Here is a 57,671-nt window from a genome sequence, read left to right as displayed (position 1 = left end):
CCACAGGAGCCGGTGCCCGTAATAATCACTGCACCATCGCTACCCTCATGAGCACCAATACACGCGGTGTGTAAATCTGTGGTAAGGAACATTTGTTTAAAGGGATGCTCCCATTGCATGATTTTGTCATAGAGCGCGGGTAAGTTAACACCTGCAAGGCCAAGGCCTGCATTTAGCTCATGTACTTGTTCAACACGAAGACCCGCGTCTTGTAACGCCATTTGTGTCGACACCATGATAGATTCAAGCGTGCGCTCTAAACCATGTAAGGGATTCGCAGGACCGCCTAGACCCGTACCCAAAACGCCATGTTGAAGAGAATAAATTGTAGCGCGGCATTTTGTTCCACCACCATCGACGCCGATGTATAGTTGGTCTTGGTTAACCTGTTTAGCCATCATGTAAAGACCCCTACTTTGTTCTGGATTGGACCGCGTTATTATTTTCGTTAGACACGGTTTTTCATTCATGTTGAATTGATGTTACACAACAAATGACAGCGTTGTCATTAAATTTTTCAAGAAATTTCTTCATTTTGAAAAAAACTAATATTGCACAGATTGTGAGGATTGTCAGTGAAAAATTGCAATAATCGTCAAATTACAAGGACTAACAGAGATTAGGGATTGTTAGACACATAATAAAAAAGCGACTCAATATTACATCAAGTCGCTTTATCGATTTAACCTTGTCGTTCAGGTTATTCGCTGATTACTTAACCCCAAGCTCTCTCAAACGCTCTTGCAAATAGCTATCTGCAGTGTAACGCTCTGACAACACAACATCCGGTTTTGGATGTAAGAATAGCGGCAATGAAATACGAGATTTCGTCGACGCTTTGCCAGTAGGGTTAATCACACGGTGAATTGTCGATGGGAAGTAATCACCCGACGCCTCTTGTAGCATGTCACCAATGTTAATAATCAACGAACCAAAGTCGCATGGTACGTCTAACCAGCTGCCATCTTGTCTTTGCACTTGTAGGCCAGGCTCATTTGCCGCAGGCAATACAGTAAGTAGATTGATATCACCATGCGCTGCGGCGCGAATTGCACCTGGTTCTTCATCGCCCGTCATTGGTGGGTAATGAAGAATACGCAGTAATGTCTGCTCTGATTCTTTGATCATATCTTTGAGATCAATAGAGAATCTCGCTCTCACATCTGCAGGCGCTTCCGCTTGTACCCAGCTTAGCAACTCTTGAGCAAACTCGCTCGCTAAACGGTAATATTCACGAATCTCTGCTTCTAATTGAGCCGGTACGCGACCTTTTGGATAAACGTGAAAGTACTCTTTTATGTCTTTTACTGTAAAACCTTTAGCAACTTCAGAGACTTCTGGTGGGAAGTAACCATCTTGAGTTTCTTTATTGAAAAGGAATTCGTGTTTTTCTTCTGAATTAAAAAATTCTTGCCAATGTTTGTAGATTGATTCAACCAACTCTTGTGGGATTGGGTGATTTTTTAGTACACCGAAACCCGTGTTTCTTAAAGATTCTACAAATTCTTTCGCAGCATTTGGCGATTGATAGTCTACGGTAGGTAACTGTTGCATAATGGTTCCACCAAAATTATTAGTAATTCATGGTTATTTACTCAATTGCACATCGGGGTAAATAACGCACTTCCCGTGTCATCTCAACACTGCGTACCTAGTAGAAGGTAAGGCGTATGTTATCGGGTCTGTTAACCTAGGGGGTTGTTTTTAAGCAGTAAACTTGTATTTAACAAGCCTCACTCAAAACAGCAACAGCAAAGGCTAAAAAGCCCTTATACGATCGTGTTGTCGATAATTCTTCAAAAAGTGTAGCTAATTACATGGTCAGCAGAGTACTTTTTAAAGATTACGTTTTAACAGCGAGCGAGCTTATTGAATTAGGACAAATGATATAAGGACTTATGTCCGCTTTTATGTATAGGGCCTGAGACTTTTGATGCAGATCAAGCATTATCGGGGGTATCTATCGGTATTTGGATATCCCACTCCAATCCTTGCGGTGTATTTTTCACGCTAAACTCTCCATTGAGTGCCCCTGAAACCAAGTTAGCAGTTAAATTTGCGCTTAACCCAACATGGCCTGCATTACCTCTTTTTGTCGTCACAAATGGTTTTAATAACTCTTGTGTACTAATTCCTCTAAGCCCTATTCCATTGTCAGTATAATTAACATGTAAATTGTTACCTGAGCGCGTAAAGGTGATAGTGGCAAGGTGATCATGGTCAATCCAGGCATGCGCAATAGAGTTTTCAACTAAGTTGCTCAATACCTCAACCAGTGCTTGACCATCCACGTAAACTTCAGTTGCTGTGTTACCAACAAACTGAATTTGTACGTCTTGCTTTGAAAAATCTTTTTTCAGTCTTGTTTCTATTTCTTGTAATTTAACGTCAGCACAACTGCTATCTCGCTCAGACTGAGAGACCGATTTTAATAAACTGACAAACTTAGCCACTTTTTCTAGATTACGGCTGCACAGCGCACTACTGTCTTTGATCTGCTCAAACCCCGTTACCAGCTCATCCTGCGTAAGCGTACCTGCGGTGAGTGCACTTTGTAGCTCCTGCATGACGCCTTCTAAAAAGGTGTTGGACGTAATACTGGTACCAAGCGGGGTATTAATTTCGTGTGCAATCCCCATCACCATTTGGTTTATAGCCTTAGATAGCTGCTGTTTTACCGCTAACTTTTGCGCTTCAATTAACTTAAATTGGGTGTTTACTCTGGCTATGATTTCAGCGGGTTTATAAGGTTTGGTGATGTAATCAACACCACCGACTTCGAATGCTTGTACCAAGCTCTCGCTGTCTTCATAAGCACTCACAAAAATAACCGGAATGGCCGCCGCCGAATTGTCGGACTTAAGCACTTTACATAGTTCAATCCCCGACATATTTGGCATTTTTATATCGGTAATAATTAACTCAGGCTGGTGCTTTTTAACAATACCTAAGGCAATATCCCCACCCCGTGCTGCCAATACTTTATACCCTTCCTTTCTTAGTATGAGCTGCAATACTTGGAGGTTTTCCGGCATATCGTCAACAATTAAAATGTCTGACATGTAACGTTACTCAAGTCCTTAAGATAGACACTTTTTACAGCATAGCTTGAGATATTGTATATCGCGACTATGTTTATATATAAATTCACGCGTAAATAATAACTTATGTCCTCAAAAGCATTACTAAGTTGGATCGCACTTTTCGCCTTGATGGCTGCCCTAGGAAGCGCAACGCTTATCTACTACTCAACAACTACTCACAGCACTCTCGCGACCGACGTTAATACCGCTTACCACAACCACCTATCACTAGAGATGTATAGCAAAGATAAAAACGTCCAATGGCTAGGTGAAATCAAATCTGCACCAAGTCATCCATTACCACTTCCGTTACAACAAATCTATGAAACCCAAGCAAGACTAAAGTCTCAATTTTTAGCAGATACGGTTGAGCAGGCCGATTTGCCTCAAAGTTATCAAAATGCCATCTCACAATTGCCTCTCATTGCAAACGCTGAACTTGAAACAAGCACAAATCAACAACTCCTAATACTGTTGATTACCGGCCTTGCCTTCGCGGTATTAACACTATTTTTAAGCTTTTATGTTTGGTTTATGCGCACCAAACATTTCTCCCCGCTATATCGCATCGTCAATACGCTACGTGCACAAGCGTTAAATGGCGCCCCTCTTTCTGTGGTGCCTACAAACAGTGACGTCGATGTAAAACGGCTCACGCAAGCGATCCATGTTGCCACCACCTCTCAAAGCCAAAAGTTGGCGTCAGCCGCAATTATCGAAAACTATAATCGCGAACTAAAATCCATCACCGGCTCCGAGCCTATCGTGCGCCATGCACTAGAGTTTATTGCCAATGAGTTCAATGCACCGAGTGTTTGCCTCTATGCCAATTTAGAAGACGACGCCTTGTCGTTAGTGAAAAGCCATGGGGTGACACCAAGCCATTCAATTATTGCCTCCACTCTAGCGCATTGCGCAGCAAATAATGAACCACAAGTACAACAAGAACCGTTGTGGCTCAAAGAACAAGAAGTTGAAGTGAAGTTACAAGGCCGTTATTGCTTTCCACTAGCCATCGGTAATCATGTTGTCTATGTGCTGCTAGTCGGTAGTGCTCAGGTGTTGATAGACAGCCAATTTGAAGCGCTCGAGTATTTGTGTAAGGACTTAAGCCTCGCGCTTGCCATCAATGAAAATATCGAAAAGCAGCAAAAGGCAGAATCGGCCTTAAGCGAACAACTCGAACTTACTCACCATATTATCAATGCTATCCCAAACCCCACGTATTATCGTTCGACTGACGGTGTATTTATGGGCGTAAACAAGTCCTTTTTAACACTGTTAGATCAATTTGAAGTAGATGTGATTGGCGCCAAGTTAGACGAGGTTTTTGATCTAGGAATAGCCAGTCTATTTGAATCCAAAGCTCACGAAATTACCACCACAACCCAGGAGCAAACCTATGAAGTATTATTGCTTGATGGCCAAGAACAGCCGCGGGAACTGATTGTATATGAAGCGCCATTTTTTAATGAAAATGGCGATGTAGCTGGTATTGTTGGCATGTACCTTGACGTTTCGGAGAGGAACCAACTACAACGTGAACTCATAGAAGCAAAAAACTTGGCCCAAAACTCGGCAAAAGCGAAAAGCGAATTCCTCGCCAACATGAGCCATGAAATTAGAACCCCAATGAACGCGATTATTGGTATGTCTCATCTCGCGCTCGCGACAGAATTGAATGCAAAACAGCACGACTACGTATCAAAAATAGATACAGCCGCAAAGCAATTACTGAGATTGATCAACGATATACTCGATTTTTCAAAAATCGAAGCTGGCAAAATCGAGTTAGAATATCAGGCCTTTTCAACAGAAAAACTACTCGACAATGTCGCCACCATCGTCAGTGTAAAAGCCCAAGAAAAACAACTAGAGTTAGTCTTTGATATCGACTCACAAGTGCCCTACTGCGTGATTGGCGATCAATTTAGAATAAGCCAAGTACTCATCAATTTAGCGGGTAACGCAGTTAAATTCACAGAAACCGGTGAGGTTGTTATTCGTGTCGCCCTTGTCAATGTCGAAAAAGGGTTAGCAAAAATTAAGTTTAGCGTAAAAGACTCTGGTATTGGCATGAATAAACGCCAGCAAAAAAACCTATTTCAATCTTTCTCGCAAGCAGACAATTCGATCACCCGAAAATATGGCGGTACAGGGCTTGGCCTCACGATTTCGCAACAATTGGTCAAGCTTATGGGGGGAGAAATATATGTTGAGAGCGAGGAAAACGTCGGTTCGGAATTTTATTTCACATTAGAAATGGAGGTCAGTGACGAGCTGAGTCAGGCGAAAATGGCCTCTACCCACTTATCAGAACTATCAGCAACAATTATTGACGATAACCAACACGCATTGGACGTGTTAAGCGGTATGCTAACAAACTTTGGTATGCAGGTTTGTTCTTATTTAGACCCTCATAAAGCGTTAAATCAATTCGTCCTGACACAAGAGTTACCCGATCTTATTTTCGTCGATTGGCATATGCCAAAATTAGATGGCATTGAGCTGATCACTAAGCTGCAATCGCAGGTCGATGTGTCGCAAAGTAAGTTTATTTTAGTCACCGCTTATGGTCGGGAGCTAAACCTGAACGACAGCCAAGCCAGTTTAGTTGATGGTGTACTTTTAAAGCCGATTAACCCGTCAAACCTTGTGGACGTTATTCAAAATGCCGTGTTTGACTCACCGGAAGTAAGAACCACTATCACCAAAAAAGAACAAACGATTAGGAAACAAGCACTAAATGGCATATCAATTTTGGTCGCGGAGGATCAGCCAGTCAATCAGGAGATAGCAGCGGAGATCTTATCTAGCTTCGGAGCGCAAGTAGCGGTCGCAGACAATGGACAAGAAGCCATTGATCAAGTTCATAGCAAACACATAGATATTGTTTTAATGGATATGCAAATGCCAGTGATGGACGGCATTACCGCGACGCAAAACCTTCGCATAGAGTTCGATAAAAATACACTTCCTATTCTAGCGATGACCGCCAATGCCATGGAAGAAGACATACAGACTTGCATCGATGCTGGTATGAATGACCACGTAACCAAACCCATCGACGTTGAACAACTCGTTAAAAGTATTTTGAAATACGTATACCCCGAAGCCGATGGCCTTTTAACAACGCCAGAAGTTAACCCACCAAAAGTCGTTGCAGAGATAGAGGAAATTGATGAGATCATTGAGTTTGAAGGTATTGATATTGCCGAGGGTATTGCTCGAGCAGCTGGCAACCAAAAGGTTTACTTCGATATCTTAGAAAAGTTCCTGTCCCAGCAGATTGAAGAGCTGATCAATTTAAAACAGGCTTTAGCCATTGAAAATTTTGAACTGGCACATAGCATGTTACATGCATTAAAAGGTGCTAGTGCTAACCTTTCGATTGTTAGGCTGACCGAGGAATTTAAGCACATTGAGGCTTCTCTCAATGTCCGCCCACCTAATGCAAGCGAAATTGACGAGCTGATTAAATACGTTAAATATGCACTGGAACAATGCCAAAAGCGTCGTAAAAAAGAAGCGTCTCATCAGGTAAAAAGTGTAACGAAAAACAACGAAGAAAAAGGTGGCAATAGTCAATTAGAGGAACTCATCCAGCTCGCATGTGCATTAAGAGATTATGATACTCAAGCCACAGAGCTAGTAGACTCAATTTCAGTAAGTAGCTATTTGACTGAACCAGAACTACAGAAATTAAAAACCGCCATCGCCCGCTTTGAGTTCAATGAAGCCTTTATGATGCTAACATCCATAAAGCATGTAGAAGAAGCACCTGAGCTCAATGCAGGAAAAGGCGCACTGCATTAGTGCCATTACTATATATTTTATCCGAGGGCGCAATGAAGATTTTTACCTAACAGAAAGGCCACAGATGTGGCCTTTCTGTTAGGTGCTCTAAATACGGTTTTACAGTCCTAACTGATCCATAAAGTCGTCATCTACAACATCTTCTTCCTGAGGCTTCGCTGGCTTTTTCTTCTCAGCCTGACTTGCAATAATGTCATCTGGGTCTACCGACTCTGCAATATCAAAGTCATGTAGCTTAATGAATTCAGTTTTATCCATTGCCAATTCAAGATAGAAAATATTCTGGCCTTGAGTGGTAAAGGTAACGCGTCTCGCCTGCGGGCGATCCATCGTTGTGTCTACCGAGATCTGCACCTGTTTGTTGATAGCCATCATCTTAGGCTGGTTTTGCGTGATAGAGGTATGTAGCTGCTCACGTACTTTGTTGGTGAAATCACCAACAATCTGATTCATCAACTCACCCAATACATTGGCAACGTCATCAGATAAATGACTATGCGCAATTTCTTCTTCAGGCATGCCCATGTTACGCATGTAGTCGGTATACACCTCCATCGCGGCTTGCGCGGTAAAATTAGTTACGACTAAACCGGTAAAGCCGCCATCAAACAATACGAAACAGCCGATGTCAGGCCTCATACAGGTACGAGTTATCTTTTGTACCATCGCGGAATAATTAATTTGGTTGCCGCTTGCCGACGACAGAACTTCTGTTACTGAGTGGCATAGCGTTGAGAGGATGTCTTCTGTGCTAATCACTTTGCTTTTCGCCATTTTTGGTCTCATAGTTACTTCTTATTATTAATAGTAGCCAAGCTACTGAATTTATCACTGACTATCCAGCATAAAATGCTAAAATAGCGAGATTATTTTCAAAGAGAGATTAAATGTGACGGGCAAAGACAGTATTTATGCCACTGAACAAGCAGTGAAAGATTTCACTTTCGACGCCAATGTCGTCGAAGTGTTTCCAGATATGATCCAGCGCTCAGTGCCGGGCTACGCGACAATAGTAAGCACAATGGGCAAACTTGCGGGTACTTACGCGCAAAGTAACTCAAACTTATATGACTTAGGCTGCTCTTTAGGCGCAGTCACGCTAAGCATGCGTAGAAATATAGATAAAGAAAACTGTCATATCATTGCCGTGGACAATTCACAGCCTATGGTAGAGCGCTGCCAACTGCATCTAAAAGGCTTTAAATCCGACGTCCCAGTCTCGGTCACTTTAGGTGATATCAATGAAATAGAGATTAGCAATGCATCTGTCGTTGCGATGAACTTCACCCTACAGTTTATTCCACCAGAAAACCGCAAAGCGGTTCTAGAAAAAATATATCAGGGTTTGAAACCTGGTGGTGTACTGCTATTAAGTGAAAAAATCCGCGGTGAAAACGATACTAAAGACAACTTACTTATCGACCTTCACCACGACTTTAAACGCCACAATGGCTACTCAGAATTAGAGATCAGCCAAAAACGCAACGCGATTGAAAACGTGATGCGCACGGACTTGTTAAGTACCCATATGACAAGATTAGAAGCTATTGGCTTTAATCAAACTCAAGTGTGGTATCAGTGCTTTAACTTCTGCTCAATGGTAGCAATAAAATAGAGGCAATTATGAATCATTGGTTTACCGACTTTTATGCAACCATTGCGAAAACCCCTTTGAGCCATTGGCTAGAAACGTTGCCTGCGCAGCTTAGCCATTGGCAAAAAGAAGCCCAACATGGCGACTGGCCGAAATGGGAAAAAGTCATTAAAAATCTACCAGAAATCTCAACCACCCATGTTGATATAAAAACCAAGGTTGAGATAGGTACTGGCGAAGACGTCAATGAAGGTCATCAAAAGCAGTTAACGCATTTACTAAAACGCATGATGCCATGGCGTAAGGGACCATTTCATTTACATGGCGTCCATATTGATACTGAGTGGCGCAGCGACTGGAAATGGGACCGACTGCTCCCCCATATCAGCGACCTTCACGGCCGTAATGTATTGGATATCGGCTGTGGCTCTGGTTATCACTTGTGGCGTATGCGCGGTGAAGGCGCAGAGCTTATTGTTGGCATTGACCCCTCCGATCTATTTTTATGCCAATTCCAAACGATTAAACACTTTAACCCCGATCCAAACGTGCATTTACTACCACTAGGTGTAGAGCAACTGCCTGAGTTAAAAGCATTTGATACTGTGTTTTCAATGGGCGTGCTATATCACCGTCGTTCACCAATCGACTTTTTAGCGCAGCTAAAGTCTCAGCTAAGAAAAGATGGCGAATTAGTGCTAGAAACACTTGTCATTGAGGGCGATGTAAATACAGTATTGGTGCCGACCGATCGCTACGCTAAGATGCGCAATGTCTGGTTTATTCCAAGCTGCGACGCATTAACATTATGGCTTGAGCGCGTGGGCTTCAAAGATATCAAGGTAGTAAACAAAGACGTCACGTCGTTAGACGAACAGCGCCAAACTCCTTGGATGGAAACAGAGTCGCTTGCTGATTTCTTAGATCCAAATGACACCAGCAAAACCATTGAAGGCTACCCCGCTCCACTCCGTGCAATTTTTATCGCGAAAGCGTAAAACCGGTAAGGGGCACCAGCCCCTTACTCATAAGACCCATCAAATTAAAATCATAAACCTATGATTTAGTTGTATTATTTTACAAATCTAAGGTTGACCCAAACATTCTTCGTTCATTACAATCACGCCACTATGCAGTTGCACTGCGTAGCTTGAATTAGACTATACAATAAGGAATTGTTAATGAAAAAGATGTCTCTTACCGCCCTCTTCATTTCTTCACTCGCGCTTAGTGGTCAAGCAATTGCTGACGATTTTATGATCACGAAAGAAAAACAACCTAGTCGGATGCTAGTATTAAGCTCAGCAGGCGGTCTTTCGACTACAGAGTTTTCTGTATTAAACATCGATTTAAGTGATATCCCATATGGAAGCAAAACGGGTACTATCACTGGAGTTAGCTATACTTCAGCGGGTTACGCCGATCCTGGCAATGAAACGGTGGAGCTTTGTTTCAGTCGTGCATACAGCACGGCACCTTTCAAGTGCATTGAAATTAATCCTAACGATTCAGGGAATACAGCTACGTTTAATGGTGAGGCATTTAAAGCGGGTATTTCAGCCTCTATCGTTCATAGAGTAGAAGCCACAGGCAACTTCCATTATGCAGAGCCAAGTCGAAAAGAAAGTATTACTTTCCACTACAGCGCTTATTAAAACGATTTAGCTAGTTTAGAAATAATGTAGGAGTCCCATAGGACTCCTACACGTTAACCAAGCGAACGCTTAGTTATTAACCCAATAGTTCACCTAACTGCTTGCTTACCGCATCAACAGCTTGTGTACCATCTAGTTTGTGATATTGCGTGTTACCAGCATCCGCTTCCGCACTGTAGTAGTCTACCAGTGGTTTTGTTTGCTCATGGTAAATCGCCAGACGTTTACGTACTGTCTCTTCAGTGTCGTCATCACGAATGATTAGGTCTTCACCCGTTACGTCATCTTTGCCTTCTACTTTAGGCGGGTTGTAAACGATGTGGTAAACACGACCAGAACCTGGGTGTACACGACGACCGCTCATACGCTCAACGATGATCTCATCTGCCACATCAAATTCGATAACATGGTCAACTTTGATGCCATTTTCTTTCATTGCATCTGCTTGTGGAATTGTGCGTGGGAAGCCATCAAGCAAGAAGCCATTTGCACAATCTTCTTTTGCGATGCGCTCTTTTACCAAGCCGATAATGATTTCATCAGATACTAGTTGACCTGCATCCATGACTTTTTTCGCTTCAAGACCCAACGGAGTCCCTTCTTTGATAGCAGCACGTAACATGTCGCCTGTAGAGATCTGAGGGATCCCATATTTGTCCATTAGAAATTGAGCTTGAGTACCTTTACCTGCACCCGGCGCGCCTAGCAAGATGATGCGCATAATTGAATCCTCGTTTGGAGTTATTGGTGTTTGTGTGGTGAATTTTTCCATATACGGTGCCGATCCTCAAGGAACTTATACTAATTGATAAGGAAGAATGGCAATTTTTCCGTCAAAAACAAAAAAGCTCCGCGATCTGCAGAGCTTTTGGTCAGAAATTAATCCTGATTATAAAAATGCACCTAGTGCTTTAACTTGGTCTAGCATCCGGCAAGAGAAGCCCCATTCGTTATCATACCAAGCCATCACTTTTACCAGCTTTCCATCTACTTTGGTTTGTGTAGAGTCAAACACTGAAGAAGCTGGGTTGTGGTTGAAATCGATAGAAACCAAAGGTAATTCATTGTACTCAAGGATTGCACTCATCGCGCCCTCAGCAGCCGCTTTGATTGCCGCATTCACTTCTTCTTTTGAAGTGTCACGCTTAGCAACAAACGTTAAATCAACCAGTGATACGTTGATGGTTGGCACACGAACCGCCATACCATCTAGTTTGCCAGCAAGTTCAGGAAGCACTAAGCCAACCGCCTTTGCCGCACCCGTCTTCGTCGGGATCATCGACTGAGTAGCACTACGCGCACGATATAAATCCGGGTGGTAAACGTCTGATAGATTCTGATCGTTGGTGTAGGCATGAATGGTTGTCATGCTACCTTGCTCAATACCAATAGTATCATTCAATACTTTTGCAATAGGCGCAAGACAGTTTGTGGTACAAGATGCGTTAGAGATAATGGTTGATTCAGCATTTAGCACTTCGCTGTTAACGCCATGAACAACCGTTGCATCCATATCTGTGCCCGGCGCAGATACAATCACTTTTTTCGCACCGGCTTCAATGTGTTTAGCCGCAGCTTCGCGAGAAGTGAACAACCCAGTACATTCAAGTACGATATCAACGTTTAGCGCTTTCCAAGGAAGATTTGCAGGGTCACGCTCTTGCGTTAGCGTGATTTCGTCACCACCGATAACGAGTGTGTTGTCGTTAAGAACAACCTGCTCTTGAAAGCGACCATGTACAGAGTCAAATTGAGTCAAATGCGCGTTTACGTTTGCAGGCGCAAGGTCGTTGATGGCAACGACTTTGATGTCTTTATTCTGACCTGACTCGTACAGTGCACGAAGTACGTTACGACCGATACGTCCATAGCCATTAATTGCGATATTAATCATGATAACTGTCCCCTAATCTATTTTACTTCACTTGCTTGTTTCGCAAGCGCTTCAATGGCTTGCCAGTCTTTGTTTGCGATAAGTGCTTTATCAAGCATCCAAGTACCGCCCACACATACCACATTGTCGAGTGCAAGATACTTAGGTGCAGTTGCCAACGAAATACCACCCGTTGGACAGAATTTTACTTGTGGAATTGGCCCGCCAATGGATTTAAGCATTGGTGCACCACCTGCAGCTTCCGCCGGGAAAAACTTTAAGAATTCAAAACCATGACTTGCAAGCTTCATTACTTCGCTTGGCGTTGCAGCACCTGGAAGAAATGGAATACTTGACGACTTTGCCAGTTCCAATAATTCGTCATTGACACCAGGACTTACCATGAAGTCAGCGCCGGCTTCTACAGAGGCATTAAAGGTTGCCTTATCCACTACCGTACCAGTACCAACATAGGCGTCTGGTAAAGCCGCTTTAATGTCTTTTACCGCTTGCGCTGCCACCGGTGTACGAAGTGTCACTTCAAGTGCTTTTAAGCCACCATTAAACAATGCCGTAGCAAGCGGCACCGCGTCTTCTAGGTTATCAATAACGATAACCGGAACCACTGGTGCTGCTGACAATATCTCTTTAATACTCATGCTCACCCTCATTCCCACTGTTATTATTCTTCGATGCCAAATGAGCATGCACCTTGATCTGCACTGCTCACTACGTGTCTAAATCCTGAGAATAGCTCTCGACCCGTACCAAATGTTTGAGATTGCGGTGAGAGCTGTAATTCGCGCTGTGCCATTTCTTCATCAGAAACATGTAGCACTAATTCGCCTTTTGGTGCATTTAAGGTGATCAAATCACCTTCGTGTACTTTTGCAATTGCACCACCTTCAACCGCTTCCGGCGCAAGGTGGATCGCCGCAGGTACTTTACCCGAAGCACCAGACATACGACCATCTGTCACAATCGCCACTTTAAAACCTTGGTCTTGTAATGTAGCCATGACAGGTGTCAGTTTATGTAACTCAGGCATACCTTTCGCTTTAGGGCCTTGCTCTTTAATCACGGCAATAAAGTCTTGGTTAAGCTTGCCAGCAGTAAAGGCTTCTTGTAATTCGCTTTGAGAGCTGAATACTTTCGCCGGTGCAGTCACCGTTTGATGCTGCTCTTGTACCGCAGACACTTTAATCACCGCTTTACCCAAATTACCATTAAGTAGTTGCAAGCCGCCTTGCTTGTTAAATGGATTTGCTACTGGGCGAAGTACTTCTTCATCCAGTGAGTTCTCGGGTACTGGTACCCACTTCACTTTGGCAGGACCTTGGTTATCGCTGATGATCACATTGCTGTTGATATCCAGTAGTGGTTCCATCGTGTAAGCATCAAGTCCTTCACCCACAATCGTCTTTACGTCATTGTGTAAGAAGCCGCCATCTCTTAATTCACGCATTAAGAAACCCATGCCACCAGCCGCTTGGAAGTGATTTACGTCGGCATGACCATTTGGATAGATACGTGTTAACAAAGGCACTACTTCAGACAAATCCGCCATGTCTTTCCAAGTGATTTGAACACCAGCCGCTTTTGCCATTGCGACTAAGTGAATGGCATGGTTGGTAGAGCCACCAGTAGACAACAGCCCGACTAAGCCATTAATCACGGTTTTTTCACTCACGATATCCGCAAGTGCATTGCCGCTTTTACCGTCAAGTAGCTGAGTTAGCATGGTCTCAACCGCACTCGCCGTTAAGCCATCTCTTAATTCTGTGTATGGATTGATAAACGAGCTACCAGGTAAATGAAGACCCATGATCTCCATTAGCATCTGGTTCGAGTTTGCCGTACCGTAGAAAGTACAAGTACCTGCACTGTGATATGAAGCACTCTCAGCTTCCAGTAACTCTTCCCGGCTGACTAAGCCCTGTGCAAACTTTTGACGAATGCGCGCCTTTTCTTTGTTCGGGATCCCAGATTGCATCGGGCCTGCTGGTAAAAAGAAAATGGGCAAATGACCAAAAGACAAAGCACCGATTAATAGTCCTGGGACGATTTTGTCACATACACCAAGACAGAAAACCCCATCGAAGACATCGTGTGATAATGCCACCGCTGTTGACATGGCAATTACGTCACGAGAGAACAAAGACAGTTCCATGCCATCGCGACCTTGGGTAACCCCGTCACACATAGCAGGTACACCACCCGCTACTTGTGCAGTCGCGTCAAACTTGTTTGCCACTGCTTTAATTAAATCTGGATATTCTTTATAAGGTTCGTGCGCAGACAACATGTCATTGTACGAATTGATAATTGCTAGGTTCGGTTGCTCGTCTTCTTTTAGACGAGTCTTATCACTGCTTGAGCAAGCAGCCATTACGTGTGCTAGGTTTCCACAGCCCAGTCCTGCTCGTACGCGCGTTTGTTTTTTTGCTTGTTGGATTCGAGCTAAATAGGCTTGACGTGTTGCTTTGCTTCGCTCAATGACGCGTTCGGTGACTTCCTGAATTCGTGGATGCAACATATTACTGACTCTCTAGTGTTAGAGGAAAAAGGCTCTGCACGATTACCAGCATTCGTGGTAATCCTTGTACAGAGCTGCTTTGATTTACCCGTTCAAAGGTACGCTATCAGGTTGTCTCTCACCCCAACCTGACACCGGTGTCACTATATTTACGCACAAAGCTGACACCGGTGTCAACCCTTCTTATAAATTTAGTCTAACTTTTTAAAATGACCAAATTATAACCACTTAAAACTTTGCCGATATCTGTAGTCTTAAAATCATTACCTAACTGATTTTATTAGTAATTATTATGACAAAAAGAATAATATTAATGATTGAGCGAAATCATTATTTGATAGCGAAGTTATCAATGAGCCTTAACTTGGCAACATGAGCTTTAATCTATGGGTCAGCGAGCCTGATTATCGCGACATAAATCTGCGCATTTATCTAGTCCTAGCTTTACGTAGAATAATTTACAAAGGAACTGCAATATTCCCTAGTAGCTGCGAAAATAAAAAGCCCAACGGCTAAGCGTTGGGCTTTGGGGCAAGTATAAAAATTGAAAAAGTTATGAATTCGAGCGCGCTTTCGTCGACTCTCGAGTGATAAGTTTAGCTTCTAAAACTTGCTGAAACGGTGCTTCTTGCGGCTGAGATATATGCTTAATCAGCTCTTCTACCGCTATCCGAGTCATTTCTTCCACAGGCTGTGCTATTGTCGTCAGACCCGGCCAAATATGCCTTGCGATAGGTGCGTTATCAAACCCAGCAATAGATAACTGCTCGGGCACTTTGATCTCTCGCTGTGTAGCAAGTTTTAACACAGCCGCAGCCATGTAGTCGTTTGATGCAAATACAGCCGTTGGCCTTGGCTCTAGGTCCAATATGGCTTTTGCACTGTCTGCACCTGAGTGATAACTAAAGTTACCTTCTGCAACTAACCGCTCTCGATATTCAATACCATGCTTTGCCAGTGCTTTTTGGTAACCAGAAAAACGATTTTCTGTGGCACTGTGATCAGGGTGACCTTTAATAAAGGCAATTTCGGTATGACCTAAATTAATCAAGTGCTCAGTTAACTCAAAAGCGCCCTGCTCGTCATTACTGCGAATTGAAATCGAATCATCGCCTTCAATGGCTGAAGCAACGCGTGCATAAGGAATATTGCGCTGCTTTAAAAAAGCAATAAGCTCGTTGGAGTCTGAAAACGGCGGAGTAAGCACAATACCGTCAAGTCTCGATGTGGTAAGCAGCTGATCAACATTGTCGATAAGGTCTTGGCCGCGCAGTTCACAAGGATGTATCAATAAATTGTAACTATGTTTCTGACACGCCTCCAGCGCACCACTTTGCACTCGCGTGATATAGCTTTTTGATGGGTTGTCGTATAAACAACCGATGATAAAGCTACGATTTTGTGCCAAACCGCGTGCAATAGGATTAGGCTTATAATTCAGCTCTTCAAAGACCTTCAGGACTTTTTCCCGCGTTGCTGGACTAACATTTGGCTCGTTATTTAATACCCGAGATACTGTCTTTTTAGACACTCCGGCATATTCGGCAACGCTATTAATAGTTACTTTTTTCATCGATTTACCCTTAAGCCCGGCGTCGCTCATGAATACATGCTGCTGCGCCAATCAGTGGGATATTATCTTGTACCACCAAAGTAACTGGAATTTGGCTCGTGTACTGTGACATCATGCCTTTTTCGGTAAAGCGTTCAACAAAGCTACTTGCTTGTAATCGCGCTTTCATCCGCGGCAAGATCCCACCACCTATATAAACACCACCTAAGGCACCAAAAGTCAGTGCTAAATCGCCTGCTACGCTCCCCATCCAGTCACAGAAGTGACTCAATGTTGCGTCACAAACCTTGCACTCTTTCGCGAGCGCACTGATCTGCGCCGCATTAAGATCTTTAGCTTGCTCACCACGCACTTCTGCCATGGCTTTGTAGAGTCTCGCAATACCTGGGCCTGAAAACACCGTCTCGACTGAAACATGTTGAATACTCGCGCGCAGTACCGTTAACAGCTCTTTATCTAAGGCAGTAACCGGTGCAAGTGAGATATGTCCCGCTTCACAGCTCATCACCGCGCTGCCATTAATATCTCTAGCAAGACAAGCCGCACCAAATCCAGTGCCAGGACCCATTACACCGATATTTGCACCTAGCTCAGGCTGGCCTTGCTTAATCACTAGGTTTTTCTCTAGTGCTAAGTAGGGCGCCGCATAGGCAAAAGCGGCAAAGTCGTTGATCACGGCAAGTTCGGTAAAATCGAACTGGGCTTTGATGTCTTCGGAATTAAAATGCCAACCTAAATTAGTTAAATGAACTTGCTGAGATTTGATAGGACCGGCAACCGCGAGACAGGCTCGGCTTGGCTGCGCTACAGGTAGCTCAGTTAAATATTTTTGGATAGCGGATTCAAAAGACTGGAATTCAGCACTAGGAAAAGTGGCTTGATGCGTAATTACAAAATGGTTAGTTCGTGTATCAAAATCTGACACGATTGCAAATCTGGCGTTTGTTCCCCCGATGTCGGCAACGACAATCGGCTCAAACGGCACGGATGAATGGCTTGTTGTCTGGCTCATATTATTATCTCTTTATCACTGCGATTATGCTTGGGCTAACATCAGGGCTGCCAGCACACGTCCTGCAATTTATTGTCTCAACTCGCCAAAATTTGCACGCCTTGGCTTTTGCTCTTACCTGTTATTCTGTTAATTTGGTAAAAAAATGCTGCCCTTGGCATAGGGCAGCCAAATACGTTTTGACAACAAAATGATAAAACATCGACATTATGACACCGGTGTCAGACTGTATCAATAAAAATTTGCAAATTCGGTGAAATTGGTTGAAAAAAAAATTGAATGGCTGACAATGTCACTGTCTTAAGCGTTGAGAAGAACATGAAAGGTAAAGCAACTTCATTTGATATCGCCCATTATGCTGGCGTTTCGCAATCTACGGTGTCGCGCGCCCTAAGAAATAGCCCTTTGGTTAACGAAGAAACACGTCGTCGCGTTCATGAGATTGCTAAAAAGCTTAACTATAAGGTCGATAAAAACGCGAGTAATCTGCGCACTCAGCAAAGCAGTACATTGGCTTTGCTGCTATTTGAAGATCCCACAGAAGACGAGTCACAAATTAATCCGTTCTTTTTAAGTATGCTTGGCAGTATTACCCGAGCGTGCGCAAAAGAAGGCTATGACCTTTTAGTATCGTTCCAATCGACGAGCAGTGATTGGCATGCCGATTACGAGGATAGTCACCGTGCTGACGGGTTAATTTTACTAGGCTATGGTGATTACATCGATTACCAGTCAAAGTTACAAACTCTACTCGACAACCACACAAAGTTTGTTTGTTGGGGGGCAACAGTTGATAACCGTCCAGACCTCACTGTGAGCTGCGACAATTACGGTGGTGGTGTATTGGCTGCAAAGCATTTAATTGACATGGTCAGAACAGATTGTGCGTTTATTGGCGATGCTTCGGATCACAGCCCAGAATTTTTTGCGCGCTTTAAAGGCTTTAGAGACACCCTTAAAGCAAAGGGTATCGAGGTGAGCGACCGTAAGACGGCAAATGCGATTTCCACAGAAGACTCAGGATATCATGCGACTCGCTCCTTAATCGCCAACAATGTTAAATTTAACGCGCTTTTCGCTGCTAGCGATCTTATTGCTATTGGCGCGATTAAGGCGCTTCAAGAAGCAGGCGTTCGCGTGCCTCATGATGTACATGTCGTTGGCTTTGATAACATTGCCGCTGCGGGTTATGTTTCTCCCTCTTTAACTACTGTGCAGCAAAACACCACATTGGCAGGACAAATGCTGGTCGATAACTTACTTACGCTTATCCGAGGTGAAGCGGTAGCCTCTACTCTCTTGCCACCGAAATTGATTGTTAGGCAGTCTTCACGGTAGCAATAGCGATAAAAAATGCCGAACTCATCTTCGGCATTTTTTATGGGTTTACTTACTGTTTGTTATTTCAGTTTACTTTCTACGATTGGGTAGTGATCCCACACTTGTTTTTCATTAAGAGAGCGCACTAACTTTACGTATTCAGCATGTGTCCAAGCCAAAGGCGTCGCCGAGTTGGTTCCTTCGCCAAGTTGATAGCCAAAGGTATTTTTACCCACACCATCCCATACTTGCTCAGGTAACATCATGCCTTCATTAGCAAAGTGCTCCATCCCCTTCACGTAGGTATTTTGTATTTTGCTCTGTTCATCCGCACTTAACTCACCATCGAGCAGCGCCAGCGCAATATCATAGTGACCACGCTCTCCGGTAAAGAAAGGCCACACTCGACCGCGTTGGCCATCGGTATTCTGACCATTTTCGGCATAATTAATACCGCGCTTCTCGTCTTCACCATAACCGTCGTTACCGTAACGGCGATACCCCGGATAACTATTAACATCGCCATCAAATTTAAAGCTATATTTTACTCTTAAGTTTTCAGCTATCGACTCATCATCATATTCAGGCATGGTAGCCACGATGCTTGGGGCATCAGCCCCTCTAACCCCGTAACGCACAAGTTCTAAAAAGCCACCGTCGATGATTTGCTTCTTATCCATTCCGCTGCGGCCATTATTGGCATTTAAGGTCGTACTGGAATTAGGGTTTTCGTCTTGTCCAATACGGAAAAAATATTGACCGTCACTGTGTTTGCTTTGCAGATTACCTTTGGTTGTGAACATGAATGACTCAACATCACGATTGTACTGCTGCGCCGTCGCAAGGAATTTCTCTTGTCCCGCTTTATCACCGGCCAATTTAGCAATGTCGCTCGCTGTCACAAGGCCTGCAATGATTGCCGCGGTAGTCGATGGTGAATAGCCATTTTGCTCTTCCCAACGCTCTTGTTGCGTCGCAGGCGGTATGATTTGCGTGTCATTCCACAATATTTTAGCCAGCCCTCCTTCAACTAAAAAGTTAGCCGCGGGCTTTAACATCTTATTGTACCAATAAACCAGTCTATCATCGCTTAGCACACCCGCTTGCCACAGTTTCCATGCCAGCATAATCGGCATTGCTGTTTGGTCAAGCTGTACTCCAACCCACTCAAGCTCACCATCTACATGCGTTTTTTGTAAGAACCAGCCGGTATCACCATGGTTACCCGGTGTTTTATCCGTAACTTGCACTTTTTCTAGATACTCAAAAGCAGTGAGTGCTGTTTGTGTATCTCCCATCGCCAAAAATGCCATCGCTACTTGATAAAAATCACGCACCCATACAGCTTTATAACCGGTATGGCCTTGCTCTGCTGGTACTGTGTCACCCCATGGATTTGACAACGATGCTATCAACGCACCGGCATGGGTTTTATCTTCTTGCGCCTTGAGCACAAGCGCACTGGTGTAAAGTAACTTGCCGTTGTCTGCGGTATTTGCCGTCATGGACTCTAGTGGCGCTAAACTTTCGAGATAATCTTGCCAGCCCATCGCAGTGCCTTGACCATTATAATCAGCCAGTACTTTATCGTAACCTTTGGCTAATGTGGCTGCCCCCTCAGCAAAGCTTTGCTGCTGAGAATGACCAAAACTCAAGGTAAGGTCAAAGGTGCTGCTGCCCTTTACTTGCCCTAAGTTTGCCAACCAGTTAACGTTGCCACTCTCTTTGCCTGTAGATGTATAAGCCTGGGCTATATGTCCTGTAGTCTCAAGTGCCGCTAAATTATCGCTGGTGCCAGTAAAACCGACAGATGCTTCAACAAAGCCGGTTTTGCTCTGCAATGAGAGATAGTTCTTACCTTCCCATGCTAACAAACCTTGCTCTGTCACTTTTGCAAAATCGTTTAAGCCATTGTTATTCACGTATGGATTAACGTTCACAAAAGCCTGTACATTTTTGAATTCAGTATCTACTTTTGCTCGAACAAACAAGGTTTGTCCATCAGGGTCGGTAAAAATATGCTTTTCAAGAGTAAAACGGCCTTGCTTATCCTTGCTTAATATTTTGTAAGCCAGCGATAACGGGCGCCCACTGGCATCTTTATAAAGGTAGTCAATCGTGACATCTAGAGCGTCAGTATCAGATTCTTTCACTGCAAAGCCGTCACCCACGATGATAAATTGCATGTCTTTGATCTGCGCTTGGTGAATAAGTCCAAACATGGTCTCTGTGATCATCCCTTTTGCAACAGAAAACCATACCTTTGAAACTGCTTTAGTAGCCGTAGAATCGCTGTACTTGCCGTCTTGGTACGCTTCGTACGACGTACCAATCCCCGTTTTTCCAGAGTATGACCAATAAGGTTTAACGCCAGGTGCACCTGGTGCCGTCAGGGTTTCATTGCCAGATTGCTGTGATCCGCAACCCATGAGGCCAGCACTTACCAAGGCAAGTGCGATTGTTGATAGTTTAATCATCTCGTTCTCCTTATTGAGCCTTTATCGTGACTCTTGAAACAGCTAATGCAGCGAGTAAAAATGACACGCCTCCGATGACGAGTGCGAATATCGGTTGGTTATCAAAACCATGACGCAGAATTAGACCTAGAATACTGGCGGCGAGTAATTGTGGGATCACGATAAAAAAGTTAAAGATCCCCATAAATACACCCATTTTGTTGCTTGGCAAAGCGTTACTTAACATCGCGTAAGGTAATGACAAAATAGATGCCCAAGCAAAGCCAATGCCCACCATTGGCAACCAAAGTAATGTGGGGTCAGCGATAAATTTGAAGCTAATTAAAGACACTGCGCCAAAAAACAAGTTAGCTGCATGTGCCCCTTTGAGACCGATGCGCTTAACCATGAATGGGATCACCATCGCAGCAATAGCAGCAAAACCATTGTAGGCTGCAAATAACACCCCGACCCAATCAGCACCGTCGTTATAAAGCTTGCTCGTTACATCTGACGTACCATAGTGATGGCTCGTCACCGCTGAGGTGGTGTAGATCCACATGGCAAATAGCGAAAACCAGCTAAAAAACTGCACCACAGCAAGCTGCTGCATGGTCTTTGGCATCGTAAATAAGTCAAAAATAACATGATAAAAACCATTACTTACGCGCTGCTTTTGCTGCATCACATGCGCAATGACAAATACAATTGCAAAAGCGATGAGCAGCCCGCTAAGCAAATAAAGCTCTTTTTCAAGGCCAAGAAGTGCAACGGCAAGCAGTACAATAACGCCAATGAAACCGCTCACCGCACTGCCTTTTAAAAAGTTCACAGGTAAGTCTGATTGAGTTGCGCTCTGCGTATTCGTTTGCGCTTGTTCAAAGGCTGCGAGTTGCTCAGGGCTATATTCTTTCGTTTTTAGAATCGTCCACAATACGGAGATGAACAAGATAGCTCCCCCCCAGTAAAATGCGTATTTTACCGAGTCAGGGATTTGTCCTGCAGGAGCTGTGTTACTCACCTCAAACCAATTAGTCATCATCCAAGGCAGCGCAGACGCGACCACGGCACCGACGCCAATGAAAAAGCTCTGCATCGCATAACCTGTAGCACGTTGCTTTTCATTCAGATTATCACCTACTAATGCTCTAAACGGCTCCATCGTGACGTTGATCGACGCATCCATGATCCACAGCATACCCGCCGCAATCCAAAGCGTTGGAGAATTGGGCATAATGAAAAGCGATAGCGTGGTGAGAATAGCCCCCCACAAGAAAAATGGTCTTCTACGCCCAAGTTTTCCCCATGTTCTATCACTCCAGTAGCCGATAATTGGCTGCACGATTAAACCCGTTAAGGGCGCTGCAACCCACAATATAGGGATGTCATCGACCTTGGCACCGAGGGTTTGAAAAATACGACTCACATTGCCGTTTTGCAGTGCAAAACCAAATTGGATCCCAAGAAACCCAAAGCACATATTCCATATCTGCCAAAAACTGAGTTGTGGTTTTTGTTGTTCTTGTTGCATAGCTTACTTCTCTACTTGATAAACCGCGCTGGCAAGCGGCGCTAGCGCAATCGTTGCGTTGACGTGCTCGCCATCAGTCGTTGGTTGTAATTGTAAAGTCGGGTGTGACTCTAAAATATCGTTATAAGCACCATGCCAGTCTTTAGGCAGATTTACGGTGACTATTTGTTCTTGTTCCGCATTAAAGTTGCTCACGACCAACAACTTTTGTTGACCTAATTTACGGCCAAATGCCATAACTGTTTCAGCATTGCTTGGCATCTCAGCACTCAGGGTGACTTGCTGGTATTCACCAGCCGCAATCGCCGGCTGTTTTGCAAGATTGAGTAATTTGACGTAGTAATTACGAAGCGCCTTCTGCTCATTTGAAAGAAGCGCGCCATCAAACTTCCCGTCATTCATCCATTTCTGATGTTCGGGTACACCAATATAGTCAAAGATACTGGTTCTGCTTGGGCTGCCGAACCCCGCCTGCTCAGAGCCATCCTCCCCTAATGTTTGTCCAAAATAGATCATCGATGGCGCTGTGCTTATCAGGTGACTAACCACCATAGCGGGTTTACCTTTTAGCGGATCGCCTACAAATTCAGGGCTTGCGATACGCTGCTCATCATGGTTTTCTAAAAAGTGCAACATATGTGGGGCAATATCGGCTACCGATAGATGACTATCCAATACGGCTTGGGCACTACCTTTGCCTTGCATTAACACCTTTAACGTGTCGTAGAAACCCACTTTGTCGTAGAGGTAATCCATCTTCCCTTGCTTGATATACGGGCGATATAAAGTGGGGTTATAGACTTCTGCAAGCAAGAAAGCTTCAGGATTTTTTGTTTTAATCGAAGAGTTTAGGAAGCTCCAAAACTCTACTGGCACCATTTCCGCCATATCGTAACGGAAACCGTCTACGCCCTTTTCTAACCAAAAGTGCGTAATGGCTTGAAATTTGTACCAACTATCTGGCAATTGCTTGTGTTGCCAAAATTCAAAATGTGCACGGTAATCCTGCTGAGCATAATCGTCAGGCAGGCGTTCGAAATCGTAGCTACCGTCAGGCTTCACCCCGTAATTCACTTTGACGGTTTCATACCAATCATTAATATCAGGCTTTGCCGCACGAGCACCGTTACCGGTCCACTTTGCTGGATTTTCTGCAAATTTGCCATCCGCCAATGGATGAGATCCACCACCTAACACCTGATAGCCTTCACTCGTTGGTACTGTAAATTTCTCACCAACCACGTAATAAAAGTTATTGTCCCTAGCATATGCAACTTGCGTGTCGTCATTCGCGCCAAAATCGACAGTTCCTTTAGGCGCACCGAGTGACTCATAGTTACGAGCGACATGGTTTGGCACAATATCGATGATCACTTTCAAGCCGGCGTCATGTGTACGTTCAATTAAGGCTTCAAATTCAGCCAGTCGCGCAGAAGGATCGTTCGCAAGATCAGGGTTAACGTTATAGTAATCTTTTATTGCATAAGGTGAACCCGCTCTGCCTTTTACAACATCAGGATCATCTTGGCTGATCCCATACTTACTATAATCCGTCACTACTGCGTGATGGAGCACGCCGGTATACCAAACATGGGTCACACCCATCGCCTTAATTTGTTGTAATGCGGTAGGAGTAAAATCAGAAAACTTGCCTACGCCGTTTTCCTCTATTGTTCCCCAAGGTTTGTTCACCGCTTTGGTGTTGCCAAAGAGCCTTGTGAATACTTGATAAACAACAGGTTTGCTCACTGGCGCCACTTCCGATTGCAATGTCATTTGTTCGGTTTTTTTATCAACTGGCTTGGGGCCACAGCCGCTTAAACTCACTGCACCACCCAAAAGCGCTGACACAGCCAATAGTAGAGATTTATTTTTCATAGTGTTGTCATAATGCTGTTTTAAAAGAGTCTACTTGCGTAAACGAACGTACTGAACCCATCACATATGTATTCAGAGAGACCCTTAATTAGATTTTATTTATAACGATTAATACCAAGTTACTTGTGAACATTTGCCGCAAAGCTTTCTAGCTCCATTCGGTGATCTTTAAAATTCAATCCACATCGTCTGATGAAGTCATTCACTTTTTCGATGCTATGTTGGTTTGCTAGGGCATTGCCTGACTTAAGCTGAGCTTGTTCTGGGTAGATACCATAACCTGCCAATAAACAATGCCAGCTGACTGAAGGGTAATATTGATCAACGTTTTGGCGAACTAATTCATCCGATAAGTTGTTACCAGAAACCCAAGTCTGTAAAATTTGATAGAGTGACCGCGATAAGTGGTTATTGTTGGCATTATCAAGCCAGTAGTTGGTGTCAGTACGACTATTCACACGATAATGAGCGACGATATAGTCTCGAATAGCCTGATACCGTTCGCTCAAAGCGCGGTTGTGTTTATCTCTGTTACCATCGGTAAAGCCCGCATCTTGGTAGCATTCAATAAAGCTCTGAACGGTTTCTTGGACTATATGCAAAGCGGTTGCTTCTAAAGGCTCTATGAATCCTTGAGATAAACCAATCGCTATACAGTTTTTGCTCCAGTGCGCTTTAACTTGCCCGACTTTCATTTTTATATGCCGAGCTTCTACATCAGAGTCCAACAAACCCAAAGCAGCCCTTAGCTCGGTTTCGGCTTGATCCGCATTACAGTAACGCTGACTATAAACATAACCGTTACCGATACGATTCGTTAATGGAATGTGCCAAGACCACCCAAATTGACGCGCAACAGATTGTGTTTCGGAGAGAATAGTGTCAAGTTGCTTGGTAGGTATAACGACCGCAGCGTCGTTAAATAAATTGGACTCGAATGACTCAAAACCCACGCCTAAAGTGTGTTGTAGCAGTAAACTCTTGAAGCCCGAGCAGTCAATAAAAATATCACCAGCGATTTCCGTACCATCCGACCTTATCAGTGCCGCAATATCACCATCAACGTGTTTTCGAACGTCGGTAATTGTGGCATCAATGTGTTTTACATTAAACTCAGCCGCTTTGCGAGCCAACAACTGGCCAAGCAAAGCTGAGTCAAAGTGATAACCATAATTAATTTCGAATGGGAAGCTTTCTGCAGCAATTGGGGATTTATTTAAATCAGCCAAGTGAGTTGCTAAAAAAAAGTGGTCTGGATGGCCCTCTACGTCAATCGCCTTACGCCGAACAAAGCTGTTATGAAAAAAAGCCGGTGCACTGTAGTCATCAGGTTGTGCAGGAAATGGGTGAAAATAGCTAGAAAACCCAGGTTTTGTCGACCAATCTATAAACCGAATGCCATTTTTATAGGTCGCATTACAAGCCGGCATCCACTCGGCTTCCGAGATACCTAAATAGTCCATAAATCCTTTGAACTGCGGAGTAGACCCTTCACCAACACCAATAGTTCCGATGCTAGAAGATTCAACCACAGTGATTTCTATCGCTTTATCTGCCCAGCTTTTTGCCATCATATTCGCGGCCATCCAACCTGCAGTTCCACCACCTAAAATCACTATTTTCTGATTTTTCATCGCCCTCGCACCTTAAACCTATTAAAAACCACGTATTGAAAGTGAAACAAACATATCAATTTAGATAATTGATGATAACCACTCATTACACAGTGAGCGACTATAAAAAAGCCACCAAAGCAGGTGTTACTTTGGTGGCCATGAATGCTTGCTAATAATTAGAAGCTATAGTTGAACCCTAAATAATACTGGCGACCAAACTCTTTGTACTCACCAGTGGCAAGTGCAGTACCATAATTAGTGGTATTTGGCTCATCAGTTAGGTTATTAACCTGTAAGACGGCTTCCAAACCATTCTCAAAGTTGTACGATGCCTGCCAATCAACAACAGTATATTCATCAGCCCAAGCTAGAGAAGAGCCTCCTGGTGAAGCCCCTTCATATACATACTCATCACGGTAACGGATATTCAGGTGCGTTGTGAACGAATCTATGTTCCAAAATACCGTAGCACTCCATACATTTTTTGATAGACCAGGGAGTGGCAGTTGCTGATCAGGGAAGTTACCACCGCCATCTACCGTTGTTTCGCTCTCGGTATATGAATAGTTAGCGTTAAAACCTAAGCCCGAAAAGACACCCGGTAAATTATCAAACATCGTGGTATAAGCCAGCTCAATACCTCTTATGTATCCACCTTGATCATTGTTCTGAGTCGTTTGGTATTGACCTGCAACAAACCCATCTGGTACCTCTAGGCCAATATCAGCCCAGTCAACCTCACCTTCTTGATAAGTAATACTTTCAATCAAAGATTCAATATCTTTCCAGAATATCGCGGCAACAAAAGCACCACCATCTTCAAAGTAACGCTCATAAGATAAATCAATTTGAGTCGCTCTAAACGGGTCTAAATTTGGGTTACCTTTTGACCACACATTATAACGAGGACTAGTACCATCATTTGCGGTGTCAGCCCAAGACCCTGCACCACCTCTAAGCTGGTAGACAGGTGGACGGCCAATAACTTCTGCAGCTGCAAACCTAATTTGGTCCGTGTCACTCACTCTGAAATTGAGGTTTAGTGAAGGCAATGTGTCCGTATACTCAGGGCCGTAATTAACATGGCGATAATCGGTTCTTTCAACGCCATTATCATCGATGATTGAGTCACCAACTTCATCGCCTTGGATCTGTTGAATGCCTATTGATTTCGTATCAGTTTTTACTACTCGAACGCCAAAATTACCCGTCACTGGTATGTCGGCAATTTCGGTATCTATATTTGCCATAATATAACCGGCTAATACTTCTTCTCGAACAGCGCCACTTTCAATGAGCGTCCAATTGTGACCCCAAGTTTGCTGTGCCTCATAATTGCCCGGACCAAATACTTCGTTAGCGATACCTTCAAGGTCTAGTTCCAAGTATTGGAAACCTCGAGTATCTCTAACCGAAACATATCCCGTCAAATCGTGAGGAATACACGGGTGGTTCTGATCATTAAATTCACAGCCTTTGTTCGTGACGATGGTGCCATCCGGTAACTGGTAACCATTTTGGCCTTCGCGTGCGCCCCATCTAAATGTCGAGCGTTGATCCGTAAATTCACGGTCAGACCAACGCGCACCAACTTCAATCGAAGAAATAAAGCTGTTCTCAATAAAATACTTAAAATCAACCTTAACGCTATCTAACTCGTCTGTGTACTTGTGAGGAAATTGTTCCCAATCACCCAGTCGCATATTAGATAGGTCGGTATACCCATTGCCAAGTGTTAACAGTGGTGAGTCTTTCTCTCTTTGTTCGAAAGAAAAGGTTTGATTTCTTAATTCTTGCCAAGTGTTAACTAACGTTCCATCTTCCAGTGTAGAAGTACCGTATTCATATGCATGCATTGAAGCAATCATATCTCTACGCGTTTTTTCCCCTTCACTATGAGCCCAGTCGAACTTTAATTCCCACGAATCTGTCGTGTATTGCAAGTTTAAGCCAAAGCTGTCGGTGGTTGAATCCGTTGATTGGTCTTCAGAGCGCATCTCAACCCATGGGCCATTGGGATCAGTAATAGTCACATCCCCAGCAACTAGAAAACCGTCTTTAACAACTGCATTATCAACCGAATACAACGAGTTAATATCTTTTGAGAATCCTTCAATATTTAAGCCGCTCTTTTTATCTTCCGATTCAAACTTAGAATGGAAATAATCAAATTGGACTTTGAATGCGTCTGTTGGCTGATACACCAAAGTGCTTAACAGGCCAAGTCTTTCATCGCTGCCTTTGGCTGAACGATATTGAAAGCCATTGACCGAACGCTCTTCTGTACCATCACCATCAAAATCTTGAGAGCGTGTAGGAGCATGCGCTGAGATATCAATTGCGTTATTTGGTTGGTTTAGATACGCCCCACCAATAGCAAAACCAAGTGTCTCATTTAGGAATTTACCTCGGTATGAAAAACTAATACGTTCGCCTGTTGAATCCGCGCCCACATCTGATGCAGCATCATTGTAGGAATATCTTACCGAAGAATTAAAATTATGTTCTTTTTCAGCATCGAGAGGGTTTGCCGTTTTAAGTTCAACCGTAGCCGCAACACCGCCTTCAATCAGCGACGCTTTTGGTGATTTATACACTGCGGCTTGATTAATTAATTCTGACGGATATTGGTCGAATGAAATCCAGCGACTACCTGCAGTATATCCACTGGTACTCGCCTGCTCACGTCCGTTTAATGTGGTTTGAATAAAGTCGCCGTTCATCCCGCGAATATTAAGTTGCGAAGATTGCCCACTTGCTCTTACCGCGGTGATCCCAGGTAGACGGCTCAACGAGTCAGCGATTGACACATCAGGTAAGGAAGCTAAGTCTCCAGCATCAACTACTTCTGCAATGGTGTCGCTAAATCTTTTTTTATCGATTGAGGCGATGATACTGCGCGAGATACCTCGAACTTCGATCACCTCAACGTTTTTTTCTTCATTATTAGCAGTGTTATCTTCAACAGGAGCAGCATGGCTCACACCTGCAGCAATCAGCGCAAGCGTTAGCATACTCGGTTTGAACTTAGACATAATGTTTTATCCCAATTAACCATATTATATTGTGCGATTTGTTCATCTGGCGTGCAAACTAATGAAAAAACAAACGAGCACAGTTGTTGTCAGTCAAATACTAGCGGCTGATTAAATTTGTAAACAACTTTATGCATACGTATTCAAAGCTAGTGCATTTCAACGAAATTTACAGGTTTTTTACAGGAACAAAACTCAACTCAATGATATATATATAGTTTTATTGGGTAAGGTCAAAAGGCCGACCACATTTATTTACCAGCTTTAATTTCACTAAATCTTAACTTTCACGGGCTATTATTGTCGACTGAACACCAAAATATCCTCAACATGTAATCTATAGCTATACTTAAGTTAAATTGGTCTTACCAAAAATTCACTCTTACAAAGCTTTATTTGTCTGGTTATTCCCTTTTAAAGGTCAATATTGGTAAATTTATTTTATAAAATAAAATTATGTGAATGAGTTATCATAAATTCACCTCACAAAACCTGCATACGTATGCAGGTTTTTTACACCCCACCGAGCATGACGTATTCTTTGGCAAAATTAGTGGTGAAAGTGCCCAGCATAGTATTTACTTGATACTCAGCACTGCCACAGAATAAACACGCACATAGCCTGGAGAAAGTGCATGGCAAATAATGAATGGTGGAAAGGCGCGGTTATCTATCAAATATATCCGCGTAGCTTTCAAGACAGTAATGCAGACGGTATTGGCGACTTACAGGGTATTATTCAGCGACTAGACTACATTAAATCGCTTGGTGTTGATGCAGTATGGATTTCACCATTTTTTAAATCGCCAATGAAAGACTTTGGCTATGATATTAGCGACTATCGCGATATCGATCCTATGTTTGGTACGCTCGACGATTTTGATACGCTTATTGGTGAAGCACATAAACGTGATATTAAGATCATTATTGATCAGGTACTTAGTCATACCTCAAATCAACACCCGTGGTTTGTCGAAAGTCGTGAAGACAACACAAATGATAAAGCAGATTGGTATGTATGGGCCGATGCCAATCCAGACGGCAGTCCACCAAACAATTGGCTATCCATTTTTGGTGGTGTTGCCTGGCAGTGGGAGCCTAGACGTTGCCAATATTACCTGCACAACTTTCTCACTGAGCAGCCGGATCTCAACTTTCATCACCCTGAAGTACGTAAAGCCGTACTAGATAACGTCGAATTTTGGCTTAAAAAAGGCGTTGATGGCTTTAGACTAGATGCCATCAACTTCTGTTTTCACGATAAGCAGCTTAGGGATAATCCAGCTAAACCCATTGAACTTCGTCAAGGTCGTGGCTTTAGCGAAGACAACCCTTACGCTTTTCAGTACCATTATTACAATAATACGCAACCAGAAAATTTAGCGTTTATGGAAGAGATCCGTGCCTTATTAGATAGATACCCAGGCACAGTTAGCTTAGGTGAGATAAGCTCAGAAGACTCTTTGCAAACAATGGCAGAGTACACGGCCGATGGTAATAAGCTACACATGGGTTATAGCTTTGAGCTGCTAACTAACGACTATAGTGCAAAGTACATCAGAGAAACGGTTTCTCGCCTAGAGTCAGTCATGACCGAAGGTTGGCCATGTTGGGCGTTTGCAAATCACGATGTAGAACGGGTAGCAAGTCGCTGGAGTATAGATGGCAAGGTAAACGATGCACAGGTCAAAATGCTCACCGCCCTTCTCGGTTCATTGCGTGGTAGCGTCTGTATGTACCAAGGCGAAGAACTAGGGCTTGGCGAAGCCGCCGTTGCCTTCGAAGAGCTGCAGGACCCATATGGCATTACCTTTTGGCCAAACTTTAAAGGCCGTGATGGCTGTAGAACGCCGATCCCGTGGACACAGGCAAAAACTAATGCTGGCTTCTCAGAGTCTAAGCCTTGGTTACCAGTTTCTGAAGCGCATGCCCTACGAGCTGTAGACAAACAAGCAGTAGATAGCAATTCAACGCTCAGCTACTATCAAGCATTTTTACAGTGGCGAAATGCGCAACCTGCACTAAAAACAGGTGACATTGAGTTTATTGACACTCCAGAGCCAGTATTAGCTTTTTACCGTAGAACCCAAACCCAAACATTGCTGTGCGCATTCAACTTAGCAGCTACTCAACAAAGCGTGACACTTCCTGAAGTTGCATTAACGCAGTGCGACCTGAAGCACCTAAGCGGCACGGCGAGCGCAAATGCACTAATACTTGATGCATTTGGTTGCTACTTCGCTGAGGTTTTATAATAGTTAGGTCTTTTTCTGAGCTTTGGTTAAATAAGAGCGGTTAAGCCGCTCTTTTGTTATCTAACACTTTATCTATCTCACGCTGTAGTTGCGGTAGCTCTAGTGCTTTGAAATAAAGCCAACCTTGATGGATATTCACCCCTCGACTTTTGAGATAACTAGCTTGAGCTTGAGTCTCTACCCCTTCAGCAATCAGTTTCTTATCCAGCTTTTCCGCCATATCAATCACTGCCGATAAAACCGGGGATTGCAAAGTATCTAGGCCAATTGATGCTACAAAGCTCTGATCTATTTTCAACAGGTCGATCGGAAAACTTTGCAAGTACTGTAAACCACTATACCCCGTACCAAAATCATCAATCGCGATTTCTATTCCGGCACGTTTGAGCTCGGTGAGTACCGTTTTCGTTTGAGCCTGCGTCAGCACATCACGCTCGGTTAATTCAATAGTCAACGAGGATATTTGGTTTTTTGCAGCAAGCAAGGCATCGATATAGCGTTTAGAGCCCAGAAGTAAACCATTAACGTTAAAAGACACCTTAAAGTCTGGCTGAGCGGCTAAGATGTCCGTCAAATCTCGCACAGCATTTTCGACTTGCGCTATCGAGATGTCTAAAATAGTACCATCACGCTCAGCTTCTGGCACAAAGTAAGCGGGGCCGAGCACACCTTCAAGTGGATGACGCCAACGAATGAGTACTTCCACGCCCACTATCGATGGCACCTCTGCATTAACAAGAGGCTGATACACGTTAAATAACTCATCATTTGCCAATGCTCTTAATATTTGTGTTTTACTGCTTAGCTGGCGCTTGTCATAACTGATCAATAGCAACGTGAGGCCAACCCAGGAGGCACAATACAACACACTCCAAAGTACTAGCCACAACCACCCTAGACTCACTAGTTTCTCATCATTTTTTGCAATAATTAAGCTCATCTGCGGCAAACTTGGAATAGCTGCAACATACGCAAACTTTACCTTTGCATCATCAAAGAGCCCCTCTACTGCGCGGCTATTAGCCACTGGAAATAGTTTTTGGCGGATTGGCAAAGCGTATTTACCATTTAAAAAAACCGGCACACCCGTGCTATTGTCGACCAAAGCAGCAAAATCGGTATTATGATGAGCTGAGATATCAAGCATACTCTTTAGCCAATGATCCGGCATCAACACATTTACCTCATAACCATCGTCTCTCGTGCGCGCTAAAACAAAAGCAGGAAGTTCTAAATAGTCGGTAATGATTGGGCCATAGTATCTAAGCCCGGGCTTTTTTATTGGGGCGCTGGTATTCACAGGTGGAGTGAGTTGCCCAAAAGAATTGCAGACCAATTTCCCTTTACTATCTACGATCCCTATCTCGCTCATGCCTGGGTTTTCAAAAACCAATCTACGCATGTAGTGTAGACCCTCAGGGTCGCAATTTGGAGAAAGATGGATAGCATGTTTTAAGGTATCGTCTACAACGACAAACTCTTTGTTGATGTCAGATACAATCCGACTCGCTACAGTGACAAGGTTGGATTTAGCGGTTTCTTTTTGATGCACATAGGTGAAGGCAGCCACGATTGAAAATACAAAGGTGCAAGACAACCAAGCAATAAAGATATTCTTAAACAACTTGCTTAAGGAGTGTGCTCCTCGCATAAGCTCCTCACTCCACGGAACGCAAACAGGCGCAGAGTGTAGCTCGAATATGTGACAAAACTATTTCAATATAAAAAAAAGCCTTGGTTTCACCACCAAGGCTTTCTTATATTACAAGTTTTTGCTTGTGCCGACCTCAACACGGGTTTTTAACTTTTGGCCAGGCCTAAAAGTTACCACGCGTCGCGCAGAGATAGGAATATCTTCCCCAGTTTTTGGGTTCCTACCTGGGCGTTCCTTCTTGTCGCGAAGGTCAAAGTTACCAAACCCAGAGAGCTTTACTTGCTCGCCGTTTTCTAGCGCTGAGCGGATTTCTTCAAAAAACGCTTCAACTAAGTCTTTGGCATCTTTCTTATTGATCCCCAGTTTTTCAAATAGGTGTTCAGCTATGTCGGCTTTAGTAAGCGCCATATCTAGTCCCTCAACGATGCATTGAATTGTTTGGCCAGTTCGGCCACCACGTTTTCTACAACCGCGTTGATGTCTTTCTCTTCGAGCGTTCTATCAACCGCTTGTAATGTTAGAGCAATGGCTAAACTCTTATGATCAGGTTCAACCCCTTGCCCTTTGTACACATCGAATAAGTTTAGGTCAACTAATTGATTTCCGCCAACTTTCTCAATGCACTCTAAAATATCGCCTATTTTTACGTCATCTGCAACTAAAATAGCAATATCTCTTCTATTTGATGGGAATTTCGAGATACTAACCGCTTCTGGAAGCAGGCGATTTTCTAAAGCAGCCATGTCGATTTCAAATACATATGGCGTATCTTTAAGTTCTAACGGCTTTAATAGCTGAGGGTGTACTGCACCGATGAAACCAACCTTTTTACCGTCTGCATAAATTGCAGCAGATTGACCAGGGTGCAAACCATCGCTCACTTCCGCTTTAAAGCTAAAGCGTGCTTTATCGTTACAAAGCGCTAGTAATGCTTCTACATCGCCTTTCACATCAAAGAAATCCACTTTACGTGAAGGCACTGACCAATGTTCGTTATGCGTATTACCATACGCGATACCACCGATCACAGCGGTTTGACGTACGCCGTTTTCCGCGTTGTCGTCTTTGATGAACTTAAGGCCCGTTTCGAATAAGCGAATACGCGATTGTTGACGATTTTGATTATAAGAAACCGCATTGATCAAGCCTGTCATCAGGCTTACACGCATTGCAGACATTTCAACCGAAATTGGGTGCGGAAGAATTAATGCATCTGCTTCTGGGTGTAGCTGCTGTTGTGCTTTTGGATCAACGAAGCTATATGTGATGGCTTCTTGATAACCACGGCTTACTAACTCATCTCTAAAGCGCGCTACAGGCAAACGTGCTTCTTGATGATCTGTCATCTTTAACGCAGCAGTTGGTGCCACATTTGGAATATTGTTGTAACCGAATACGCGCGCAACTTCTTCAATTAAGTCTTCTTCGATACTAATGTCAAAGCGATAGCTTGGTACTTGAGCTTGCCACTGGCTGCCTGCAAATGTTACTGCTAAGCCCAGACGCGCCAAGATGTCTGATACTTTAGCATCTTCGATATGATAACCGATCACGCGGTCTAAACGCTCACGGCGTAAAGTCACTTGACGCTCTTTTGGTAAATCCGCTTCTGACACAGCTTCAACAATCGGTCCGGCTTCACCGCCAACGATTTCAAGTAGCAAGCCTGTTGCTCTTTCCATCGCATCACGCTGCAGTACCGGGTCTACACCACGCTCATAACGGTGCGATGCATCGGTATGCAAACCGTAGCTACGTGCCTGACCTGCAATCGCAAGCGGTGCAAAGAACGCGCTTTCTAACAAGATGTCTTTTGTCTCGTCACTAACACCTGACTGTTCACCACCGAAGATACCTGCCATCGCAAGTGCTTTATTATCATCAGCAATCAGAAGTGTTGATGGATTAAGCTTCGCCGTGTTGCCGTCTAACAATACTAGCTCTTCATTCTCAAAGGCATTACGTACTTTAATTCCACCTTCGATTTGGCTTAAATCGAACGCGTGCATAGGGTGACCTAGCTCAAGTAATACGTAGTTCGTAACATCAACAACTGGATCAATTGAGCGTACACCGCAGCGGCGTAGTTTCTCTACCATCCAAAACGGGGTCTCTGCTTTAACATTAACGCCCTTGATCACACGGCCTAAGTAGCGTGGACATGCTTCGCTGTTTACCAATTCAATAGAGATTTTATCATCAATCGTTGGCGTAACTGGCGTGATAGCAACTTCTGTTACGTCGATGCTGTTTAGTACTCCAACTTCACGAGCAAGACCTTTGATCCCTAAACAGTCGCTACGGTTAGCCGTTAAATCAACATCAATCGTTACATCGTTCAAGCCGAAGTATTCACGAATATCTTGACCGATTGGGGCATCCATAGGGAGTTCTAAAATACCGTCTGAACTTTCCGCCATGCCAAGCTCTTCAAACGCACACAGCATACCATGAGACGGTTGACCGCGAAGTTTAGCTTTCTTAATTTTGAAATCGCCTGGAAGCGTTGCGCCCACTTTAGCAACCGCTACTTTTAAACCCGCACGGCAGTTAGCGGCACCACAGACAATATCTAGTAGTTCGTCTTCGCCTATGTTTACTTTTGTTACTCTAAGTTTGTCAGCATCTGGGTGTTGACCACATTCAACCACTTCACCGATAACCACACCTTGGAAGTCACCGGCAACTGGGTCTACACCATCAACTTCTAAACCCGCCATTGATAATTGCTCAGATAGCGCATCAGTATCAATTGCTGGATTGACCCACTCGCGTAACCACTTTTCACTGAATTTCATACTTTTGTCGCTCTTATCTGAATTGGTTTAGGAATTTTAAGTCGTTTTCGAAGAAAGCTCTTAAGTCAGTTACGCCGTAACGTAACATCGTCAAACGCTCAACCCCCATACCAAAGGCGAAACCAGTGTATTTTTCAGGGTCAATGCCTACCGAGCGTAATACGTTCGGGTGCACCATGCCACAGCCTAGTACTTCAAGCCATTTACCATTTTTACCTTTTACGTCCACCTCAGCTGAAGGTTCTGTAAACGGGAAGTATGAAGGACGGAAGCGAATTTCCATATCTTCTTCAAAGAAGTTGCGTAGGAAATCGTGCAAAATTCCTTTAAGTTCTGTAAAGCTCACGTTAGTGTCGACCATCAAGCCTTCAACTTGATGGAACATTGGCGTATGTGTTTGATCGTAATCGTTACGGTATACACGACCTGGCGAGATAATTCGCAAAGGCGGCTGCTCAGCTTCCATAGTACGGATCTGAACGCCACTGGTTTGTGTACGTAGTACCAATTTAGGATTGAAATAGAAAGTATCATGATCGGCACGCGCTGGGTGGTGCTCTGGAATATTTAGCGCGTCAAAGTTATGAAAGTCATCTTCAACCTCTGGGCCAGATTTAACAGCAAATCCTAGCTCACCAAAAAACTGCTCAATACGCTCAATGGTGCGAGTAACTGGGTGAAGGCCACCGGCTGGCATTGTACGACCCGGCAACGTCACATCAATCGTCTCAGCTGCTAGCTTCTGCTCAAGTGCTGCATTGGCTAACGCTTCACGTTTTACTGTAATCGCATCTTGTACTTGGGTCTTCGCTTGGTTAATCACCTGACCTGCGTCTTTACGCTCTTCTGGTGCGAGTTTGCCTAGCGTTTTAAGAAGACCTGTGATCTCACCTTTTTTACCAAGGTAGTTAACTCTAACTTCCTCAAGGTGCGCAATTTCGCTTGCCTGCTCAACGGCTTCAAGCGCTTGCGCTAAAATATTTTCTAAATTCATTGTCTACCTGATCTTTGCTGAGGTAATTTGCTGTTATTTAATCTCTTATGATAACTGAATTGCAAGGCGATATTCTAGCCCTGTTACAGCTTTAAAGTGGCTTTTATAAAAGGAATTGTTAACTTTCTTTGCGCAGCCATGGATGCGTGATCGAGTTTATCCAATACATCAAGTAAAGCGCGCATATCACGACTCAATCTCGTGAGCAAAAATCGTGCACATTCATCAGAGAGCTCAAGGCCTCGCATATGCGCTCTTTTTACTAGAGCTTCGGCTTTATCATCGTCACTCATCGAGCGGATCTGAAAAGTCGTCCCCCAGGTTAGGCGCGATTCTAAGTCTGGTAGTGACAAATTCAACATGTTGGGTAACAGATCGGCAGTGACCACTAGGCATTTGCCTTTTTCATTAAAACGATTGAAAAAGTTAAATAAGGCTTTTTCCCACGCTTCATCTCCTGCAACCAAATGCACATCGTCTATACAAACTACATCCAGTGCATCGAGCCCATCTAACACTAACGGGCCAAAATCCAACACTTCTCGCATTGACAATAGAATAGTCGAGAGTCCAAGTTCTTGCGCTTCAATGCACGTGGCATAAAGCAAGTGCGACTTGCCAGAATCTGCCAACCCACACAAGTAAGTGTACTGAAAACCGATTAAACGACGGGCAAGGCCATTTTTTAAGTGGCTTACTTCCAATGACGCTTCACCGCCAAAATAAGAGGCAAAGGTTTCGTCATCAGGCAGCGTCACTGGCAACGCCATTTGACGTGGCGATTCCATCCTATTTATCCACCCAATTGTATTTAAGGTTGTTATCGTCTGCGATTTGATAATAGGCTCTCGGGTCTTCGTACGCCTTAAAGCTTTGCTCCAATGCAATCGTTTTACGCAAGTCTGATACGCTAGAGGTATGTTCAATCGCAAACTTCACTGCTGTTTTCGCACGGTAGATCACATCGACATCCACTACAGTACTCATAGATAGCAAACGACGCTTCGCCATTTCTACATCCCTAAATGACCGTAATTGCTCAACCACAATTTCAGTTCGATGGGCTTCAAAAGTGAGATTAGGGTCAATAACATATTTCTGAGCTAAAGTGCTAGATAGCTGATTCACCATATCAATAATAACTTGCTGTTTGTCACCGACATATTGCTCAGGCTCAAAATATTCAGCGTCAGTGTAGCGCCAGTCTAGCTGCCAAGAATTTGTATGGGGCGGCTGAAACAAACGGGCGGTGATAACGCGCTCCGCCTCATAACGCAATGACGCATCTTCTACTTCGTTAGAAAAGTTTCCCCACACCTCTGCGATACTCACATTACTGCGATCTTCAAGATCCATCAGAGGAACAACGACCGGCACGCCCCACTCGTCCGCAGTGTCATAAATCAAGCGTTCGAGCTGAGGGTAGCTTTCTTGCGTAACAAACTCTCGGCGGAAGTTATCTTCGATCACCATCCAAATCGCGACCATAGGACGGCGGTTGCCCCAAAGCGGTAAGCCGGCTTCTCTGACTAGATCTTCGACCTTACCAGGCTCAAACTCCACCTTTATTTTGGTTACGCCTTGTCGATCATAATATTCATATCTCAGCATGTAATCTGAGATGCGCTTAAGGCTCGCTTGGATAGAAGGGTGAGAAAAATCATCGGCTTTACCTGTGAGCTTTTGCAACACTTTTAATAATGCCTGTTGGCTCGCTTGCGCTCGCGTTGCGCGAGATTTGTCACTAACACTCAGCGAGGCTTCATATAAATTTTGAACTTCTACTGCTTTTGCCGTCATGGCAAAACAAAACAGTGCAATAAGGATCAGCCTGATGATCATAATGTCCATGTTTTTCTGACTATAAAGCCTGATCCTAAATCAATCATCTGCTTAAAGCAAAGGACAACGAACAATATCATGAAATTTTATAAAAACATGATAAATAACAAAATATTAATCTTATATTCAGTGTTATTTAAAGCTAAATGAGACCCGATTCTTACCCTTTCCTTTCGACTCATAAAGCGCTTGATCAGCAACTTTTAATAACGATTCCGCACTGAATTCCACGCCCTCAGAAACCGCCATGCCGATGCTGCATCCGACATTTACCAACTCACCATTGGTAAGCAAGATATCTTCATTTATCACGCTCAAAAGGCGATTTGCTAAGCTTTCAAGCAAGTCTCTGGCAATTTTTTCATTAATCACAAAGACAAACTCATCTCCACCAATACGACAAACAAAGTCATACTCTCGTAACGCTTCTTGTAGACGTCTTGCTACATGAACCAAAACCTCGTCACCACTATGATGGCCGTGATTATCATTAATCGGCTTGAAGTTATCTAAATCAAGATACCCTAAATACACATTTACTGGCTGTCGCATCGAGCGAGCAGACATTTTATTTAGCTCGTTAAATAGGTATTTTCGATTCGCCAATTGCGTAAGGTTATCGTGGTAGGCATCAAACTCTAGCTTTTCTTGAAGTGATTTACGCTTTTCGACCTCTGTTCTTAATTCTTCTAAACTCGCACTAAGTTCATGGGTGCGTTTTTCTACCATTGCTTCCAATTCAAGCTCATGTGTTTTAAGCGCTGTATTCGCTTCAATGAGTGCTTGCTGGTTTGCAAATGCATCCATCGCAGAGGCAATAACATGACTGACGGTATACAACAAATCCACCATGGCTTCTGAATATTCATCGCTACGACGGTAGGATTGGATCACAAACGCGCCTAAATGCTTGTCGCGATTGATTAACGGAAAGCACAGCCATTGCTTGGGGAAACTGCCTAACATTTCAATAACCCCTTTCTCGGTCAGTGCCATCAAAGCATGCTCAGAATAGTTCTTTACACTGTCAGAGCGCAGCGCATAACTAGTAAGCGTTTTGTCTATTTCTGTGCTAGTTAGGCTATTTAATTCCTCGAGCGAAATACTGTCTTTGACATCATGGAAATAGGGAAACTCAAACTCGCCATCTTGTCTTTGCAAAACCACATAGAAATTGTCCGCGTAAGTAATTTTTTGCACAATACAGTGCACATTCAACAAGAAGTGCTCCAAAGATTCGCTGGTGTTTAAGCACGAAACGATATCTGTCATGCTATCTATTACTTCAGGAAGTTCCGCCATCGTTGAGCGCCCTTTTGAATCGTTAATTCTCAATCTCACAAAAGCTTAACTAGCAGTGCTAAAAATTACCAGAAATCAATTACTTTTTTATCCGCTCATCGGGATGCCTGAGGTCTGTTGACCTTTCAATCTGATGTGTAACACTTTAAAATTTGCTGACTAGAGTCTAAACGGAATACATAATGAAATACTTACATACTATGGTACGTGTACGCGATCTTGATGAATCCATGAAGTTTTATTGCGACCTCTTGGGTCTCGTTGAAGTGAAACGTTATGACAGTGAACAAGGCCGTTTTAGTTTAATTTATCTCGCCGCCCCTGATCAAGTTGAGCAGGCGCAGCAAAGCTTTTCTCCTACTATCGAACTTACCTATAACTGGGATCCGGAAGAATACACTGGTGGTCGTAATTTTGGCCACTTGGCCTTTGCCGTAGAAAACATTTATGCACTTTGCCAAAAGCTGCAAGATGCCGGTGTGGTGATCAACCGACCACCGCGCTGTGGTCACATGGCATTTGTTAAATCTCCAGATGGAATTTCTATCGAGTTACTCCAACAAGGTGATGCGTTGCCTCCAGCTGAGCCTTGGCAGTCAATGGAAAACACGGGTAGTTGGTGATCACTAAAGCACCGGAGCGATGTATCTAACCTGAAATCAGAATAACTACCGCTCCTTCCCCCTTACTTCAATAAGCAAGATGGTAGCTTTTAAGCAATTTCACCAGTTGCTTTTTGAAAGGCTTTGAATCCAACACCTGTTGTAGCGCCTCAAAATCCGATGCTGAATTTTTAGGCGCCAATATTGCTCTAAAATAGGTTTCATGGGGATTTTGAGAAAAGTGAAACACTCGCTTCCAACCATTTTTAGCAACAAGATATTCTGTCGTAGAGCGACTGACGATCGCAATACTCACCCGCCTTTTGAGGATCATCTCCAATAGAGCTTCTTCGGAATTTACGTTCACCCGCTGGATATTGGCTTGCTCCACTCCTTGATCTAAGTGGCGGTAGTAGTACCCAGCAATGGCGCCAACTTGATTACCGTACAATGAGCTAGGGTGATAATATTCAAACGGTTGCTCTACATGCGAGACAAATTCGTCCGTGTCATACATTAACGGGCCGCTCCACAAATACTTTTGTTTTTTGCGGTCATCAAACCAAGCTGGGTTTACCCCTAAAATAAAACCTTTGAGCGTTTGCTGTTCGAGCTGCTTATCTAAGCGTTTACGTGGTACAAAACGTACTTCTACCTGCAGCTCTTTTTGCACGGCATTAATCAGTTTGGCTAAATCAAAATAAAGACCTTTTTGCGCTTCTAGATCAATAATATAGGGCGGCTTATGATGATATACGTAAAGAATTTGGGCTTCAGCGGCTGTCACTGAAAAGGCTACCATTAACCAAGTGGAAATGGCAATAAAGTACTTTTTTAACACTGAGTGCCTCGTGTCTAACCTAAACTTTTAATACAGTCTAAAACTACAGCCTAGCTCCTTCTCGGCACATCAGTTAATTCCTTTTGCATGTTTTTAAATGAGCAAAGGGACCAAAGGCCCCTTATTTTACAAAAATATAACAAAAACAAATTATGAACAAGTAATAACTGTGATCTGTATCACCCGTTTAATTACTTTCCATTATTTCTGCCTTAGTATTAGGCAATTACTGACAACCATCTTTGTTATAAGACACTTTCAGCGCTGCCCCCGTTGGTGCGCCTGACACTTTCAAGTATCCCCAATATTCAGATTGCGCACTTATCTCAATGCACTCTTGGTTACCTTGATTGAACGAGCTTGCATCCACATTAGTGCCATTTGGCCATCCTGCATTGCTGTATTCAAGCCCAAGATCACCACTACCATGAGCTGTTTTGATCACCACCGATTGTTGACCACTTACATTCTCAAGGCTAAACCACATCGGCTCTTGGCTTCCAAGGCAAATTGTTTCATCCGCTGCTAATCTACCATTAGAGACACTACCCTGCGACTGACATACGTCCTCTATTGTTGAATTTGTTACGATTTCCCCTAACAACTGCACACTTTCAAAGCGATTATAACCATGTAGCATAATGTAATAGGTGCCAGCGGTAGGTGTAGTGATTTCACATACCTCTTCGTTACCGGATTGGTATGGTCTGCAATCATACTCGCTGAACGTTGGCGTCGAGCCTAACTTAACGTAAAGATCGGCATCACCTGTACCTCCAGACGTGCTGATGACTAATTTATCAGTGCCAGCAGCGACATCGATTGAAAATGCAACTTGTTCATCTTGCTCGCCCGCAACCGTGACAGGTACGCCAGACTGTAGTTTGTTTGAAGTCGTTGCGTTTACAGTAGCCACTGTATTACTAGTGTGATTCAAACCGCTAGAATCGCTCACCGTTAAGCTAATTTGATACTCGCCTGCTTGCACATAACTGTGCGTAGGATTGGCTTCATTACTTTGACTGCCATCACCAAAACGCCACAGGTAAGTGAGTGCATCACCATCAGGGTCGATACTACCTTGGCTTGAAAATAGTATCGCTTGATTAACGTCACCAGAGTATGGGCCATTAATCACTGAAGTTGGTGCGTTATTCTGACCACCAGCGGCAAGCTCGTTGCACCATTGAACAAACTCTGATTGATACTGTGATGCGAGGCGGTCCATACGGGCTTGGTACGCATTCCAATTTGCTTGTCGCGTTTCCTGTCGCATTGCGAGCACTTCATCAAAGTGTTTTTCATACAGGAATCTCACCCCTAAATAACCCCAACGGTAAATTCTATCTTGATCAAAACCGTCATACGTCGTGCTGAATATTTCGGCTAGCGTATATACTGAGCCATCTTTGATTGTATCTATTGCGGCTTGATTATCATTGAGGTTTGCAATGTACTCAGCCACCCCTTCACTCCACCAGACGATAGGCTTAGTCGGAGCATTAAAGTCACCATAAAGATCAAAACGCCCATCAAGATAATGTACGTATTCATGCTCTAAGTTCCAGATGTAATGATCCGGCTTTGCATAACTGGCCTCGTATGCAACAAAATTAGCAACGTTATTCACATCGCTAGGATTACCCTCTAAATACATACCACCGTTGTCGGTGCTGATTTTAAAAATGGCTTTGGCATATTTTTTATAGTCTGCACTGCTATTAAAGATATTCACTTGTAGAAAATCATTGTTATCATCGGCAACCGGTAAGCGGCCAGTTTCCAGCATGGTGTGGAATCGTCCTTCTTCCGCTTCCATGGTTTGACACGCTGAAGTCAATTGCTGAGCGGTGAGCGCTTGTGCTCTAATCTTTATTGTATCGCTACAACTATGTTGTTGAGAAAGTACTTTGGTCTCAAGTTCTTTATCAAAATTACAAATACCAAACTGGCCACAATCAGCATAATAGGTCGCGACATCAGCCGCAGCTAACCAGACACCATCGCCAAAACCATAACTGTTATAACGCGAGAATAAAGCGGTTAATTGCGTGTCGACTGACTCTTGAATAGCTGCACCACTGTATAATTTAAGCCGAGCCAATTCGCTAGCAGCATTGATGATTAGATATTCAGAGTCTGAATTTACCATCCAAGTTTGTGCGGTGAAACTCCCTAGTAAACTCACCAATTGTTGATCGTTTTTAATCAAAGCGACAAAGTTATCATTCCACTGACCACGATATAAGATAGTGAAAATGCCGTTTACCGCACTGCGCATATTCCACTTTTGAGCGTAGCTTTCATTCCATTTAGATAGCCATGCTTTTACAACTGGCAGAAAGTGCCCTTGTAGTTCCGATGAGTCCATTGTAGTAATAGCCTCACCGAGTACTTTACCATGGGCATCATTGTCGTCGTAGAAATGGCTATTACTAACAAAAGCATCCAATGCATCTTTCACCGCAGGCTTAACCCAAGTAGCGAAAGCCACCTGATCATTGTAAAACTCAACATAAAAGCCAGCGCGAATAAATAAATAAAGCGCTTCGAGGTCGGCACTACCGTTGCCTGAATAGCTTTGCGAAAGCGACTTGGCATTTTGCGCCGCAGCGTACATTTTATCTGAAGTGAATACTTGTGTTTGGATGCTGCTGTCAGCGGAGAACAAAGCATTGATACAGCTCGTACCCTGTTGCTTTATTTCAGTAACAATTTGGCTACTGCTCGCACTTGCTAAGCTATTTAAATCACATGCAGCAATCGCTTCACTTTGGCCCACTGCCAGCGCTTGCAATAATGGCGTGTGTTTAGCAGATAATAGCGGCATGCTCCTTGTTGGTGTATGTGCAACGGGTGCTCTATCATGCAAATCTTTGTGCTCATGGCCATGGGAAATGTTCGTTTCCACTTGAACCGATGCATCGAGCGGCTTAAAGAGTCGCTGTGATTCTTGATGTGCGTTGGCTGAATTTATCGCTGTAAGCGCAGATAACGCCAAAGTGAGTTTTGTAATTTTCATCATTTACCTTTCCTGTTGTGTATCCAAACCCGATTGGGTTATAGGTTTTTAACACTAAAATTACAATGTATACAATATATTTTATATAACTTTATGGAATAGTGGCTCGACGGAAAAGCCATCATAATCTTAAAAACGAGTACCCAAAGGGGAAGGTTGTAGCTTATACATACACCCAATTGGTTGATCTTTATGATTAAAAATCCAACCAATTGACGAAAAGAAGGAATAAAAATTTATAGTGAGTGGAATAAATTAGATCTTATCAATATGGGAAATAGCGCCAGAAGTGATTTTTACTCTCACTCGATAAGTGGATAGCGTGATTGAATAAACACCGTCATTTGGTTTTTGTGCTAATAAATGCTGTAACCCTAACAGCAACTCATCTGTATCGTTACCACAGCTGGTGTTTCTTGAATCTAGGTATTCTTTTCCCTGCTTCATGGCCTTATCCAATACCACTGAAGCGACTTGCTGAGTAGACTTATTTTTCAACGTCTTAAACAATGCGCTTTTTAATAAACTCATGGTTATTCTCCTGATAAAGATACCGGCTCATACGCACATATCATTTATGAACCGGTGCCTGATTGGTTTTGGGAACAATCCGAGTGTAACAAGCTCGCACTAAAAGTCTAAATCAAATTCGTTTCAAACTATGTCAGATGTGTATGACCCCTACGCTATCTCAGCTAAATAACCTGAGGTTTGGATAAGGAATGAGCCAACTCATTGTTTTTTAACTACATCAAATTATTTCCTAATCTAGCCAGAGAGTTTTAGGGATAACCAGGCGAATTTACGCACCAATAGCTGGCTATTGGCAGTGAATTCAACGCAGTTAGCGCTAAAACTAGCTGCTAGAAAGGCATTAATTATTCGAAGCTCAGGTTAAATAATTTATTTGCTCGGCAAGCTGCTTACCAGAGAAAAGCTTCGGTACAAAGTGTAATAGGTTTAAGGAAAGCTGGTGCTCTGAGCGGGTGGTATTTACTAAGCTGGGTAAAGTGCCTAATTCGCTGCTTATATCGTGCCAAACGGGATTAGCCTCATTGAGCTTGTCATAAGCAATCGTATTGAACTCAAAATTTTCAAAATATTCATCAACTAAGAACAAGGGCTGAGTGAGCTTGAGCGAATCAAGTAACTCACGAGAGAGGTTTTGTCGCGCTTCAGAACTATTATTGGTAAAGAAGTGATCTGGTAGATTATAGCCAATGATTAAATCAGAACTTGCATATAAGCTATTGGTATACAACAAAGCAGTAAGAATAAGATAGGTATCGTACCTTGCTAAGCTCACACCTTGCAAAAGCTCACTCTGCTGACTAAGGTCAATCGCACAGCGACTACGCATGATACGCCAAAAACAATGTTGATTCAGGGAGAGGTCCTGCGCGCCAGCGCCTGCCAACTTAGATTTCCAACTCGATATAAACAATTCAAACCCTTGCGTTTTGAATTGATCGACTTCAAATGACATCCTTTTCTCCTCAAATTGTTTGTACCAAAAAATATACAGGCATCACACAAAGCTATAAGAATATAGAGAAATGGCAATTACACGACATTACAGCAGCAAAAGTAGAAATGATTGTTATAGTAAAAAGCCCGCGGGTGCGGGCTTTAAAAGAAAGGATTACTTGTATTCAACTTCGATGATTTCATATTCAACAGCGCCGTTCGGCGTTTGAATATTCACTGTATCATCTAGTTCTTTACCGATTAATCCACGCGCAATCGGTGAATTAACAGAAATCAAGTTGTTCTTAAGATCGGCCTCGTCGTCACCAACGATACGATAAGTTACTTCTTTGTCTGTATCTACATTAACAATAGTCACAGTACTACCAAAAATAACCTTGCCATTGTTCTGCATTTTAGTCACGTCGATGATCTGTGCTGTTGAAAGCTTAGCTTCAATTTCTTGAATTCGGCCTTCACAAAAACCTTGCTGCTCACGTGCAGCATGGTATTCAGCGTTTTCTTTTAAGTCACCGTGTTCACGCGCTTCTGCAATATCTGCAACGATTTTCGGGCGAACAACTTTTTTTAAATGATTCAGTTCATCACGAAGCAATTCTTCGCCTCGTACTGTCATCGGAATTGATTGCATAAGTATCTCACTCATTGCCAGAGCTGACGCTCTGGCCTTGTTCTTTTTAGTTCAAACGCTGGTGTAGTTCTTGAACAGAGTTTACAGAACTTCTGTCGTCAGCTTCATTCGCTGTACAGTTTGCAAACGCTGCATTTAGCGTAGTGGTGTAGTTAGTCTTATGCTGAAGTGCACCACGACGTAACACCTTCGAGTCCTCAATAGCTTGGCGACCTTCGGTAGTATTAACGATATAGCTGTACTCACCATTCTTGATACGGTCAAGAATATGAGGACGGCCTTCGAATACTTTGTTTACGCGACGTACTTCAATACCCGCTTCTTCAAGCGCTTTCGCCGTACCATTCGTTGCATCTAACTCAAAACCAATTGCTTTCATTGTCTTAGCTAGTTCAACTACGCGTGCCTTATCACCATTACGCACAGATAGTAGCGCGCGGCCGCCACGTGGTAAAGTGTTTGATGCGCCTAATTGGGCTTTTGCGAATGCTTCGGCGAAGTTTTCACCAACCCCCATCACTTCACCCGTCGAGCGCATCTCTGGACCACGCATTGGGTCAACACCTGGGAACTTAGCGAATGGCAATACCACTTCTTTTACACTGTAATATGGAGGGATAACTTCCTTCGTTACACCTTGGCTTTCAAGAGACTGGCCAACCATACAACGTGCAGCAACCTTTGCAAGTGCAACGCCTGTTGCTTTTGAAACAAATGGTACTGTACGAGCAGCGCGCGGGTTAACTTCAATCAGGTAAACTTGACCATCTTTCACTGCGAACTGGGTATTCATCAGGCCAACAACACCTAGCTCCAGCGCCATGTCACGGACTTGCTTACGCATCACGTCTTGAATATCTTGCGGCAGCGTGTGTGCTGGTAATGAACAAGCCGAGTCACCCGAGTGAACACCCGCCTGCTCGATGTGTTCCATAATACCGCCGATGATAACGTTCTCACCGTCACAGATAGCATCTACGTCTACTTCAATTGCATCATCTAAGAAACGGTCAAGTAGTACTGGGGCTTCATTAGAAACAGACACCGCTTCTGTCATGTAGCGACGTAAGTCGTCTTCATCGTACACGATTTCCATTGCACGACCACCAAGTACGTATGATGGACGAACAACCAGTGGGAAGCCAATTTCTTGTGATTTAGCAACCGCTTCTTCTAGTGACGTTACTGTTGCGTTTTCTGGTTGTAGTAGGTTTAGACGCTCTACAAGCTGTTGGAAGCGCTCACGGTCTTCTGCGCGGTCGATAGCGTCAGGGGAAGTACCAATTACTGGTACACCATTCGCTTCAAGATCTCGGGCCAATTTAAGTGGAGTTTGACCACCGTACTGAACGATCACGCCTTTTGGCTTTTCAACACGGACAATTTCTAACACGTCTTCAAGTGTAATTGGCTCGAAGAATAAGCGGTCAGACGTATCGTAGTCTGTTGAAACTGTCTCTGGGTTACAGTTAACCATGATAGTTTCATAGCCATCTTCACGCATCGCAAGGGCTGCGTGTACACAGCAGTAATCGAATTCGATACCTTGACCGATACGGTTAGGACCGCCACCGATAACCATGATTTTGTCTTTGTCAGAAGGATTCGCTTCACATTCTTCATCATACGTTGAGTACATGTAAGCGGTGTCTGAGCTAAACTCTGCAGCACATGTGTCTACGCGCTTGTAAACTGGCAGAATTTCAAGCTGGTGACGCTTCTTGCGAATTTCTTTTTCTGATACGCCTGCGATTTCGGCAATGCGAGCATCTGAGAAACCTTTACGCTTCAAGCGGCGCAGGAAGTCTTTGTTTAGACCTGCCATGCCCACTTCAGCGATTGTCGCTTCATCTTTTAAGATGTCTTCGATTTGAACTAGGTACCAAGGGTCAACTTTAGTGAGTTCAAATACCTCTTCAACAGACATACCGTGACGCATCGCATCAGCAATGTACCAAATACGCTCAGCACCTGGCTCGCGTAATTCACGGATGATCGTTTCTTTTGCGTTTGGCGCGTCTAGTGCAACGATTGGGTTCAGACCCGTTGCACCCACTTCTAGGCCTCGTAGTGCTTTTTGTAATGATTCTTGTTGGTTACGACCAATTGCCATTACCTCACCAACCGACTTCATTTGCGTAGTTAGACGGTCGTTTGAACCTGCGAATTTTTCGAAGTTAAAACGAGGGATCTTAGTCACTACGTAGTCGATTGACGGCTCAAATGATGCTGGAGTTGCACCACCTGTGATGTCGTTTTGAAGCTCATCAAGCGTATAACCTACGGCAAGCTTGGCAGCGATTTTAGCGATGGGGAATCCCGTTGCTTTTGACGCAAGTGCAGAAGAACGCGATACACGCGGGTTCATCTCGATGATAACCATACGGCCATCAACAGGGTTTACACCAAACTGAACGTTTGAACCACCAGTTTCAACACCAATTTCACGAAGTACCGCCATCGAGGCGTTACGCATGATTTGATATTCTTTATCAGTTAGCGTTTGTGCTGGTGCAACTGTGATTGAGTCACCAGTGTGTACGCCCATTGGGTCGAAGTTTTCGATTGAACATACGATGATACAGTTGTCGTTTTTATCACGAACCACTTCCATCTCATATTCTTTCCAGCCTAATAGGCTTTCATCGATAAGCAGCTCATTTGTTGGTGATAGGTCAAGACCACGAGTACAAATCTCGTCAAACTCTTCCATGTTATACGCAACACCACCACCGGTGCCGCCCATCGTGAATGAAGGACGAATAATACATGGGAACCCGATACGAGTTAAGATATCGTGCGCTTCATCCATTGAGTGTGCAATTTCAGCACGAGGACATTCTAAGCCAATATTTTTCATCGCCGCGTCAAAACGCTCGCGGTTTTCCGCTTTATCGATTGCATCTGCAGTCGCACCAATTAGCTCAACGCCATGTTTAGCAAGCACACCGTGCTTATCTAGGTCTAGCGCACAGTTAAGAGCTGTTTGGCCACCCATAGTAGGCAGCACCGCATCAGGCTTTTCTTTTTCGATGATCTTTTCTACCACCTCCCAGTGAATAGGCTCGATGTAAGTTGCATCCGCCATTTCAGGATCAGTCATGATAGTCGCAGGGTTAGAGTTTACAAGAATAACTCTATAGCCTTCTTCTCTAAGCGCTTTACAGGCCTGAGCACCAGAGTAATCGAATTCACATGCTTGGCCGATAACGATTGGGCCTGCGCCCAAAATCAGAATGCTTTTTATGTCGGTACGTTTTGGCATTATTACTCCGGTCTAATTAAGCGTTGCGAGATTGCATTAATTCAATGAAATGGTCGAATAGCGGTGCCGCATCATGTGGACCAGGACTTGCTTCAGGGTGACCTTGGAAGCTAAACGCTGGCTTATCAGTACGGTGAATACCTTGCAGTGTGCCATCGAACAGTGACTTGTGCGTTGCACGTAGCGTATCAGGAAGCGTTGCTTCATCAGCAGCAAAACCGTGGTTTTGTGCAGTGATCATCACGACATCACGATCTAAGTCTTTAACCGGGTGGTTACCACCATGGTGACCAAACTTCATTTTTACTGTTTTCGCACCAGAAGCTAGTGCTAATAATTGATGGCCTAAACAAATACCAAAAATAGGTGTATCTGTTTCTAAAAATGCTTTGATTGCTTCAATGGCATAAGTACATGGCTCAGGGTCGCCAGGGCCATTTGATAGGAAGATACCATCAGGGTTTAATGCAAGTACGTCAGCAGCGGAGGTTTCTGCTGGAACAACGGTTAACTTACAGCCTCTATCAACTAACATTCTAAGAATGTTCTTTTTCACACCAAAATCGTACGCAACAACATGGAATTTTTCTTCTTCAGCAGAAAGCGTTTTAAAGCCCTCGCCTAGAGTCCAGCTTGATTCACGCCATTCAAACTGAGATTCTGTTGTTACTACTTTTGCTAAATCCATCCCTTTCAAGCCAGGGAATGCTTGCGCCGCTTCTAGCGCCTTTTGCTCGTCTACTTCCTCACCTGCGATAATACAGCCATTTTGGGCGCCTTTATCACGTAAAATGCGAGTTAGTTTACGAGTATCAATATCTGCGATCCCTAAGATATTGCGTTCTTTCAAGTAATCACTCAATGATTGTTCGTTACGGAAATTACTCGCAAGCAGTGGTAAGTCACGGATCACTAGGCCTTTTGCCCAGATCTTGTCCGCTTCCTCATCTTCGCTGTTAGTACCGGTGTTGCCGATATGTGGGTAAGTAAGCGTAACGATTTGTTCCGCGTATGAAGGATCCGTTAAGATCTCTTGATACCCCGTCATTGACGTATTGAATACCACCTCACCGACTGACATACCGTCAGCACCGATAGCAGTACCGCGAAACACCGTGCCGTCTTCAAGGACTAACAGAGCGGATTTAGTCAAGTTAACCTCCTAATAGTAAAAAACGGGCGAAAGCAAAACGCTCAACATCCCGTCTACAAAGCGCTTGGTAACACGCAGTTATTAAAATTTTGGCAAATTCGTTATAGTCTACAGCATGAATGCCTTTTCGTCTAATACAAATCACAAAAATTATAAAAATAAGCCATTAAACTCTTTTTTTGCTTTAAAGCCTCAAAATGTTATACTTACTTCTTTAAATCTAGCACATCTTGCATATCATAAAGGCCTGCTGGTTTATCTTTTAGCCACTGCGCAGCCCTTACAGCACCTGATGCAAAGGTCAATCTCGACGCTGCTTTATGTGTTAATTCAAGCCTTTCCCCCATTGTCGAGAAGTAAGCTGTATGTTCACCTACTATATCTCCCGCTCTAAGGACCGAATAACCGATTTCTTGTTGAGATTTCGCTTCATGGCTCTGACTTCGGTCGTAAACCGCAACCTCATCATGTTGCCAGCCTTTTGCTTCTGCAATCGCCTCTCCGATAGCGAGCGCAGTACCTGAGGGCGCGTCGATTTTGTTGCGATGGTGTGCTTCGAAAATTTCAATATCCATGTCGTCAGCCAGCTTTTGTGCGGCTGTTTGTACTAAGTTAAGTAGCAGGTTAATACCAACGCTATAGTTGCGAGAAAACACAATTGGGATATCTTTTGCGGCCTCCACCAACAGCGCCATTTCACTTGCTGTCAGTCCAGTCGTACCGATCACCATCGGTTTTTTAGCGGCAATTGCAGCTGATAAATGCTGCTTCATGCCCTCTGGCAAAGTGAAGTCTATTAATACGTCAACATTTTCAAGCTTACTTTGCTCAGAGCTAAAACAGATATTTGCGTCTGCTTGAGGCTGCAATTGATTAACTGCTTTATCAAGATATTGTGAATTATCTCGTACAAAAGCGTTGGCCAGCTCTACTCGTTGTGACAAATAACAGGCTTCAATCAATGCTAACCCCATTCTGCCATTCGCACCGTAAATACCTATTCTTGTCATACGTTACCCTTTTTTATTTGCGATGTTGATTATCCACAAGGCAGCAACGATGGCTAACCGGATAATAGAAATGTGTTTTTGCGGGAGTAGAGTTTACCGTATCTGTGTGTCATAGTCAGTTAAGTTGAAAATAATAAAACATTAGACTTTAGACGTCTAAACATATAAACTGCCGCGATCGCTCACCTATTGAAGTTGAGAGATTTTCACCTTATACCAATTGCATTAAGTAAATGGGCTATTTTGAAGCGGAGAAATAGCTTTAGTAGCTAGGCAAAAATTTTGCTATTTAGTTGTTCTAAATGAGAAATTTTTAACGACGCTAATATGCTAATTCACCCTTCAAATTGGTTGGAGAATTAATACAATTGGTATTAGGTGTGTTGTGCGGTTTTACAGCTGGCTATTGGCTGTGCTTTATTGTTGAGGAGTGCTATGCAACCAAATTACAATCAAACAAAGGCAAAACTATCATTATTGCCGCTGTTGACCTTTGTAGGAATTTTTCTTGGCGCAGGATTGTATTTGCAATCGCAAGGCGTTGACTATGCGTTTTATCAATTAAAGGCTCCTGTTGCGATTTTACCAGCCATCGTTCTCGCTTTTTTACTTAATAAAGATACTATCAACCGCAGCGTCGAAACTTTTATTCAAGGCGCAGGACACAGCAATATTATCACCATGTGCCTCATCTATTTATTAGCAGGTGCTTTTTCTGCGGTTGCAAGTGCCACTGGCGGTGTTGACGCTGTGGTTAACGCCGGTTTATCACTTATTCCTCCGGCATTTTTATTACCCGGCTTGTTCCTTATTTCTGCTGTCGTCTCTACCGCAATGGGAACCTCCATGGGCACAATTGGTGCAATTGGACCTATTGCTGTTGCCGTCGCGATGAAAACCGGAATTGATCCAGCACTTATGGCTGGTACCATCGTTTCGGGCGCAATGTTTGGCGATAACTTATCCATTATTTCTGATACCACAATTGCAGCAACGCGAACGCAAGGCTGTGAAATGAAAGATAAATTTAGAGAGAATCTAAAAATAGCCCTACCAGCTGCACTGCTGACTGTTTTACTCTTGGTGTTTTTAACCCCAGAGCCGCAGATTGTAGAAACCAAGCCGTTTGATTGGTTATTAGTTTTACCATACGCATTTATTTTGGTCTTGGCGGTGATTGGTATCAATGTTTTTGTGGTGCTCTTTAGTGGTATCGTTTTTGCCGGCTGTATGGGTTTTGCCGGTGACTATCAAGGCGCTGCGTTCTTAAACGATATCTATAAAGGCTTTAGTGATATGCAGGAGATTTTCTTGCTATCGATGTTCATTGGTGGCTTATCTGAATTTATTCGTATCAATGGCGGCCTAGATTTTTTAGCCAAACAAATCCAAAAAATTACCAGCATTATCGCGAAATGGCACCGTCAAGTAGCTGATCAACTCGGTATTGCTGCACTCGTGTTAACAAGTAACTTGTGTATCGCAAATAACACGGTAAGTATCATAGTTGCTGGCCCCGTTGCTAAAAAACTGGCTGAAGATGGAAAGATCTCAGCTAAGCGTTCGGCAAGCTTACTAGATATTTTTGCTTGTGTTATGCAAGGCTCTTTACCCTATGGTGCACAGGCACTGTTACTCGGAGCCACGTTTAAAATCAGCCCTTGGGACGTATCTAGTTCTTCTTATTACTGTTTCATTTTAGCTTTCACCGCCATTAGCGTTATCTGCCTAAGAAGAAATAAAGCATAATTTATTCGGTTTAAGCGCCCAACTTTGGGCGCTTTTGTTATACTTTCATTTTTAACGCTATCCGAATTTATAAATGAAAATCAACACGCTCATCATTTCCTCCTCACTCGCTTTTAGCACATTTAGTTACGCTGCTGATTGGAGTACAACGCAACTACATATAAACCATGGTGATTTCAAAAACCCGTTTAGCAGAAACGAAGCAACGGCAACGGTTTACTCATTACAACATGCGTCTGGATATCGCTACGGCGATAATTTCTTCTTTATCGATTACAGCAAAGATAACCTTCGTGATGGTTACCAAGATGGTGACTTTTATGGAGAGTGGTATTCAAGCTTGTCGATGTCAAAGGTTGCTGGCTTTAAGTCTTCTTTCGACGCCATAGCTGACGTTAGCTTAACGATGGGTTTCAATGCAGCCGGAGACGCTAAGGTGATGAAATACTTGCCTGGTGTCAAAGTAAATTGGAATTTTGACGGGTTCAATTTTTTCTCTTCTACATTCACACTTTATCAAGACGATAGCCAAGGTATTAGTCATGGCGGTGCGCCTAAAGAAAGTGATAGTTGGATGATAGATCTCGCATGGGGTTACCCCTTTACAATTGGCGAGCAAAAGTTCTATCTCACAGGTCACGTAGAATATATTGGCAAGCGAGAGAACGAGTTGGGTAATGACGTAAAAGGCTGGTTGCTCGCGCAGCCAATTCTACAATGGGATCTAGGCAACGCGGTAGGTATGCCTGACAACCAGTTAATGTTAGGTGTTGAATGGCAATATTGGCGTAACAAACTTGGCACAGATACCAATGAATCTGTTCCCCAGCTACACCTAGCGTGGACTTTCTAACTCTGAACTCGCTTTTGACCTTTGATTTTACTCTGTGATGGTTGAGTCAAAGGTACTCATTATTTATCAGCTCCCAACTGATACATCTACCATTCAAAGTATAAAGAGCAGTGTTGTGGTAATAGTTTTTTGTGATGGATTAGTTCTCACACCAAGATAGCGCAACTTCCGGTAGTGCAGTATCCGTCGATACACTGGCGGCCACTTTTTGTTGCTCAGACAGCTGTGCATTATAAGATGCTATCAACTCTGGGAGTTGCAATGTATATACATATTTCTCCATATTGCTGCCGTAATCACTTTGGAGCAATATGGGTAAAGTCGAAATAAGAAACTCAACTTGATCTGCATTTGGCTGTATGCCATTTCTACTTTTTTGAAAAATTAGCTCCTGCCAAGTAAACACAATAGATAATTCTTTATCCTCTACCGCACTTAGCTGAGTTTTCACTGTATTCATATAGCGCCTATAGTTTTTCCACTGATTGGCAAGCAGGTAAACATTTAATAAATTTAACCCTGTATAACTCGCTTCGTATGCTTGCTCTGCTTTTTGATGATAGAGGAAAGCTTGCCTATATAGTCTTGCAGCATGCTGATACTTACTCATATCAAAATAAACATTAGCTAAGTTATTGTTAAGTGCCGCTTCCAGTTGTTCATCCTTCACCTCAGACAATGTCGGCGCTAAAATATTGATTGCTTCTTCTAACTGCCCTGTTGTTCGATATAAAACGGCAAGATTATTAACGATAAGTGGCCTTTGCTCGTGAGTTGAGTACTTAAGTGCACATTCATAGTTTTTTTGCGCAAGCGCAGGCTTACCGATCCGGCGATAATAAATCGCGAGGTAATTTGCAATTTGCCCCTTTTCGGACTGCAAATACGCAAGCCACTCAGTATTGTCGGAAAATAGCGCTACGATTTCACGAATTCTGACCGTATCGTTTGTTTTAATTGCAGCTTCTAAACCGGCGCGATGTAACTCATAGATACCTTTAGAAGGCTGTTCTGGAAGTTTGGGTAACGCTGCTTCATATACTCGAGTTGCTTGTGTTGGGTTAGAGATGTTTAAATCTTGAATAACCTGCAATGTCTTAAACAATTCATCAGGGGCGAGTACTGTCAGAGAAGAAACTATAATTAAAATTGGTAGCACTTTCACTCTCCGATTTCCTGATTTAAAGTAATCATAGTGAAGCTTCCGCTGGTTGGCAAAATGCCTGAGCGTGCAGCAGTATAAAATTGCTAGCGACTTCACATTAAACACATCAAATCCATTTGGGTTATCAAAACATGGACTCTGTGACTACAAAAACTAAAAGCAGCACAACAAGGTATTTAATCGATGCAGAAAGACACAGTAATTACACAGTCACAGCTTAATAAAAAGATGACACAGGCTATCGAGTATTTTATTTCGGGCCAAGACCAAGCAGCAGAGCAAGCATTTCAGCAACTATATCAACAACAGCCTACTCAGCAGGTTATTTTATATCTCGCACAATTGGCACAGCGTAGACAAGCCGGGAGTGAATGGATTGAACAGCTTGAAGCACTGCTGCATAAACACCCAGATGTACCAGATAGCTATTATATTCTCGCTCGCAGTTATCAACAAAACAGACAACTACCACTCGCCGCTCAAACCTTCTATCAAGCGCTAGGGTGGCGCTTGCAGCATGACGCACTGACAAACATTGCAGCAGTTCAATCATCCGAAGTACCAATACATGAAAGCGCGAGCTCAACTAAACTAACTCCTGAAAATGCATTACACCTATTACTACAAACATTATCATCCTTAAAAAAGGCGGGATTTTATGCTTTTCCTACGGCTGGTACTTTGCTTGGGTTAGAGCGTGAAGGTCAACTCTTAGAAAATGATAAAGATGTTGATATTGGTATCGACTGGTCTCACATGAAAAGCGCAATCGAACATTTACAGCATCTTGGCTGGCAGGAAGAAGCGCAATCCTATGGACTTATAAACCCTCGATGTTTTCGCCACCAATCAGGCTTAGTGCTTGACCTTTGCGGTTATGCCACAGAGCAAAGCACTGGAGACACAATATCAGGTTTATGGATGCAAGACGTACCTTTTACTTGGAATAGAGTGACGCGTTTCTCTGCTATTCAAGTTGTGAGCATCAGCTCACCTGCTGGAGAAATTTGTTATCCCCAGTATCCAGAACAAATCTTACAAGCATTATATGGGCTGGATTGGAAAATACCTGACGCAAATTTTGATACCATCGTCTGCGCCCCGAATATTATGCATGATTCCTACTTATATTACTGTTATGCCTACTCTCACCTCTACACTGAGTGGAAAAAAGGCAACTTCAAAAAAATGCATGCCATGCTTAAGGTGCTATTAAAGTTCAAGCCTCATGACAGTCTTTTAAAAAATCTTATGCAGTTCGTACAGAAGCAGATGAAATCACAACAGCCGTGCCGTGTTTTAGCGCTTGGTTTTTTTGATCTGCTTCACCCTGGTCACCTAACGTATTTGTCGTTAGCGAAATCACACGGAGACTACTTAGTTGTTGGGGTCGCACCGGATGCTTTTGCGTTAAAAAGTAAGGGACGACCGCCAATAATGGATCAAGACGAGCGCTTAAGTATTATTAAGGCATTAGCATGCGTAGATAAAGCGGTTTTAGTCGGTGCACCAATGGCTGATACTGAGCGAGCAGCGCACTGGATCGCACAACAAAGAGTAAACCTTGTGATCTGCGGTGATGAATGGCAACACACACCCCGCTGGCAGGCATTGGAAGCAGCTTTAGCACCACAAAATATTCAGGTTGTTTATATCCCTTATACCCAAGGAGTTTCTAGCACTAAAATTAAAGAAAGAATACAAAACTTCAATGAGAGTTAACGCTGTGTATCTACTGGGAGCGAGTGTTGAAACGGGTTTTAATGTACATGCTTTTTGCTGGAACTTCATTGCAAGCCATCGGCGGGTAAACCGCCTTCCACCATGTTGCACTGTGCTTATATGTTTTACTGTGCTGATACTGTGGTGGGAGCGAGTTCACCTCGCGATGTGTTGATTGGCTTGTGAGATTTTCTATACCCCAAACAACAAAAAAACCCGTCGCATCTCTGCAACGGGTTTTGATGTACATGGATGTTCGAATGTCGATGAAGTTCATGGATGAACGCTTTTCATCAACCTCTTATTTGGCCCTGGCTCGCTACGAAGTAGGATGTTCTCATTTTTTA

General features: G+C 43.4%; 41 protein-coding genes (1 of these 41 running past the window's edge). 10 read left to right on the top strand and 31 right to left on the bottom strand.

Translation table 11 applies throughout. The features are described from left to right. From ABMY45_RS22110 to ABMY45_RS22100, 3 genes are all read right to left on the bottom strand, one after another. A protein-coding gene (locus tag ABMY45_RS22110) for a BadF/BadG/BcrA/BcrD ATPase family protein (RefSeq protein ID WP_010604059.1) crosses the window boundary here: on the bottom strand, window positions 1-401 show its start. It extends 511 nt beyond the left edge of the window; 401 of the gene's 912 nt are visible here — the first part of the coding sequence; its start codon is at window positions 399-401; its stop codon lies beyond the left edge, outside the window. Window positions 402-711: 310 nt separating this feature from the next. Then, window positions 712-1,554: a 2OG-Fe(II) oxygenase family protein gene (locus ABMY45_RS22105; protein ID WP_010604058.1), complete on the bottom strand. Its 843-nt coding sequence runs from the start codon at window positions 1,552-1,554 to the stop codon at window positions 712-714. Between the two features lie 386 nt (window positions 1,555-1,940). After that, window positions 1,941-3,062, bottom strand: coding sequence for a hybrid sensor histidine kinase/response regulator (locus tag ABMY45_RS22100; RefSeq protein WP_174169046.1), 1,122 nt, complete (start codon window positions 3,060-3,062; stop codon window positions 1,941-1,943). Window positions 3,063-3,167: 105 nt separating this feature from the next. Here ABMY45_RS22100 and ABMY45_RS22095 point away from each other — a divergent pair, with 105 nt between their 5' ends. Then, window positions 3,168-6,899: a response regulator gene (locus tag ABMY45_RS22095; protein ID WP_349289516.1), complete on the top strand. Its 3,732-nt coding sequence runs from the start codon at window positions 3,168-3,170 to the stop codon at window positions 6,897-6,899. 99 nt (window positions 6,900-6,998) lie between these two features. On the opposite strand, the gene ABMY45_RS22090 is transcribed toward ABMY45_RS22095, so the two are convergent. After that, window positions 6,999-7,673, bottom strand: a complete 675-nt coding sequence (locus tag ABMY45_RS22090) for a DUF3334 family protein (RefSeq protein WP_010378035.1) — start codon at window positions 7,671-7,673, stop codon at window positions 6,999-7,001. Window positions 7,674-7,788: 115 nt separating this feature from the next. On the opposite strand from ABMY45_RS22090, the gene cmoA reads away from it, so the two are divergent. The 3 genes from cmoA (at window position 7,789) to ABMY45_RS22075 (ending at window position 10,148) form a co-directional block, all read left to right on the top strand. Then, window positions 7,789-8,514: a carboxy-S-adenosyl-L-methionine synthase CmoA gene (gene cmoA / locus ABMY45_RS22085; protein WP_102056606.1), complete on the top strand. Its 726-nt coding sequence runs from the start codon at window positions 7,789-7,791 to the stop codon at window positions 8,512-8,514. 8 nt (window positions 8,515-8,522) lie between these two features. Further along, the gene (gene cmoB / locus ABMY45_RS22080; protein ID WP_227387201.1) at window positions 8,523-9,491 is read left to right on the top strand and encodes a tRNA 5-methoxyuridine(34)/uridine 5-oxyacetic acid(34) synthase CmoB; all 969 of its coding nucleotides are present in this window, start codon (window positions 8,523-8,525) and stop codon (window positions 9,489-9,491) included. A 183-nt stretch (window positions 9,492-9,674) separates the two neighbouring features. Then, window positions 9,675-10,148: a hypothetical protein gene (locus tag ABMY45_RS22075; protein WP_227387202.1), complete on the top strand. Its 474-nt coding sequence runs from the start codon at window positions 9,675-9,677 to the stop codon at window positions 10,146-10,148. A gap of 76 nt (window positions 10,149-10,224) precedes the next feature. Here the strand turns inward: ABMY45_RS22075 and adk are convergent, their stop codons facing one another. From adk to glk, 6 genes are all read right to left on the bottom strand, one after another. Further along, complete coding sequence (gene adk / locus ABMY45_RS22070) at window positions 10,225-10,869, bottom strand: adenylate kinase (protein WP_010378026.1); 645 nt, start codon at window positions 10,867-10,869, stop codon at window positions 10,225-10,227. Between the two features lie 168 nt (window positions 10,870-11,037). Beyond that, the gene (gene gap / locus ABMY45_RS22065) at window positions 11,038-12,042 is read right to left on the bottom strand and encodes a type I glyceraldehyde-3-phosphate dehydrogenase (protein WP_010604051.1); all 1,005 of its coding nucleotides are present in this window, start codon (window positions 12,040-12,042) and stop codon (window positions 11,038-11,040) included. 17 nt (window positions 12,043-12,059) lie between these two features. Beyond that, window positions 12,060-12,680, bottom strand: a complete 621-nt coding sequence (locus ABMY45_RS22060; RefSeq protein ID WP_010378022.1) for a bifunctional 4-hydroxy-2-oxoglutarate aldolase/2-dehydro-3-deoxy-phosphogluconate aldolase — start codon at window positions 12,678-12,680, stop codon at window positions 12,060-12,062. Window positions 12,681-12,703: 23 nt separating this feature from the next. Further along, window positions 12,704-14,557 carry a phosphogluconate dehydratase gene (gene edd, locus ABMY45_RS22055; protein ID WP_095727894.1) on the bottom strand — a complete coding sequence of 618 codons (1,854 nt, stop codon included), beginning with the start codon at window positions 14,555-14,557 and terminating at the stop codon, window positions 12,704-12,706. A gap of 553 nt (window positions 14,558-15,110) precedes the next feature. Next, window positions 15,111-16,130 (bottom strand): LacI family DNA-binding transcriptional regulator, encoded by a 1,020-nt coding sequence (locus ABMY45_RS22050; protein ID WP_010378018.1) that lies wholly within the window; start codon window positions 16,128-16,130, stop codon window positions 15,111-15,113. 10 nt (window positions 16,131-16,140) lie between these two features. Further along, window positions 16,141-17,142 (bottom strand): glucokinase, encoded by a 1,002-nt coding sequence (gene glk / locus ABMY45_RS22045; protein ID WP_039495541.1) that lies wholly within the window; start codon window positions 17,140-17,142, stop codon window positions 16,141-16,143. 318 nt (window positions 17,143-17,460) lie between these two features. On the opposite strand from glk, the gene ABMY45_RS22040 reads away from it, so the two are divergent. Then, window positions 17,461-18,480: a LacI family DNA-binding transcriptional regulator gene (locus ABMY45_RS22040; RefSeq protein ID WP_010604047.1), complete on the top strand. Its 1,020-nt coding sequence runs from the start codon at window positions 17,461-17,463 to the stop codon at window positions 18,478-18,480. 62 nt (window positions 18,481-18,542) lie between these two features. On the opposite strand, the gene ABMY45_RS22035 is transcribed toward ABMY45_RS22040, so the two are convergent. From ABMY45_RS22035 to ABMY45_RS22015, 5 genes are all read right to left on the bottom strand, one after another. After that, window positions 18,543-20,939, bottom strand: a complete 2,397-nt coding sequence (locus tag ABMY45_RS22035; protein WP_349289515.1) for a glycoside hydrolase family 15 protein — start codon at window positions 20,937-20,939, stop codon at window positions 18,543-18,545. A gap of 10 nt (window positions 20,940-20,949) precedes the next feature. Then, the gene (locus ABMY45_RS22030; protein WP_237117414.1) at window positions 20,950-22,449 is read right to left on the bottom strand and encodes an MFS transporter; all 1,500 of its coding nucleotides are present in this window, start codon (window positions 22,447-22,449) and stop codon (window positions 20,950-20,952) included. 3 nt (window positions 22,450-22,452) lie between these two features. Next, window positions 22,453-24,327: an alpha-amylase family glycosyl hydrolase gene (locus ABMY45_RS22025; RefSeq protein ID WP_349289514.1), complete on the bottom strand. Its 1,875-nt coding sequence runs from the start codon at window positions 24,325-24,327 to the stop codon at window positions 22,453-22,455. A gap of 119 nt (window positions 24,328-24,446) precedes the next feature. After that, entirely contained in the window at window positions 24,447-25,961 is a 1,515-nt protein-coding gene (locus ABMY45_RS22020; RefSeq protein ID WP_349289513.1) for a tryptophan halogenase family protein, read from the bottom strand. 158 nt (window positions 25,962-26,119) lie between these two features. Beyond that, window positions 26,120-28,978 (bottom strand): TonB-dependent receptor, encoded by a 2,859-nt coding sequence (locus tag ABMY45_RS22015; protein WP_010604042.1) that lies wholly within the window; start codon window positions 28,976-28,978, stop codon window positions 26,120-26,122. Window positions 28,979-29,613: 635 nt separating this feature from the next. On the opposite strand from ABMY45_RS22015, the gene ABMY45_RS22010 reads away from it, so the two are divergent. Beyond that, window positions 29,614-31,233 (top strand): alpha-glucosidase family protein, encoded by a 1,620-nt coding sequence (locus ABMY45_RS22010; RefSeq protein ID WP_174169054.1) that lies wholly within the window; start codon window positions 29,614-29,616, stop codon window positions 31,231-31,233. A 40-nt stretch (window positions 31,234-31,273) separates the two neighbouring features. Here the strand turns inward: ABMY45_RS22010 and ABMY45_RS22005 are convergent, their stop codons facing one another. From ABMY45_RS22005 to ABMY45_RS21975, 7 genes are all read right to left on the bottom strand, one after another. Next, window positions 31,274-32,884 (bottom strand): EAL domain-containing protein, encoded by a 1,611-nt coding sequence (locus ABMY45_RS22005; protein ID WP_206472701.1) that lies wholly within the window; start codon window positions 32,882-32,884, stop codon window positions 31,274-31,276. Between the two features lie 111 nt (window positions 32,885-32,995). Further along, complete coding sequence (gene ihfA, locus ABMY45_RS22000) at window positions 32,996-33,295, bottom strand: integration host factor subunit alpha (protein WP_010377997.1); 300 nt, start codon at window positions 33,293-33,295, stop codon at window positions 32,996-32,998. 2 nt (window positions 33,296-33,297) lie between these two features. After that, the gene (pheT, locus tag ABMY45_RS21995; RefSeq protein WP_174169055.1) at window positions 33,298-35,685 is read right to left on the bottom strand and encodes a phenylalanine--tRNA ligase subunit beta; all 2,388 of its coding nucleotides are present in this window, start codon (window positions 35,683-35,685) and stop codon (window positions 33,298-33,300) included. 13 nt (window positions 35,686-35,698) lie between these two features. Continuing rightward, window positions 35,699-36,679: a phenylalanine--tRNA ligase subunit alpha gene (gene pheS / locus ABMY45_RS21990; protein ID WP_010604038.1), complete on the bottom strand. Its 981-nt coding sequence runs from the start codon at window positions 36,677-36,679 to the stop codon at window positions 35,699-35,701. 83 nt (window positions 36,680-36,762) lie between these two features. Next, on the bottom strand, window positions 36,763-37,467 hold the full coding sequence (gene hda / locus ABMY45_RS21985; protein WP_010604037.1) for a DnaA inactivator Hda: 705 nt from the start codon (window positions 37,465-37,467) through the stop codon (window positions 36,763-36,765). 1 nt (window position 37,468) lies between these two features. After that, window positions 37,469-38,530, bottom strand: a complete 1,062-nt coding sequence (locus ABMY45_RS21980) for a DUF2066 domain-containing protein (protein ID WP_010604036.1) — start codon at window positions 38,528-38,530, stop codon at window positions 37,469-37,471. 123 nt (window positions 38,531-38,653) lie between these two features. Further along, on the bottom strand, window positions 38,654-39,823 hold the full coding sequence (locus ABMY45_RS21975; protein ID WP_174169057.1) for a sensor domain-containing diguanylate cyclase: 1,170 nt from the start codon (window positions 39,821-39,823) through the stop codon (window positions 38,654-38,656). Between the two features lie 182 nt (window positions 39,824-40,005). On the opposite strand from ABMY45_RS21975, the gene ABMY45_RS21970 reads away from it, so the two are divergent. After that, window positions 40,006-40,446 carry a VOC family protein gene (locus tag ABMY45_RS21970; RefSeq protein WP_010604034.1) on the top strand — a complete coding sequence of 147 codons (441 nt, stop codon included), beginning with the start codon at window positions 40,006-40,008 and terminating at the stop codon, window positions 40,444-40,446. A 67-nt stretch (window positions 40,447-40,513) separates the two neighbouring features. Here the strand turns inward: ABMY45_RS21970 and ABMY45_RS21965 are convergent, their stop codons facing one another. From ABMY45_RS21965 to dapB, 8 genes are all read right to left on the bottom strand, one after another. Continuing rightward, window positions 40,514-41,266 (bottom strand): transporter substrate-binding domain-containing protein, encoded by a 753-nt coding sequence (locus ABMY45_RS21965; RefSeq protein WP_349289512.1) that lies wholly within the window; start codon window positions 41,264-41,266, stop codon window positions 40,514-40,516. A 226-nt stretch (window positions 41,267-41,492) separates the two neighbouring features. Beyond that, on the bottom strand, window positions 41,493-44,291 hold the full coding sequence (locus ABMY45_RS21960) for a collagenase (RefSeq protein WP_349289511.1): 2,799 nt from the start codon (window positions 44,289-44,291) through the stop codon (window positions 41,493-41,495). Between the two features lie 252 nt (window positions 44,292-44,543). Beyond that, window positions 44,544-44,819, bottom strand: a complete 276-nt coding sequence (locus ABMY45_RS21955) for a hypothetical protein (RefSeq protein WP_010604031.1) — start codon at window positions 44,817-44,819, stop codon at window positions 44,544-44,546. Window positions 44,820-45,177: 358 nt separating this feature from the next. Beyond that, entirely contained in the window at window positions 45,178-45,774 is a 597-nt protein-coding gene (locus ABMY45_RS21950; protein WP_349289510.1) for a hypothetical protein, read from the bottom strand. A 156-nt stretch (window positions 45,775-45,930) separates the two neighbouring features. Beyond that, window positions 45,931-46,407, bottom strand: coding sequence for a transcription elongation factor GreA (greA, locus tag ABMY45_RS21945; RefSeq protein ID WP_010377973.1), 477 nt, complete (start codon window positions 46,405-46,407; stop codon window positions 45,931-45,933). A gap of 46 nt (window positions 46,408-46,453) precedes the next feature. Beyond that, window positions 46,454-49,672, bottom strand: a complete 3,219-nt coding sequence (carB, locus tag ABMY45_RS21940; protein WP_039495519.1) for a carbamoyl-phosphate synthase large subunit — start codon at window positions 49,670-49,672, stop codon at window positions 46,454-46,456. A gap of 16 nt (window positions 49,673-49,688) precedes the next feature. Beyond that, the gene (gene carA / locus ABMY45_RS21935; protein ID WP_045962293.1) at window positions 49,689-50,825 is read right to left on the bottom strand and encodes a glutamine-hydrolyzing carbamoyl-phosphate synthase small subunit; all 1,137 of its coding nucleotides are present in this window, start codon (window positions 50,823-50,825) and stop codon (window positions 49,689-49,691) included. A 206-nt stretch (window positions 50,826-51,031) separates the two neighbouring features. After that, window positions 51,032-51,835 carry a 4-hydroxy-tetrahydrodipicolinate reductase gene (dapB, locus tag ABMY45_RS21930; RefSeq protein ID WP_174169061.1) on the bottom strand — a complete coding sequence of 268 codons (804 nt, stop codon included), beginning with the start codon at window positions 51,833-51,835 and terminating at the stop codon, window positions 51,032-51,034. Window positions 51,836-52,270: 435 nt separating this feature from the next. Here dapB and ABMY45_RS21925 point away from each other — a divergent pair, with 435 nt between their 5' ends. Next, window positions 52,271-53,584 (top strand): Na+/H+ antiporter NhaC family protein, encoded by a 1,314-nt coding sequence (locus tag ABMY45_RS21925; protein WP_206473762.1) that lies wholly within the window; start codon window positions 52,271-52,273, stop codon window positions 53,582-53,584. A gap of 73 nt (window positions 53,585-53,657) precedes the next feature. After that, a complete protein-coding gene (locus tag ABMY45_RS21920) occupies window positions 53,658-54,437 on the top strand; it encodes a nucleoside-binding protein (RefSeq protein ID WP_211868640.1) in 780 nt (259 codons plus the stop codon). A 139-nt stretch (window positions 54,438-54,576) separates the two neighbouring features. Here ABMY45_RS21920 and ABMY45_RS21915 read toward each other — a convergent pair whose 3' ends face one another. Then, window positions 54,577-55,602, bottom strand: a complete 1,026-nt coding sequence (locus tag ABMY45_RS21915) for a tetratricopeptide repeat protein (protein ID WP_227387211.1) — start codon at window positions 55,600-55,602, stop codon at window positions 54,577-54,579. A 183-nt stretch (window positions 55,603-55,785) separates the two neighbouring features. Between ABMY45_RS21915 and ABMY45_RS21910 the strand changes: the two genes are divergently transcribed. Continuing rightward, window positions 55,786-57,324 carry an adenylyltransferase/cytidyltransferase family protein gene (locus ABMY45_RS21910; protein ID WP_206473756.1) on the top strand — a complete coding sequence of 513 codons (1,539 nt, stop codon included), beginning with the start codon at window positions 55,786-55,788 and terminating at the stop codon, window positions 57,322-57,324. The last annotated feature ends 347 nt before the right edge of the window (window positions 57,325-57,671 follow it).

The sequence above is a fragment of the Pseudoalteromonas sp. XMcav11-Q genome (assembly GCF_040104525.1).
Classification (GTDB): domain Bacteria; phylum Pseudomonadota; class Gammaproteobacteria; order Enterobacterales; family Alteromonadaceae; genus Pseudoalteromonas.
Note: the sequence above shows the minus strand (reverse complement) of the source record. Positions and strands in the feature narration are given on the sequence as shown.

Bases quoted from the DNA above. Each gene is read 5' to 3' on its own strand.
- ABMY45_RS21920 (WP_211868640.1), top strand. From the start codon at position 53,658: ATGAAAATCAACACGCTCATCATTTCCTCCTCACTCGCTTTTAGCACA.
- gap (WP_010604051.1), bottom strand. From the start codon at position 12,042: ATGATTAATATCGCAATTAATGGCTATGGACGTATCGGTCGTAACGTA.
- ABMY45_RS22100 (WP_174169046.1), bottom strand. From the start codon at position 3,062: ATGTCAGACATTTTAATTGTTGACGATATGCCGGAAAACCTCCAAGTA.
- ABMY45_RS22095 (WP_349289516.1), top strand. From the start codon at position 3,168: ATGTCCTCAAAAGCATTACTAAGTTGGATCGCACTTTTCGCCTTGATG.
- ABMY45_RS21970 (WP_010604034.1), top strand. From the start codon at position 40,006: ATGAAATACTTACATACTATGGTACGTGTACGCGATCTTGATGAATCC.
- ABMY45_RS22015 (WP_010604042.1), bottom strand. From the start codon at position 28,978: ATGTCTAAGTTCAAACCGAGTATGCTAACGCTTGCGCTGATTGCTGCA.
- pheT (WP_174169055.1), bottom strand. From the start codon at position 35,685: ATGAAATTCAGTGAAAAGTGGTTACGCGAGTGGGTCAATCCAGCAATT.
- ABMY45_RS21960 (WP_349289511.1), bottom strand. From the start codon at position 44,291: ATGATGAAAATTACAAAACTCACTTTGGCGTTATCTGCGCTTACAGCG.
- ABMY45_RS22025 (WP_349289514.1), bottom strand. From the start codon at position 24,327: ATGAAAAATAAATCTCTACTATTGGCTGTGTCAGCGCTTTTGGGTGGT.
- ihfA (WP_010377997.1), bottom strand. From the start codon at position 33,295: ATGGCGCTTACTAAAGCCGACATAGCTGAACACCTATTTGAAAAACTG.
- carB (WP_039495519.1), bottom strand. From the start codon at position 49,672: ATGCCAAAACGTACCGACATAAAAAGCATTCTGATTTTGGGCGCAGGC.
- hda (WP_010604037.1), bottom strand. From the start codon at position 37,467: ATGGAATCGCCACGTCAAATGGCGTTGCCAGTGACGCTGCCTGATGAC.
- ABMY45_RS21950 (WP_349289510.1), bottom strand. From the start codon at position 45,774: ATGTCATTTGAAGTCGATCAATTCAAAACGCAAGGGTTTGAATTGTTT.
- ABMY45_RS22050 (WP_010378018.1), bottom strand. From the start codon at position 16,130: ATGAAAAAAGTAACTATTAATAGCGTTGCCGAATATGCCGGAGTGTCT.
- ABMY45_RS22035 (WP_349289515.1), bottom strand. From the start codon at position 20,939: ATGATTAAACTATCAACAATCGCACTTGCCTTGGTAAGTGCTGGCCTC.
- greA (WP_010377973.1), bottom strand. From the start codon at position 46,407: ATGCAATCAATTCCGATGACAGTACGAGGCGAAGAATTGCTTCGTGAT.
- ABMY45_RS21980 (WP_010604036.1), bottom strand. From the start codon at position 38,530: ATGGACATTATGATCATCAGGCTGATCCTTATTGCACTGTTTTGTTTT.
- adk (WP_010378026.1), bottom strand. From the start codon at position 10,869: ATGCGCATCATCTTGCTAGGCGCGCCGGGTGCAGGTAAAGGTACTCAA.
- edd (WP_095727894.1), bottom strand. From the start codon at position 14,557: ATGTTGCATCCACGAATTCAGGAAGTCACCGAACGCGTCATTGAGCGA.
- ABMY45_RS22090 (WP_010378035.1), bottom strand. From the start codon at position 7,673: ATGGCGAAAAGCAAAGTGATTAGCACAGAAGACATCCTCTCAACGCTA.
- ABMY45_RS21955 (WP_010604031.1), bottom strand. From the start codon at position 44,819: ATGAGTTTATTAAAAAGCGCATTGTTTAAGACGTTGAAAAATAAGTCT.
- ABMY45_RS21975 (WP_174169057.1), bottom strand. From the start codon at position 39,823: ATGGCGGAACTTCCTGAAGTAATAGATAGCATGACAGATATCGTTTCG.
- dapB (WP_174169061.1), bottom strand. From the start codon at position 51,835: ATGACAAGAATAGGTATTTACGGTGCGAATGGCAGAATGGGGTTAGCA.
- ABMY45_RS21925 (WP_206473762.1), top strand. From the start codon at position 52,271: ATGCAACCAAATTACAATCAAACAAAGGCAAAACTATCATTATTGCCG.
- ABMY45_RS22075 (WP_227387202.1), top strand. From the start codon at position 9,675: ATGAAAAAGATGTCTCTTACCGCCCTCTTCATTTCTTCACTCGCGCTT.
- ABMY45_RS22060 (WP_010378022.1), bottom strand. From the start codon at position 12,680: ATGAGTATTAAAGAGATATTGTCAGCAGCACCAGTGGTTCCGGTTATC.
- ABMY45_RS22030 (WP_237117414.1), bottom strand. From the start codon at position 22,449: ATGCAACAAGAACAACAAAAACCACAACTCAGTTTTTGGCAGATATGG.
- ABMY45_RS22105 (WP_010604058.1), bottom strand. From the start codon at position 1,554: ATGCAACAGTTACCTACCGTAGACTATCAATCGCCAAATGCTGCGAAA.
- ABMY45_RS22010 (WP_174169054.1), top strand. From the start codon at position 29,614: ATGGCAAATAATGAATGGTGGAAAGGCGCGGTTATCTATCAAATATAT.
- ABMY45_RS22040 (WP_010604047.1), top strand. From the start codon at position 17,461: ATGAAAGGTAAAGCAACTTCATTTGATATCGCCCATTATGCTGGCGTT.
- ABMY45_RS21910 (WP_206473756.1), top strand. From the start codon at position 55,786: ATGCAGAAAGACACAGTAATTACACAGTCACAGCTTAATAAAAAGATG.
- pheS (WP_010604038.1), bottom strand. From the start codon at position 36,679: ATGAATTTAGAAAATATTTTAGCGCAAGCGCTTGAAGCCGTTGAGCAG.
- ABMY45_RS22020 (WP_349289513.1), bottom strand. From the start codon at position 25,961: ATGAAAAATCAGAAAATAGTGATTTTAGGTGGTGGAACTGCAGGTTGG.
- cmoB (WP_227387201.1), top strand. From the start codon at position 8,523: ATGAATCATTGGTTTACCGACTTTTATGCAACCATTGCGAAAACCCCT.
- ABMY45_RS22005 (WP_206472701.1), bottom strand. From the start codon at position 32,884: ATGCGAGGAGCACACTCCTTAAGCAAGTTGTTTAAGAATATCTTTATT.
- glk (WP_039495541.1), bottom strand. From the start codon at position 17,142: ATGAGCCAGACAACAAGCCATTCATCCGTGCCGTTTGAGCCGATTGTC.